Annotated in this window: 51 protein-coding genes and 2 rRNA genes (1 of these 53 cut by a window edge); 29 read left to right on the forward strand and 24 right to left on the reverse strand. The window is 25.2% G+C overall.

What is annotated here, in order from left to right:
- Both NPX79_RS03425 and rrf read left to right on the forward strand, forming a co-directional pair.
- A 23S ribosomal RNA gene (locus NPX79_RS03425) occupies positions 1–2,151 on the forward strand (it extends 782 nt beyond the left edge of the window).
- 85 nt (positions 2,152–2,236) lie between these two features.
- Positions 2,237–2,341: ribosomal RNA gene (gene rrf / locus NPX79_RS03430) — 5S ribosomal RNA — on the forward strand.
- A 75-nt stretch (positions 2,342–2,416) separates the two neighbouring features.
- Here the strand turns inward: rrf and NPX79_RS03435 are convergent.
- On the reverse strand, positions 2,417–3,142 hold the full coding sequence (locus NPX79_RS03435) for a YebC/PmpR family DNA-binding transcriptional regulator (protein ID WP_381415037.1): 726 nt from the start codon (positions 3,140–3,142) through the stop codon (positions 2,417–2,419).
- 60 nt (positions 3,143–3,202) lie between these two features.
- Here NPX79_RS03435 and NPX79_RS03440 point away from each other — a divergent pair, with 60 nt between their 5' ends.
- From NPX79_RS03440 to NPX79_RS03490, 11 genes are all read left to right on the forward strand, one after another.
- Positions 3,203–3,790: a hypothetical protein gene (locus NPX79_RS03440; protein WP_381415038.1), complete on the forward strand. Its 588-nt coding sequence runs from the start codon at positions 3,203–3,205 to the stop codon at positions 3,788–3,790.
- Between the two features lie 175 nt (positions 3,791–3,965).
- Entirely contained in the window at positions 3,966–4,274 is a 309-nt protein-coding gene (locus tag NPX79_RS03445) for a hypothetical protein (RefSeq protein ID WP_381415039.1), read from the forward strand.
- Positions 4,275–4,364: 90 nt separating this feature from the next.
- A complete protein-coding gene (locus NPX79_RS03450; protein WP_381415040.1) occupies positions 4,365–7,550 on the forward strand; it encodes a hypothetical protein in 3,186 nt (1,061 codons plus the stop codon).
- Positions 7,551–7,576: 26 nt separating this feature from the next.
- Positions 7,577–8,092 (forward strand): adenine phosphoribosyltransferase, encoded by a 516-nt coding sequence (locus tag NPX79_RS03455; RefSeq protein WP_381415041.1) that lies wholly within the window; start codon positions 7,577–7,579, stop codon positions 8,090–8,092.
- On the forward strand, positions 8,092–10,362 hold the full coding sequence (locus NPX79_RS03460) for a RelA/SpoT family protein (RefSeq protein ID WP_381415491.1): 2,271 nt from the start codon (positions 8,092–8,094) through the stop codon (positions 10,360–10,362). The genes NPX79_RS03455 and NPX79_RS03460 overlap by 1 nt, the downstream gene beginning before the upstream one ends.
- Before the next feature lie 1,222 nt (positions 10,363–11,584).
- The gene (gene alaS, locus NPX79_RS03465) at positions 11,585–14,329 is read left to right on the forward strand and encodes an alanine--tRNA ligase (RefSeq protein WP_381415042.1); all 2,745 of its coding nucleotides are present in this window, start codon (positions 11,585–11,587) and stop codon (positions 14,327–14,329) included.
- Positions 14,322–14,747 carry a Holliday junction resolvase RuvX gene (ruvX, locus tag NPX79_RS03470; RefSeq protein ID WP_381415043.1) on the forward strand — a complete coding sequence of 142 codons (426 nt, stop codon included), beginning with the start codon at positions 14,322–14,324 and terminating at the stop codon, positions 14,745–14,747. Before alaS ends, ruvX begins: the two co-directional genes overlap by 8 nt.
- 97 nt (positions 14,748–14,844) lie before the next feature.
- Positions 14,845–15,936: a hypothetical protein gene (locus NPX79_RS03475; protein ID WP_381415044.1), complete on the forward strand. Its 1,092-nt coding sequence runs from the start codon at positions 14,845–14,847 to the stop codon at positions 15,934–15,936.
- Entirely contained in the window at positions 15,921–16,325 is a 405-nt protein-coding gene (locus NPX79_RS03480) for a hypothetical protein (RefSeq protein ID WP_381415045.1), read from the forward strand. The genes NPX79_RS03475 and NPX79_RS03480 overlap by 16 nt, the downstream gene beginning before the upstream one ends.
- Before the next feature lie 21 nt (positions 16,326–16,346).
- A complete protein-coding gene (locus NPX79_RS03485) occupies positions 16,347–16,559 on the forward strand; it encodes a hypothetical protein (RefSeq protein ID WP_381415046.1) in 213 nt (70 codons plus the stop codon).
- A 174-nt stretch (positions 16,560–16,733) separates the two neighbouring features.
- A complete protein-coding gene (locus tag NPX79_RS03490; protein WP_381415047.1) occupies positions 16,734–17,204 on the forward strand; it encodes a hypothetical protein in 471 nt (156 codons plus the stop codon).
- A 1,072-nt stretch (positions 17,205–18,276) separates the two neighbouring features.
- On the opposite strand, the gene NPX79_RS03495 is transcribed toward NPX79_RS03490, so the two are convergent.
- Positions 18,277–18,801, reverse strand: coding sequence for a cob(I)yrinic acid a,c-diamide adenosyltransferase (locus NPX79_RS03495; RefSeq protein ID WP_381415048.1), 525 nt, complete (start codon positions 18,799–18,801; stop codon positions 18,277–18,279).
- Positions 18,802–19,288: 487 nt separating this feature from the next.
- Here NPX79_RS03495 and NPX79_RS03500 point away from each other — a divergent pair, with 487 nt between their 5' ends.
- The 16 genes from NPX79_RS03500 (at position 19,289) to NPX79_RS03575 (ending at position 32,116) form a co-directional block, all read left to right on the forward strand.
- Positions 19,289–19,558 (forward strand): hypothetical protein, encoded by a 270-nt coding sequence (locus NPX79_RS03500; RefSeq protein ID WP_381415049.1) that lies wholly within the window; start codon positions 19,289–19,291, stop codon positions 19,556–19,558.
- A 584-nt stretch (positions 19,559–20,142) separates the two neighbouring features.
- Entirely contained in the window at positions 20,143–20,547 is a 405-nt protein-coding gene (locus NPX79_RS03505; RefSeq protein ID WP_381415050.1) for a transcription antitermination factor NusB, read from the forward strand.
- A gap of 29 nt (positions 20,548–20,576) precedes the next feature.
- Entirely contained in the window at positions 20,577–21,743 is a 1,167-nt protein-coding gene (xseA, locus tag NPX79_RS03510) for an exodeoxyribonuclease VII large subunit (protein ID WP_381415492.1), read from the forward strand.
- Positions 21,736–21,948, forward strand: coding sequence for a hypothetical protein (locus NPX79_RS03515; protein WP_381415051.1), 213 nt, complete (start codon positions 21,736–21,738; stop codon positions 21,946–21,948). The genes xseA and NPX79_RS03515 overlap by 8 nt, the downstream gene beginning before the upstream one ends.
- A 14-nt stretch (positions 21,949–21,962) precedes the next feature.
- Complete coding sequence (locus NPX79_RS03520) at positions 21,963–22,670, forward strand: hypothetical protein (RefSeq protein ID WP_381415052.1); 708 nt, start codon at positions 21,963–21,965, stop codon at positions 22,668–22,670.
- Between the two features lie 8 nt (positions 22,671–22,678).
- Positions 22,679–24,127 (forward strand): 1-deoxy-D-xylulose-5-phosphate synthase N-terminal domain-containing protein, encoded by a 1,449-nt coding sequence (locus tag NPX79_RS03525; RefSeq protein WP_381415053.1) that lies wholly within the window; start codon positions 22,679–22,681, stop codon positions 24,125–24,127.
- 42 nt (positions 24,128–24,169) lie between these two features.
- The gene (locus tag NPX79_RS03530) at positions 24,170–25,291 is read left to right on the forward strand and encodes an aminopeptidase P family protein (RefSeq protein WP_381415054.1); all 1,122 of its coding nucleotides are present in this window, start codon (positions 24,170–24,172) and stop codon (positions 25,289–25,291) included.
- Complete coding sequence (locus tag NPX79_RS03535) at positions 25,279–25,665, forward strand: hypothetical protein (protein WP_381415055.1); 387 nt, start codon at positions 25,279–25,281, stop codon at positions 25,663–25,665. The genes NPX79_RS03530 and NPX79_RS03535 overlap by 13 nt, the downstream gene beginning before the upstream one ends.
- A gap of 7 nt (positions 25,666–25,672) precedes the next feature.
- Positions 25,673–25,942, forward strand: a complete 270-nt coding sequence (locus tag NPX79_RS03540; protein ID WP_381415056.1) for a hypothetical protein — start codon at positions 25,673–25,675, stop codon at positions 25,940–25,942.
- A gap of 259 nt (positions 25,943–26,201) precedes the next feature.
- Complete coding sequence (aspS, locus tag NPX79_RS03545; protein ID WP_381415057.1) at positions 26,202–27,941, forward strand: aspartate--tRNA ligase; 1,740 nt, start codon at positions 26,202–26,204, stop codon at positions 27,939–27,941.
- Positions 27,934–28,182, forward strand: coding sequence for a DUF896 domain-containing protein (locus tag NPX79_RS03550; protein WP_381415058.1), 249 nt, complete (start codon positions 27,934–27,936; stop codon positions 28,180–28,182). Before aspS ends, NPX79_RS03550 begins: the two co-directional genes overlap by 8 nt.
- The gene (gene tkt / locus NPX79_RS03555) at positions 28,166–30,124 is read left to right on the forward strand and encodes a transketolase (RefSeq protein ID WP_381415059.1); all 1,959 of its coding nucleotides are present in this window, start codon (positions 28,166–28,168) and stop codon (positions 30,122–30,124) included. Before NPX79_RS03550 ends, tkt begins: the two co-directional genes overlap by 17 nt.
- 65 nt (positions 30,125–30,189) lie before the next feature.
- A complete protein-coding gene (locus NPX79_RS03560; RefSeq protein WP_381415060.1) occupies positions 30,190–30,411 on the forward strand; it encodes a YneF family protein in 222 nt (73 codons plus the stop codon).
- Positions 30,412–30,495: 84 nt separating this feature from the next.
- Entirely contained in the window at positions 30,496–30,834 is a 339-nt protein-coding gene (locus NPX79_RS03565) for a hypothetical protein (protein WP_381415061.1), read from the forward strand.
- A 369-nt stretch (positions 30,835–31,203) separates the two neighbouring features.
- Entirely contained in the window at positions 31,204–31,833 is a 630-nt protein-coding gene (locus NPX79_RS03570) for a hypothetical protein (protein ID WP_381415062.1), read from the forward strand.
- A gap of 10 nt (positions 31,834–31,843) precedes the next feature.
- A complete protein-coding gene (locus NPX79_RS03575; RefSeq protein ID WP_381415063.1) occupies positions 31,844–32,116 on the forward strand; it encodes a hypothetical protein in 273 nt (90 codons plus the stop codon).
- Positions 32,117–32,476: 360 nt separating this feature from the next.
- On the opposite strand, the gene NPX79_RS03580 is transcribed toward NPX79_RS03575, so the two are convergent.
- The 22 genes from NPX79_RS03580 to NPX79_RS03685 form a co-directional block, all read right to left on the reverse strand.
- Entirely contained in the window at positions 32,477–32,992 is a 516-nt protein-coding gene (locus tag NPX79_RS03580) for a hypothetical protein (RefSeq protein WP_381415064.1), read from the reverse strand.
- Between the two features lie 1,248 nt (positions 32,993–34,240).
- A complete protein-coding gene (locus tag NPX79_RS03585; RefSeq protein ID WP_381415065.1) occupies positions 34,241–34,906 on the reverse strand; it encodes a hypothetical protein in 666 nt (221 codons plus the stop codon).
- 73 nt (positions 34,907–34,979) lie between these two features.
- On the reverse strand, positions 34,980–36,095 hold the full coding sequence (locus tag NPX79_RS03590; RefSeq protein WP_381415066.1) for a nicotinate-nucleotide adenylyltransferase: 1,116 nt from the start codon (positions 36,093–36,095) through the stop codon (positions 34,980–34,982).
- A 3-nt stretch (positions 36,096–36,098) separates the two neighbouring features.
- Positions 36,099–37,331, reverse strand: coding sequence for a Y-family DNA polymerase (locus NPX79_RS03595; protein WP_381415067.1), 1,233 nt, complete (start codon positions 37,329–37,331; stop codon positions 36,099–36,101).
- On the reverse strand, positions 37,332–38,123 hold the full coding sequence (locus NPX79_RS03600) for a hypothetical protein (protein ID WP_381415068.1): 792 nt from the start codon (positions 38,121–38,123) through the stop codon (positions 37,332–37,334). It lies immediately after the preceding gene.
- Between the two features lie 78 nt (positions 38,124–38,201).
- Positions 38,202–39,026, reverse strand: coding sequence for a hypothetical protein (locus NPX79_RS03605; RefSeq protein ID WP_381415069.1), 825 nt, complete (start codon positions 39,024–39,026; stop codon positions 38,202–38,204).
- A 69-nt stretch (positions 39,027–39,095) separates the two neighbouring features.
- The gene (locus tag NPX79_RS03610; protein ID WP_381415070.1) at positions 39,096–40,391 is read right to left on the reverse strand and encodes a hypothetical protein; all 1,296 of its coding nucleotides are present in this window, start codon (positions 40,389–40,391) and stop codon (positions 39,096–39,098) included.
- 82 nt (positions 40,392–40,473) lie between these two features.
- The gene (locus NPX79_RS03615; protein WP_381415071.1) at positions 40,474–41,289 is read right to left on the reverse strand and encodes a TlyA family RNA methyltransferase; all 816 of its coding nucleotides are present in this window, start codon (positions 41,287–41,289) and stop codon (positions 40,474–40,476) included.
- Positions 41,279–41,683: a hypothetical protein gene (locus NPX79_RS03620; RefSeq protein ID WP_381415072.1), complete on the reverse strand. Its 405-nt coding sequence runs from the start codon at positions 41,681–41,683 to the stop codon at positions 41,279–41,281. Before NPX79_RS03620 ends, NPX79_RS03615 begins: the two co-directional genes overlap by 11 nt.
- 164 nt (positions 41,684–41,847) lie before the next feature.
- Positions 41,848–41,997 (reverse strand): 50S ribosomal protein L33, encoded by a 150-nt coding sequence (rpmG, locus tag NPX79_RS03625; protein WP_381415073.1) that lies wholly within the window; start codon positions 41,995–41,997, stop codon positions 41,848–41,850.
- Between the two features lie 88 nt (positions 41,998–42,085).
- The gene (locus NPX79_RS03630) at positions 42,086–44,188 is read right to left on the reverse strand and encodes a hypothetical protein (protein WP_381415074.1); all 2,103 of its coding nucleotides are present in this window, start codon (positions 44,186–44,188) and stop codon (positions 42,086–42,088) included.
- A 131-nt stretch (positions 44,189–44,319) separates the two neighbouring features.
- Entirely contained in the window at positions 44,320–47,148 is a 2,829-nt protein-coding gene (gene parC, locus NPX79_RS03635) for a DNA topoisomerase IV subunit A (RefSeq protein WP_381415075.1), read from the reverse strand.
- Between the two features lie 15 nt (positions 47,149–47,163).
- Complete coding sequence (parE, locus tag NPX79_RS03640; protein ID WP_381415076.1) at positions 47,164–49,101, reverse strand: DNA topoisomerase IV subunit B; 1,938 nt, start codon at positions 49,099–49,101, stop codon at positions 47,164–47,166.
- Between the two features lie 93 nt (positions 49,102–49,194).
- A complete protein-coding gene (locus tag NPX79_RS03645) occupies positions 49,195–49,470 on the reverse strand; it encodes an HNH endonuclease (protein ID WP_381415077.1) in 276 nt (91 codons plus the stop codon).
- A 55-nt stretch (positions 49,471–49,525) separates the two neighbouring features.
- Positions 49,526–51,040 carry a glycerol kinase GlpK gene (glpK, locus tag NPX79_RS03650; RefSeq protein ID WP_381415078.1) on the reverse strand — a complete coding sequence of 505 codons (1,515 nt, stop codon included), beginning with the start codon at positions 51,038–51,040 and terminating at the stop codon, positions 49,526–49,528.
- An 18-nt stretch (positions 51,041–51,058) separates the two neighbouring features.
- A complete protein-coding gene (gene glpO / locus NPX79_RS03655; RefSeq protein WP_381415079.1) occupies positions 51,059–52,153 on the reverse strand; it encodes a type 2 glycerol-3-phosphate oxidase in 1,095 nt (364 codons plus the stop codon).
- Positions 52,154–52,170: 17 nt separating this feature from the next.
- On the reverse strand, positions 52,171–52,914 hold the full coding sequence (locus NPX79_RS03660) for an MIP/aquaporin family protein (protein ID WP_381415080.1): 744 nt from the start codon (positions 52,912–52,914) through the stop codon (positions 52,171–52,173).
- Between the two features lie 268 nt (positions 52,915–53,182).
- Entirely contained in the window at positions 53,183–53,533 is a 351-nt protein-coding gene (locus tag NPX79_RS03665) for a hypothetical protein (protein WP_381415081.1), read from the reverse strand.
- 74 nt (positions 53,534–53,607) lie between these two features.
- Positions 53,608–54,540 (reverse strand): carbamate kinase, encoded by a 933-nt coding sequence (gene arcC / locus NPX79_RS03670; protein ID WP_381415082.1) that lies wholly within the window; start codon positions 54,538–54,540, stop codon positions 53,608–53,610.
- 6 nt (positions 54,541–54,546) lie between these two features.
- Positions 54,547–55,530, reverse strand: coding sequence for an ornithine carbamoyltransferase (gene argF / locus NPX79_RS03675; protein WP_381415493.1), 984 nt, complete (start codon positions 55,528–55,530; stop codon positions 54,547–54,549).
- Positions 55,531–55,557: 27 nt separating this feature from the next.
- The gene (locus tag NPX79_RS03680) at positions 55,558–56,739 is read right to left on the reverse strand and encodes an arginine deiminase (protein WP_381415083.1); all 1,182 of its coding nucleotides are present in this window, start codon (positions 56,737–56,739) and stop codon (positions 55,558–55,560) included.
- 190 nt (positions 56,740–56,929) lie between these two features.
- The gene (locus NPX79_RS03685; protein ID WP_381415084.1) at positions 56,930–57,544 is read right to left on the reverse strand and encodes a hypothetical protein; all 615 of its coding nucleotides are present in this window, start codon (positions 57,542–57,544) and stop codon (positions 56,930–56,932) included.
- Positions 57,545–57,671: the final 127 nt, after the last annotated feature.

Below are 57,671 nucleotides of genomic sequence, written 5' to 3' on the forward strand. Positions count from 1 at the left end.
TCGTTGAAAAGACCTCGGATGACTTGTGGCTAGCGGTGAAATTCCAATCGAACCTGGATATAGCTGGTTCTCCCCGATATAGCTTTAAGGCTAGCGTCGAGATAAGAGCGCATTGGAGGTAGAGCACTGAATGTATGATGGCCCCACCTAGGGGTACTGAATACAATTAAACTCCGAATGCCAATGTTGTATGCTCGGCAGTCAGTACATGGGTGATAAGGTCCGTGTACGTGAGGGAAAAAGCCCAGATCATCAGCTAAGGTCCNNCAAAATCTATTCTAAGTGTGTAAGGATGTAGAGTCGCTTAAACAGCTAGGAGGTTGGCTTAGAAGCAGCCACCCTTTAAAGAGTGCGTAACAGCTCACTAGTCGAGTGACTCCGCGCCGAAAATGTACCGGGGCTAAGAATAGTACCGAAGCTATGGATTCATTTATATGAATTCGTTTGTATCAATGAGTGGTAGGGGAGCGTTCCAACAGGGATGAAGGTAGACCGTGAGGACTGCTGGACTGGTTGGAAGTGAGAATGCCGGTATGAGTAACGTTTGAGGGTGAGAATCCCTCATGCCGTATGACCAAGGTTTCCTGGGCAAGGTTCGTCCACCCAGGGTTAGTCAGGACCTAAGGCGAGGCCGATAGGCGTAGTCGATGGACAACAGGTTGATATTCCTGTACNNTGACACATTGAGTGATGGAGTGACGGAGAAGGCTAGTGTATCCTGGTAATTGGATTCCAGGCTAAGCACAAAGAGGGTAAAGTTGGAAAATCCGCTTTGCACAACCTTGAAGTGTTATGGGGAGTGAACGCTTAGGCAAGTAACGAAGTACATGACGCCACGCTTCCAAGAAAAGCTTCTAGCGATAATCAGTGTGTTACCTGTACCTAGAACGAACACACGTGGTCGAGGAGAGAATCCTCAGGCAAGCGAGATAACTGTAGTTAAGGAACTCTGCAAAATGAACCCGTAAGTTAGCGATAAGGGTTGCTCATAGCAATATGAGCCGCAGTGAAAAGGAAGGGACAACTGTTTAGCAAAAACACAGCTCTCTGCAAAGTCGCAAGACGAAGTATAGGGGGTGACGCCTGCCCAGTGCCGGAAGGTTAAGAGGATTTGTTAGTCGCAAGATGAAGCATTGAATTGAAGCCCCGGTGAACGGCGGCCGTAACTATAACGGTCCTAAGGTAGCGAAATTCCTTGTCAGGTAAGTTCTGACCCGCACGAAAGGCGTAATGATCCCTTCGCTGTCTCGACTACAGACTCGGTGAAATTTTAGTACCTGTGAAGATGCAGGTTACCCGCAACTAGACGGAAAGACCCCGTGGAGCTTTACTATAGCTTGATATTGGGTTTCGGTATAGCATGTATAGGATAGGTGGGAGACGTAGATAGAGAAACGCTAGTTTTTCAGGAGTCGCCCTTGGAATACCACCCTTGCTATATTGGAATCCTAACCTAGATCTGTAATCCAGATCAGAGACAGTGTCAGGTAGGTAGTTTGACTGGGGCGGTCGCCTCCTAAAAAGTAACGGAGGCGCCCAAAGGTACCCTCAGTATGGTCAGAAATCATACGAAGAGCGCAAAGGTATAAGGGTGCTTGACTGTGAGACTTACAAGTCGAACAGGAGCGAAAGCTGGGCTTAGTGATCCGGCGGTCCCGAGTGGAAGGGCCGTCGCTCAACGGATAAAAGTTACCCCGGGGATAACAGGCTTATCTCCCCCAAGAGTTCACATCGACGGGGAGGTTTGGCACCTCGATGTCGGCTCATCGCATCCTGGAGGTGAAGACGCTTCCAAGGGTTGGGCTGTTCGCCCATTAAAGCGGTACGCGAGCTGGGTTTAGAACGTCGTGAGACAGTTTGGTCCCTATCTGTTGTGGGCGTAGGAAATTTGATGAGATCTGTCCCTAGTACGAGAGGACCGGGATGGACGTACCTATGGTGCTCCAGTTGTCACGCCAGTGGCACAGCTGGGTAGCTATGTACGGAAATGATAATCGCTGAAAGCATCTAAGCGAGAAGCATACTTAAAGATGAGATTTCCCATCCTTTATGGAGTAAGACCCCTTGAAGACGACAAGGTTGATAGGTTGGGTGTGTACGCATGGTGACATGTTTAGCTAACCAATACTAATAGGTCGAGGACTTCAATAAAATGAGTAGTTTAATTGATTTTTAGTTAAAAATTATTTGATATCTATATCTAGTTTTGAGAGGATAATCTCTCTATCAATCACCATCTGGTGTTCATAGCATAGTGGTCACACCTGTTCCCATCCCGAACACAGAAGTTAAGCACTATCACGCCGAAAATAGTTTGCGCGAAAATAGGTAAACGCCAGGTTTAAATAAAAAACCAACTACAAAATAGTTGGTTTTTTATTTTTTTATTTTAATGCTAATAAAAAAACTAAATACCTTAGTATTTAGCATTATGATAAACTTGTTGAACATCATCATCATCTTCTAAATTATTAATTAACTTTTCCAATTTTATAATGTCATCATTTGTTGATAATTCTATTTCACTATTTGGTACCATGTCTTGCTTAATTTCTTCTAATTCTATTTGATCAATTTTTTGTAGTTCTTCTTTTATAATGTTCAGCATTTCGCTTTCACAATAAATAATTTTATAAGTATCATCTTCTAAATTAATGTCTAAAATTTCTAATTCTAATATTTTTTCCATTATTTTATCATTAGTTAGATCTGTTTTAAACACTATACTACCTTTTTTTTCAAATAAATAACCAACAGAATTTGTAGTTCCTAAATTTCCATTACTTTTTTTAAAGTAATTTCTTACATTTGAACTTGTTCTGTTTTTGTTATCAGTTAAACAATCAACCATAATAGCTACACCAAAAGGACCATAGCCCTCATATCTTATTTCGTCGTAGTTATTATTGTTATCTTGCCCAGATGCTCTTTTAATAGCTTTTTCATAGTTATCTTTTGGCATATTAGCAATTTTTGCTTTGTCGATCGCTAATCTTAAACCTGAATTTGTTGTAATATCAGGTCCGCTTTTTTTAACAGCTACTGTTATTTCTTTAATAATTTTTACAAACACTTTAGCTCTTTTTGAATCTTGTGCTTCTTTTTTATGCTTTATATTAGCAAATTTTGAATGTCCTGCCATATACTATCTCTCTCCTTGTTATTATTATAAAAATATCAATTTAATGTTATCATAAATTATATGAGTAATTTTAAAGAAATTGTTAACAATTTAAACATAAACATAAAATTTAAACCATCCGAAATAAAAAAATTTAAAAAAGAAATTATTTTTCCTTTAATGATTTTAGATTTTGAAGCGTATAGATTTTTAAGTACATCACCATATTATATAAAAGATGATAAATGTATTCACAAACCATTTTTAGCAGGTGTTCTAGTGATAAAGAATATAAGTTTTTTTTCAGATAAAAACAAAGACAACTTTAAATATGAACATTTTACTTCTTTAAGAAGATCTGACGATCAATATAAGCCAATCTTAAAAATTTTTAAGCGGTTAAACGATAAAATTGAAAGAAACAAAGTAAAAACAATAATGTGTTTAGATATTAATATGGAAAAAAACATTATAAATTTTGCCAAAACAAAAAAATTTACTTCCAAAACATGAAATAATATAAAGTATATTGATATTTTTAAAATAATTAATAACTCATCTGTTTTTTCATTCAATGATCAAGAGGGTAATTTAATTAATAAAAACAAAGCTGAAAATATTGCTAAAATTTCAGAGGGATTTGATAAAAATTTAAAAAAAAGAATGTAATAATAATTGAAACAATTTTTGAAGAAATTTAGATACAACATATAGTTTGAAAGATGGAGATAAAATATTATTTAATTTTATGAATAAAAATTTACAATGTGTGATTGATAAAAACAAAAATGATATTTTAAAAATTTATTATATTCTTCAAGTTATGTTTTTAAATTTGCTCTAAATGAATAATTGAGAGGATATAATACAAATGAGTTTAATGGAAAAAGATAATGAGTATGCTAATTTTATAATTGAAACAGCAGAAATAAAAATAATGGAATTTATTAAAATCAATAAAAAAGTTCGAATTGAAAATATTTTAGAATATTTTGTTAATGTAAAATTACCAAAAATAACAGACATTTCCTTTATGAAATTATTTAAAAGCATAATGAAAATAAAATATAATAGATTAATTGAATATATGAATAGTCAAAGAATTGTTGATAAGTCTAAAAAATTATCAGATTTTGAAGACTTATTTAAATAAGTGTTATTTATAAAATAAATAATATTTATACTAAATATCTATTAATTTTTACTTAAAAATAAGGTAAAATAATCAAGTAATTGGAGATTTATGAAAAAAGTAAGATCAGAAAAACCAAGAAATAGAAAAAACATGAAGGTTAATCCCTTCTTTTTTAGGTTAGGTTTTATTTTAATTGTTATAATTGCAGCTGTTGTAGGGTTGTTTTTTTCTACAAATAATTATGTTCAAAATGCTGAATTGGGAATTGCTTATTCTGGTGGTTACAATGTTCACATTAATGTATATGACACAAAAACTCCAACAGAAATGGATCGACCAAATGGGGATGCTGAAAAAGCTTTACCTTTATTGCGTGATAAATTAGATCCAATAAATACTGATAATTTTTATTTAAAAGAAAATGGAAAAAATCGTTTAGAACTAACTATTGGTAAACATGATTACGAAGATTTTAGTGATTTAGAAAGTGTTATCCAAAGATTAGGGGCCATTTCCCTTTTAAATCCAAACGGACAAGATTTTCTAGTAAAAGATGGTGAAAGAACACCAGTTAGTGAAGTTATTTCAGGAGCAACTGATGGAACTGTTGAAACTACTAGAGAACCAAAAATTTCGTTAAATATTAATAGTCAAGAAAAGTGAAGTGAAATCCAAAACCTAATAACACCACCAGCTGAAGATGGTGGGCAAGGTGACACATTATTATTTTGAACTGACATAGGTCAATTTTTAGATGAAGTTAGAAGAGACGTTGATAATTTTAGAGACTTTTCTGTTTATATAAGAAACGATATTGATGCATCAGGTGAAACTGCTAAATACATATATGATATTTTTGAAATTATATATTTAGATCAAAATGATAATGTGAAAAATGCTAATATTATTGATTTAGTATGATCTGCTTCAGATGATGAGTTTCGTCAAATATTAGAAGATGAAGATACTAAGTTTTTAGTAACTGCAGATCAACTAACAGTTAATGTTGAAGATAAAACAGATATTAATAATAATTATATTAATAGTATTAGACCATATTTATTAAACATGATCGGAACACCTTCAAATGCTGGTAGTGGTATTACAAAAGAGATTACTGATAAATATAATAAATATATTTTAAATTATTATTCTTTATTAAATCCTGAGAAAGCATCAGGAACTAATTTAAATGAATTTATTACAGAAACAGCAACAGCTGCTCGTGAAGTTAAAAATCTTATTAATGGTGGTTTTTCTGCACTATCATTTAGAGTTGCTGGATGAAGAGAAATTCCTGCGGCAATTAATCAAACATTATTTAAGACATTTGTAATTATTATTGGTGTTATCTTATTATTGATGTTTGTGTATTTAACAATTGTTTATCGTGTATTTGGATTAATTGTTTCGCTTTTAATACTATTAATGATTATGGTTACATTATTCTTTTCATCAGCATTAGGTATTGAGTTAACTCCAGAAAGTATAACTGCAATTTTAATCGCAACAATTATAAGTATAGAAGGTAACATTATATTATTTAGTCGATTTAAAAGAGAACGATATACAAATAAAGTGCCATATTTAGCTTCTATGAAAATAGCTAATAGAAAAACATACACAATTATTTTAGATGCAATTGTAATTGTTTCAATATTTGGTTTTTCTTTCTTCTGATTAGGGGTAAATATAATTAAATCATTCTCAGTTGTTCTGTTAGTTGGTTTATTTTTAAGTTTAATTCTTACATTTATTATTGCTAGATTCTGTTATGTATTTTTAGCTAAAATAAATGAGTCTAAAAACTATAAGTTTTTAGATATTCCGAATTATAATTTATCTTTAAAATGATTTAGTAAACAACAAAAAACAGTTGAAAGGTTTAGTATCGAACACCACGATGTAGAATTAGCTAGCGAAAATATTGATAATAAATTAGTGAATAATGAATTAATTGCGAAAAGCGATATTATATCAGACGAACAAACAACAATTGATAATAAAACTAAAAAGCCATCTAAATTTAAATCATTTTTTACAGTTAAAAAAATGTCGATGATTTTACCTATTATTGGATTCTTATTTATAATATTAGGAACTACATTTGCATTTACTGGAGTTAATAATTTTGATAGTTCTATTAAATCAAGTATTAACTTAACAATTTCTGAGGATTTTTGAAAATACGATAATAATGAAGAAAACATAAGTCACTTAGATAACGCTATTAAAAACAATTATCAACAAAGAGGTGGAAGAGATTTTATTTACGATATTTATATCTTAAATCAAGGTTCTATTAATGAAACTCAAAGAATGATGGTTGTAGAAACTAATATTTCAAAAGGTACATATGAAAGAGAGTTTGCAACATTTGTTGCTGGTTTATATGATGCTTGATCAGAAGATCCTGGATTCAGTTTAACTACAACAGAACCTTCAATGGCTATTTATATTTTAGAAAAAGCTTTAATCACATTAGCGGTAGCTATCGGAATAAACTTTTTATATATAACATTTAGATCAGATTGAGCACAATTTGTTTCATCATTAATATCATCTATTTTTGTTATGTTATTAACTTTATCTTTTGTTATAGTCTTTCAAGTTATTATTAAGTTTGAAATTGTCATAGCAGCTATGTCTGTTTTAATTATTATGTTTTTACTTTCAACATTAGCTTTAAAAAAGCTGAAAGAAAACAGAAAAGCTTTAAAACAATCAGAAACAATTGGATTTTTCAATTCTTTAACAGATCATCATGACAAAATAAAATCATTACAGTTAGAGCATAAAAAAATGCAAAAAGATTTTATATTACAATTAGAAAAAGAAAATCCTGATTTAAAGAAAAAACAAATAATTGTTAAATATAACAATGAAATAAATGAAAATGTTGCATCTTCATTAAAATTAAAAGCTGATAATAAAAAGAAAATAAAATCACTTAAAAAAGAATTTAGCAGTTGAAAATCATCAGAAAATAAAGATGTTCTGCAAAAAGTTGGTACAATAACAATGTATCAACTACTTAAATACTATGTATTTATTTTGGCTACATTTGGAGTTTTATTAACAGTTTTCACAATATTTTCTGGAGCATATTTTGGGTTATACCTTACTGTATTGTTCGGGTTGATTTCAACATTATTTACAATTATTGTTATTTCGATACCTTTATGAATATTCTTACAAAGAAAAAGAGAACTACGTGCAATTAGAGTTGATCGATATTTACAAAATAAAAAAGTTTCGGTTGATGAACAAACTGTTATCGGTTTAAACGATTAATATTAATAGGATTAGAAGGTGTGTTTATGAATTTAAAAGATTATATAATTGAAGTTCAAGATTTTCCAAAAAAAGGAATTTCTTTTAAAGACATTACACCAATTTTAAATGACAAAAAAGCTCTAGCTCATACCATTAGAGCTTTTTCTGATTTTGCAAAAAAAATTGATGCTAATGTAATAATTGGTCCAGAATCAAGAGGATTTTTATTTGGTGTACCAACTAGTTATGATGCAAACATAAGATTTGTTCCAGCTAGAAAGCCTGGAAAGTTACCTAGAAAAGTTTTATCTGAAAGTTATGATTTAGAATATGGAAAAAATATTTTAGAAATTCATAAAGGTGATATTAAGAAAGGTGATCGAGTTTTAATAGTAGATGATATTTTAGCAACTGGTGGTACAATTGATGCTACAATTGAACTTGTGAAAAGATCTCATGCAAAAGTTGTTGGTGTTGGTATTGTTGTAGAACTTACTTTTTTAAATGGGTTTAAGCATGTTGATGAAGAAATAGAAAAATTGTCATTGGTAAAATACTAATATGAAAAAAAAATAGTCCAAACATTACATTTGAAGAAGTTTTACAAGAAATAAAAAAGTATATTTTTCCAAAAGATAAGTTAGAAGAAATTCGTAAAGCATATGAGTATGCTGAAAAACAACATCGTGGTCAAAAAAGAAAAAGTGGTCAAGATTTTATTATTCATCCTTTATGAACAGCTTATTTTTTAGCTCAATGAAGAATGGGTACAAAAACTATTATTGCTGGAATATTGCATGATGTTTTAGAAGACACTCCTTCAACTATGGAAGATATAACACAATTATTTGATGCTGAAATCGCTAGTTTGGTTGATGGAGTAACAAAAGTTAGTTATTTTGCCAAGGAAAATCGAACAAATATTAAATCACAATATTTGCGAAAATTATATCTATCAATGGCAAAAGATATAAGGGTTATTATAATTAAATTGGCAGATAGAATTCATAATCTATCAACAATTAATTTTTTGAAAGAAGAAAAACAAAAAATTATTGCTAAAGAATCTTTAGAGATTTATTCATCTATTGCACATAGAATTGGAATGAAAAATGCTACTCGCATAATCCAAGATCGTTCTTTTGAAATTTTAATGCCTGAAGAGTCTAAAAAAATTCATTATTTATTGGAACAATCAAATGATTCTCTTAAAAAAATTATTGAAAATAAAATTGATGAAATTAAAGAACTTTTAACAATTGAAAATAATTTAGACGTTATCATTAATGGTAGAGATAAATCAACATATTCAATTTATTATAAAATGAATGTTGTGGGTAAAGATTTTTATGATATTCATGATATTTTAGCAATTAGAATTATTACAAAAACAATAGATGATTGTTATCGTGTTTTAGGTTTAATTCATCAAAAATATACACCACTAAGTAATCGTTTTAAAGACTTTATTGCTACTCCTAAAAATAATTTATATCAATCACTTCATACAACTTTAGCTAGTGAAGATGGAGCAATTTTTGAAGTGCAAATTAGAACAGAAGAGATGCATGAAATAGCTGAAGAAGGGGTTGCTGCTCATTGAAAATACAAAGAGGGTGAAAACTACGATGTGGCTGAGAAACAAAAACACATTGATGAAAGATTAAATATTTTTAAGAGCATTTTAGACTTTGAAAAATTAACTGATAATGACATAAAAGATATTGATGCAAATTCTGAAGGTAAAGGAATGGATGTTAATGAATGAGAAAAGATGGTTAAGCATGACTTATTCTCGTCATTAGTTTATGCCTTAACACCTGTTGGAAATGTTATTACCTTGCCTTATGGTGCAACTGTATTGGATTTTGCTTATAAGATTCATTCAGAAATAGGGGAAAAAACAATTGGAGCAAAAGTAAATGGTTCATTTTCTTCTCTATCAACTGTGCTAAAATCAGGAGACATTATTGATGTTAAAACTTCTTCAACACAAACTCCAAATATTTCTTGATTAAAAATAGCTAAAACAACTTCTGCATTACAAAAAATTAAAAGATTTTTGAAAAAAGTTAATGAATCTGATGATGATACAATAAGAATTCAAAACTTAGAAAAAATTAAGTATGCGAAAACAAAAATTGATGAACATATCAAAAAACATAATTTAAAATGAAAATTATTACCAGTTGAAGAGCAAATTAATCGTGTTAACGAAATAAATTACCATGATTTAGATACATTTTTATTAGATGTAGCAAATAATGAGTTTACACCAGAAGAGGCTGTAAATTTAATTTATTTAGATAATACTTCGAATCAAAATGAAAAGATTATTCAAAAAATTCAAGAAAAACAACACATTAAATCAAAATTAAAAGATGATATTATTGTTCAAGGGGCTACAGGAATTAAAGCAACAATTTCACAATGTTGTATGCCGATTCCTTTTGAAAATATTATTGGCTATGTTTCAAAAACAGAAGGTATTAAGGTACATCTGTGAACTTGTGTAAACATTCAAAATGAAAATATTTTGGAACGAAAAGTTGATGTGGAATGAAATGAAGAAGTATGTAAAGATAAAACATATGAATGTGCATTGGCAATTAAAGCTTTTGATCGACCAGGGTTATTGGTTGATTTAACAAAATCATTAAATCATTTACGTATTTCGATTGTAAATATTAATGGTAAAGTGATATATTCTAATGAAGATTTAAAAATTAATATTATAATTAAAGTATCAAATATTGATCGTTTAAAACAAGTTATGAATGCATTAACATCAATTCCTGATATAAAATATGTAGAAAGAGCAATAATGTAAGAGGGGTTTTTATGCGTAAATTAAATTTATATATTAAATTAGCAATTTGAACTACTTTTGCAATTTTTTTCATTGCGAATTTTGTTGTTTTTGCCAATTTAAATAGTAATTTTGAAACTTTTTATAGTTTTTTTTCAAAAAAAAANTTATCATTTAATTTAGATGATTTTAATTTTAACAATTTTAATTCATTATCTGAATTTTTAATATCATCACTTTCATTTGGGGGTTTTTTAAACTTTTCTGATAGTCATTTAGCAAATTTTTACATTATAAATAGTTATGTAATTTTACCTTTACTAGGGTTTGCAACATTAGTATCTTTAAGTTTCTTTATTATATTTAAATTTGGAGTTCATTTAAAACAATTCCGCTGAAAAACAATTAGTAAAGTAAGCAGATGAAATATGTATATTTTCCTATTTTTAGCATTTGGGTTTGGATTGATAGGTTCTATTTTATTATCTTTTGGAAATAATTCAGAACAAATTAATGCGTTTACAAACTTATTGTATAAAGTGGATTATCAAAACCAATTCATTCATAAAGAAAATGGCATTGAATTCATTGTTAATAACTTTAATTTATTGAACTCAATGAGAGTTGGTTTGGGGTTAAATGTAGCACTTCAAGGAAACGGGATATTAAGTATAGGTTATGTATTCTTAATGATAATTACACCTATTTTTGCAATAATGTTTATTATTTCAACTATATCTCGATTTGGATTTAAAACACTATTATCATCGACAGGTAATCAACCATATAATCAATTATTTATTTGATTATCTTATTATAATATTTCTTCATATCGAGAAATTAAAAAAAGAATATATTCAAATACTGGACTAATTGTTTTGGCGATAAGTTTTATTGTTGTGATGATTGTCCCATCAATGATTACAGCTAAAGATTATACAGGAACTAATGCTGTACTATTAATAGTTTCTATTCTATTGTTAATAGCAACTTTTACTCCAACAATTGTTATTTGAATAATGATTAAAACATTGAGAAATTTTCATTATAATTTTTACATGTTATTACAAATGTTTCTGATTGCTTTTATTGGAATTATTTGACAATTAATTTGCTGACTATTTTTAGGGGCACACTTTAATTTACCTCCATTATTAACAGTTATTGAAATATTTGCTTTTCTTGCTTGTGTCTTTGTTGCATTTAAATTATTATTATTAGGATATAGATCATAGGAGAAAAAATGAATAGCATTAAAATTAGAAATATGTGATTAGATTTTTTTAAATCAAAAAATCATTTAGTTATAGAACCATCATCATTAATTCCAAAAAATGATGATTCTTTATTATGAATTAATTCTGGAGTAGCAACCTTAAAACCTTATTTTGATGGTAGAGAAACTCCAAAATCAAATAGAATGACAGGTTCTCAACCTTCAATTAGAACAAATGATATTACAAATGTTGGTGTTACAGCAAGACACCATACACTATTTGAAATGTTAGGTAATTTTTCAATTGGAGATTACTTTAAAAAAGAAGCTATAATGTGAGCTTGAGAATTTTTAACTTCAGAAAAATGATTAAATTTAAATCCTGATAAATTATTTATCACTGTCTTTATGGAAGATAAAGAGACAATTAGTATATGAAAAAATATTATTAAAATTAAAGAAGAACATTTAATTTTAGGGACAAAAGATACAAATTTTTGAGAAATTGGTGCAGGTCCTTGTGGTCCAAATACGGAAATTTTTTATGATCGTGGAGTAGACTATGATTTAAATAATCAAGGGATTAAATTATTACAAGAAGATTTAGAAAATGATCGCTATATTGAAATTTGAAATATAGTTTTTTCACAATTTAATAATAATGGTAATGGGAAATATAGTGAATTACCTAGAAAAAATATTGATACTGGTGCTGGTTTAGAGCGTATTGCGTCTGTTATGCAAAACACACATACAAACTTTGAAACAGATTTATTTTTACCTATTATTAAGGAAATTGAAAGGTTTACATCATATAAATATGATGTAAACAATTATTTTGCAAAAGAAAAAGATGTTATTTTTATTAGTAAGTGTTTTAGAATCATTGCAGATCATCTAAGAGCAGTTAGTGTGGCTATTGGCGATGGTGCTTTCCCTGACAATAAAGAACGTGGTTATGTTATTAGAAAACTAATAAGAAGAGCTGTTGTTAATGGTCATTATTTAAAAATTGATAAACCATTTTTACATAAATTGGTTAACATTGTCTTAAAAGTTTTAGGTCCATCTTTTGTAAACTTAAATAATAATAAAGCGATGGTTGTTAAAACAATAAAGGAAGAAGAAGTAAAATTCCAAAAAACATTATCAACAGGAATGGAAAAACTAACAGCAATTATTAAAAAAGATAAATATATTTCAGATAAAAACGCCTTTTTACTTTTTGAATCATATGGGTTTCCAATTGATATTACAATTGACATTGCAAAGAACAATAATATAAAAATTGATGTTAAAGGTTTTGAAAATCTATTAGCTCAATCTAAAATTATTGCTAAAAATGCTAGAGCAGACAAAAAAGCTATTAACTTTCAAAGTAAAGCTTTTATAGAAGATAAAACAAAAACTACTTTTATTGGATATGACACACTAGAACATCGAGCAAAAATAAAAACAATTATTTTTGAAGATGAAATACTTAAAAAAATAAGTTTAAATGATAGTCAAACAGCTATTGTTGTGTTTGAAAAAACACCTTTTTATGCTGAAAAAGGTGGACAATTACATGATATAGGTAAAATTATTTCTAAAGATAAGAAAAAAGAGTTTGATGTAATAAATGTTCAAGAAGGTCCAAATAAGCAATATTTTCATGAAATATCTGGTTTGGGTAAGCTTTCTGTGGGAGATGTTTATGATTTAAGTGTAGATGAAAATAACAGGCTTTTAACTATGAAAAATCACTCAGGAACACATATAATTCATTCAGCGCTAAGAGCTGTATTAGGTGAACACGTTTTACAAACCGGTTCTTATAATGATGCAAATAAGTTAAGAATTGATGTTAATCATAATCAACCAATTGTTAAAACAGATATCATTTCAATTAACACTCTTTGTCGTTCAAAAATTAAAGAAAACATTAAAGGGGAATACTTTTATTGTTCTTATGATGATGCTGTTAAAAAACATAATGCAATCGCTATTTTTGGAGAAAAATATGATACATCAAATGTTCGAGTTGTAAAATTTGGTAATTTTTCTTGTGAGCTTTGTGGTGGAACGCATGTTGTTAGTACAAAAGACATTGAAGATCTTATTATCACAAATGTGGAATCAAAAGGGTCAACAACTTTCAGAATTACTGCTTTAACATCTTCGAAAACAATTGCATCATATGTTGAACAACAAGTTACTAGTTTACAAAATGAAGTTAAAGAACAAATGAATTTTTACAATGCAAATAAAAGCATTGTTCATGACAAAGATTTGGAAGATATTATAGAGAAAATATTGAAAATAAAAACATTTGATTATTATTTTGAAATTAATGACTACCGTACTGAATTTCAAAATATGTATAAAAACTGAACAAAAGTTTTACAAAAAAAACAAATAGATTTATTTATTAGTAAAAATATTAAAACCTATAAGAAATTAGATATTATAAAAGAAAATGAAGAAATTATTTATTTTAAATTTGAAGATAAAAACATCAATATCAACATGCTAAAAATGTTGGCTGAAAACAGTGTTAAAAACAATCTTGGGACAATTTCTTTATGTTTTAACGTTGATGAAAACACAATTCAATATAGTATTGCTTCAACTTCAAAAGTTATTTTTGCTAACAATATTTCAAAACAATTAAATAAACAATTTNNGAAGCGAAAGGGGGGGGGTTCCCCTACCTTATCTCAAGGTTCAATTTCTTCAAATAACTTTGAATTATTTGAAAATTATATTAAGGAATTATTAAAAAATGGCTAGTTATATTGGACTTGATCTTGGAACAAAAACGATTGGAATTGCAACAAGTCAAGGAATAATTGCTAGCGCAAAAGATACAATAAGATTTGAAGAGGATAATTTTGAACAAGGTGCTCAAATGATTTTAGAGTATATTAATAAAGAAAACATTGATGAAATCGTTATTGGCTATCCAATAAACATGGATGGAACAATTGGTTATCGTGCGCAAATGGTGGATTATTTTGTTGAACTGTTACTTGATTTAAATAGTTCTTTAATTATTCATAAATATGACGAAAGAATGACTTCGAGAATGGCCGGAAATATTATGTTAGAAAATAATACAAGCAGAGCTAAAAGAAAAATAAATAAAGATAAATTAGCAGCGCAAATAATTTTGTCAGATTACCTTAAATATAATAAAAATAGCATATAATTATACAACTCATAAATATAAAAGCAAGTAAAAATTCAAAAAAAAATGATATAATATATGTATAAATGTTATATCATTTTTGTTATGAGGTCGTAATATGGATATCCAAAAAACTTTCAATTTAAATGAAAGACAAATAAATATTATAAAGAAGAAAAAGTTAAAGACAAAAAACCCTTACCCAGAAAGGGATAAGCTAAAATCTTATGTTAGATCTAGTGATAATTCCCGAACTCACACTTCAAAAAGTTTTAGTAAGGGCGGTAAAAACAATATGGTAGATATTGTTTTAACTAATCTAGATGATAATTTAGAAATTTTTACAGATTCTAATATGACTGAAAAACACCATAATTTTAGTAAACATATTAAAAATGTTAGTAAAACATTTGGTTTGTCTTTAAAACAATTAGAAATCATTAAATTAAGACGTACTAAATTAAAAAAAGGAGAAAATCCTTTTGTTAATCAATCAAATAAATTTTTAAAAAAAGTTAAATTAAATGAATCAATTGCTAAAAATAGATTAAATGATATGAAAGAAAAATATTCTAATAAAAAAACTAGCGAAGTAAAAAAAATAAATGAAAATTTACAAAAAATATCTAGCAAGTTTTTATTAACCTCTAATCAGAAAAAAATTCTTAGAGCAAAAGAACATGATATTTCAAGTTGATATGAAAGAAGCAATAATAATTTAATTGCAAATAAAAATTTACACACAAATAATAATGGATTAGAATCAGGTGTTAATAAATATAAAAAAGATTTTAAACAAAAACCAATTATATTAGAACCATTAGAAAATAAACACTTTGAACAAAGAAATGCTACACTTATTGGCAATGATAAGGTTTTAAATAGTAATGTTAAAAAAGGTGAAACAATTACAAACACAGCTAATAATTTTATTCTTGATAAAAGTGCTATTTTAAATCAAGGTAACAACATTAATAATGATATTAACGATAAAAAAATAAAAGAAAAAGATTTTTTAAAAAACTTTTATAAAAGCATAACTGAAGAAGAACATATGATTTTAAAAAGTTTAATTGAAGATAAAAAAGACAACACAAATCAAGAAGTAAATATCCATCAAGATATAAATAAATTCTTTGCAAATGATAAAGCTAAAGAATTTAAAGTTGATAAGAAAAAAAGCCAAACTTATTATTGAATGATAAAATAGAAAAATTTAAACCAACTGTAAAGTTAAAGGCTGTCTTCAAAAGTAATCAATTAAAAAACAGTATAACGGTTGTTAAAGAATCTAATGCTAAAGACAAAAAAAATACAAATGCTTTTTATCAAAAGAACAGTAACAAAAAAAGTTATTTTTCACAAAATTTTGAAAAATTGATTAGTCAAAATGATGAGAGTTTGTATAAAAATTATATAGATCCTAGAAAAAAACCAGATTTAGAAAAAGACATTAAAGATAACTTTACCTCACTTGCAGGTTATACTGGCAAAGAGATTCATGACCTTATCAAGCACATTAGGGAAATTGGAAAAATTGCAAAAGTAAAAAGTATTTATAAAGTTAATTTTGATAAAAAAAGAATAAAAAAAGCATAAAATATTATTAAGGGGTTAATTATGGACAAAAAAAATGTAGAATTTTTAATTGAAAAATATTTTGATCAAACAATTTCTTCGTCCACTATTGACCCAAAAAAAAGACCTGATGTTGTTTATGAATGAATTCAAGAAAAAGAACGTTGGTTGAAATTAGCAAAAAATAAAGAAAATGAAGAATTATTAAAAAAGTTAAACCAAGCTAAGCAATTAGATAAGTATGAAAAAAATTAACTGAACAAGAAAAATTAAAAATCTTTCAACAGCAACGGTTAATTTATCTACAAGAAAGAAAAGAATTTCAAAAGAAAATTAACAAAAAATATAAACTACCAAAAATTAATAAAAAGTTTTTAGACTATGATATTAACATTGATGAATTAAAGGATAAAATGGGTTTTGAAAAAAATGAAAAAGAAGATAAATAAAATAAAAATAGGTAATATCAATGATTTATTAGAAGATGAGAGTCAATATAATGGAGATTATAAGCTTTCAAAGTCTGCTTCACGTTTGTTTGATAAAATAAATAATGAAAAACAAATTTCAGATTTGGAATTTGAAGAAAAAAATTTATCAGCAGATGAAGAATTAGCTGACGAACCCTTAAAAGAATTAGGTGTTAACTTTAAGACTTTTAATAAACTTCAAAAAGTTAAACCTATTAGAAATCCTTTAACTTGAGTTGCTAAAAGTACTTCAAATGATATTGATGATGAGGAAATTGTTTTAACAGTTGATCCTAGTAAATATGATGGCTTAAAAAAGAAAAATATTGATTTAAAACAGAATGATTATAATGTAGCGGAAAATAACGACTTTATCTTTGCTGATGAACCTGATTTATCACAAGAATTTGATATTGAAAAAAGAAATTAATTTTGATGAAATAAGNNTGCTGATATTTCATTTGATGATGATGATGAAGATTATGAAATAAATGAAAGTTTAAGACCGACGTTTACCAAAAATGTAGAATTATTAAAAAAATATGATGTATCATTAGTAGATTTTAATATAGATGATAATGAAAAAGTAGAAATTGAAGAAATGGATGGGGAGCTTTATATTGAAATTACAAAGTTCAAACCAGCAGGGATTGATTTTGAAAAATTTACCTTTGGTAAAAAAGAACCACCAAAAGAAAAACCAAAAGTACATTTAATAAGAAGAGAAGTTAACAATGCTTCTTTCTCAAAAGTTCTTTTAAAAAAAGAGGAAGAAAAAAAGTTAAAGCTAATAGAAAAAGCTGAAAATATTTTAGAGAGAGACAATGTTTCTGATGTTAAAACAGAACAATTAATTTCTGACACTAAAATTGGAGAAAACATTATTAACGATGAAGATGATATAAAAATTTCTAAACATAAAATTCCTAAAATTAAATCTAAAATTAAAACAAATGAAAAAATTATTGATTTCTTAAAAGCTGTTAAAGAAGATTACGATTCAAACTCAAATCGTTTTGTAAACGAAGAATTAGCGATGTTCAATAATGTTTATAATACAAATAGAAATAATTTANNAATTTTTCTATGCAAAAAAAATAAAGATTATGTTGAAAATAAATTATATTTTTCAAAAAAATTATCATCACTTAAAAAATTGCTTGTTTTAAAACAAAAATTAGAAATAAAATTATTGGATAAATATATGTCTAACAATCCTAAAGCAAATATTTCAATCGAAAACTTTATTTATCACCAAAAAGAATTTGAACTACTTAAAAAAATAAAATCAGAAATAATTGCTAATAAAAAAGAATTAACAAGAGCCTTAGAGCGTTATGATAAAATTATTGCTAGGTTTAAAATAGAAGAAAAAATGAACGCAAAACAACTAGAAGATATTCACAACAAAGAAAAATCTCGTGTTGAAAAAGAAGTAAATATTTTTATTACAAAAAACGATTAAAATAAAAAGCAAACTATATAGTTTGCTTTTTATTTACTTAAAATTCAATTCCTTTTTTAGCTATAACTCCTTGATCAAAATAATGTTTAATGCTTACAAGTTCTGTATATAAATCAGCACATTCTTTAATATCTTCAACTTTATTGTGACCAGATATTAAAACATCAATATTTTTATCTACTTTATTTATTTCTTTTATAAATTCTTCTTTAGTTAAAAATTTGTTAACTACAAGATCCGTCATCTCATCACAAACTATCATGTCATATTTTTTTTCTGATACAGCTTTTTTAAAATAATTTCATCCTTTTATCATGTCAACTTTCATTAACTTAATTTCTTCTTCGTCCATTTCTCAAATAAATTTTTTACTAACGTGATAAAAACTTTTAATTTTTAAATTATCTAAATCTAACTTATTAAAAAAAGTAATTTCACCTGAAGGTCTGTTTTTAAAAAAACGTAAATATAAAACATTTAAATCATTACCTAAGGCTCTAATCATTGTTCCATTTAGAATTGATGTTTTACCACGTCCCATTCCCGAATAAATATGTACCATTGTATATCTCCCATTTATTAAAATACTATATAATAATTGTATACTTTTAATACGTTATGAAAGGATCAAAATGAAGTTTTCTAAAGAAGAAAAAATAGTAAATAATTTTAGAAGTACTAAAAATTTGCCGGTCATAAATTTTTAAAAAAAGAAAATCAAAATGATTTTTCTTTATTAGATAAATTTATAAAAAAATATATTAAAAATGTTAAATATCTTTGATACTTTAAAAATGTTTACCTTTATGACAACGAAAACAAAATATATCATTTTATTGACAGAATAATATTAACGAGAAAAAAAAACCTTTTTTATATATGATTTTAAAAAAGAAATTAACCTTGAAAACAACGAGTATAGCAATGATAAATATATATATTTTAAAAATAACCAAATAGCAATATCGCCAATTTATAAATTTTCGTTTTTATTAAATAATTTTAAAAACATTAATCATGAAATAGGGGACTTTCATAAAATTACTTTTATGAACTTAAATATTAATATTAATAATTCAAATAAAAACACCGAAAGTTTTTATAAGTTTGAAAATGTCAAAAATACATACTTTATGTCAATTAATAAAAATAATATTCATAAATTTATTGAAAACTTAGAAAATATTGATTTAAACGATAATGAGTTTTATAATGATGAAACAATTTTTCTTTTGCATGCTTTTTTTAGAAGAAAAAGTAACTATCCTAGTAAGAAAAGCATAAGGAGAAACACATTATGGTATTATCAAAATATTTAAATAATAAATTATTTAAAAATGTTTACCTTTCAAATACAACTCCATTAATTATTAATATAGCAAAAATAATTATGATGATGAGTCTGGTTTTAGTGGTTTCTTTATTTCATATAACAATTTTTGTTTTGCCTGGTGTTATTTCGTTTGAAATTATAATATTAGATTATGTTATTTTAGGAATATCTGTTTACATAGTTGGTTTAAAATCATCTATACTCATTTCTTTTTTAGTACCATTTATACATTGAATTGATGATCCTTATCATGTGATCTATGATATTGTTCTTTTTGTAATTTCATATTCATTGTTTTGCATAGCTACATTTTTTTTAATAAATAAAAAGTGGTTATTTTTTCTTTTCATTATATTCTTTCAAGTAAGCTTTGAATTAGTGTTCAGAATAGTAATCTTAAAATTTGTATTTTTTAATGAAGTATCTGTTTTAAAATTACTTACATGATTTTTGGGATTTATTGGATTAAACTATATAAATTATATTTTTGGGTATTTTTTAGTATTTAAATTTTATAAAAAAAATATTTGATAAATAATTTGTTATAATTATCTATGATGAGGTAAAAATATGTCAAAAAGAAAACAAAGAATTGAAGCTATAAATTTTTTATATGCACATTATGTTATGAATTTAGAAAAAGAAGATTTCTTAAAAACTATAAATAACGGTGTTGGTATTTCAGAAACTATATCGGAAGAAATAATTAATTTAGGTATTAATGTTCTAAAAAAAGAAGATGAAATTGTTGCAAAAATAAATGAAAAATTAAAACATGGATGAACTTTTGAAAGGTTAAGTAATTATCATAAAGCTATTTTGCTTTTAGGTATTTTTGAAATTAATTTTTTAAAGATAGATAAACCTATAATTGTTAACGAAGTTTTAGAGATATTAGAAAAAACTAGTGATAATGAAGATTATAATTATATAAATGCAATATTGGATGGTGTTAAATTTGAAAATAACAGTTAACGGATCTAAATAAACAAATTGGGAACACTATAAGTAAAAATCTTTTTCAACTTTATAATGTTGTTGGAGAAGTATCAAATTTAATAAAACATAATACAGGCCATTATTATTTAACATTAAAAGATGAAACTTCAGAAATTTCAGCAATAATATTTAAAAATAATGTTACTTCTAAAATTAGCGCCATTAAAAATGGTGATAAAATTATTGCCACTGGTAATGTAGGATTTTATGCTAAAAAAACTCAAATATCATTTCAAATAAAAAATATTTTGTTAGATGGAGTTGGAAATTTATTTGTTAAAAATAATTTATTGAAAGAAGATTTATTANNAAAAAGAGGTTGATTTAATAAAGAATTAAAAAAAGATATTATTTTAAACAATAATAAAATTGGAATTTTAACCGCTAGTGAAGGAAGTGTATATCACGATATTATTAGAACTTTCAAAAAAATATCGCCTTATAATTTAGAAATTATTTTATTTCCTTCAAAAGTTCAAGGTCAGGACGCTGAAAAAGATATAGCTAAAAAAATTAATCTTATAAATCAAAAAAATCTTAACTTGGATGTGTTGATTGTTTGTCGGGGTGGTGGTTCTGAAGAGGACCTACAACCATACAATGAGTATGTTGTACAAGAAGCTATTTATAATTCTAAAATACCAATTATTTCAGCTATTGGTCATGAAACTAATAATCCAATTTCTGATTTTGTTGCTGACAAATATGCTCAAACACCAACTGGGGCAGCTGTTATGATCATTGATATTAATAAAGAACAATTAGAAAATAAAATATTACAAATAAAAAAAGCGTTTTTTGTTGATATAAAAAATAAATTAAGTGTTTATAAAAATAATCTTTTTCACACAAAAACAACTTTTGAAAAGTATGATCAAAAAATTATTTTAAAAAATATTTTAGATACAAAAGATAAATTAAAAAACGATAAGAATATTTTAAAATATGAAATGGATAAGAAAATCAAAGATTTAAGGNNCAAAAAAGCTAAAATATATTATACTTATTTTAAAGAAGCCAATCCTTTAAAATACTTGGAAAAAGGATTTGCACTAACAAGAGATTTAGAATTTAATATCATAAATTCGGCTAGTAAAATTAATGTCGGTCAAGAAATATTTGTTGAGTGACAAGATGGAATTAAAAAGGTAAAGGTAATAGACAATGAGTAAAGATAGAAAAACAATAGAAAACTTATTTGCAATTTTAAAAGATAATAAAGATAAAATTTCTAATGAGAATCTTTCATTAGAAGAATCAATTGAACTTTATAAAACTTCTTTAGAAATAATCAATGATATTGAAAAAGATATTAAAAATAAAGAAAAACTAATTGAAAATATTTATGACTTTAATAACGAGGAAATAACTAAATAATACAGTTGGTGTAAATGAAAAAACTAGGACAAATTTTTGAAAGAAGAGGTTGAACAAAAAAAGTTAACCGAAAAATTTTAAAATATTTTAGAAATATAGAATTAAATATTACAAAAGTTAAAAGATTAAAAAATTTTGATTGTTTAGATTTAATTATGAATAATTATGTATATTTGTTGCGTTTAAATAATATTAATGACGATTTAAACTTTAAGAAAATGTTTTTAATTAAATTACAAGTAATAGAAAATGATAAATTAAATAAAACAAATATTTCTCAAAAAGTTAGAAAAAATATTAACAATTATTTAAAAGAAAACATGAATGTTTTTAAAAATAAAATAGATTTTAATTTTGAAAACACATTGTTTGAGCAATATAATATAAAAACTAATTTATATAAAGACATTATTTCTGAAAATGTTTTTAATAATCATAAATTATATTCTTATATTGGAAATATATATGCATCATCTATTAAAAATGAGAACCAAAAATATTTTTATTATAAATATGGCTACTCTTTAACAATGTATATATATATTTCAACAATTTTATTATTTTTACAAAAAAATAACATATATGAAGTTAACTTATATAAAATTAAACTAAGTTTAATTGATATGTGAAGTAATGTTATTGAAAGAATTTCGCCAATTTATTTTAATAGTTTTATAATTCAAAACAATTATTTTTTAGATAAATATAAGTTATCAAAGTAGAGTTTTACATGAAAAATAAAGAAGATTTAAAAAATTTTATTATTAATTATGCCAAAAAAAATAATTCTCATTTAGGAAGTAATTTAGGTGTTTTAGAATTAACTTTAGCTATTGTTGATCATTATGATTTAAATAAAGATGTGGTTATTTTTGATACTGGTCATCAAACATTGCCTTATAAAATTATTAATAGCGGAATAGATTTTTTAAATAATTCTATAAATACAATTTCTTTTGAAAAATTTCAAACTTTTAACAAAGAAAAATATAATTTTTCGTCTAATGGTCATACTGGAAATTCTTTAGGAACAGCTATTGGCTATTGCTTAGCTAATCCTAACGCTAGAGTTGCTTGTGTGATTGGAGATGCTGCTTTTGAAAATAATTATATTTTACAAGCCTTAATTAATATTAAAAAATTAAAAATTAAAAATTTAGATATCTTTATTGTTGTTAATAATTTTAGTATTGACGAATATGAAAGTTTTTTTGTTTCTTTAAGTGATAAAGAAACATTTTTTTCAGAGTTTGGTTTAAGTTATTTTCAAATTAAAGATGGCCATGATTTAAAAAAAATAAAAAATCAATTAGATAAAAAATTTATGAAAAATAATAATATATTTTATGTTAATACAATTAAAGGTAACGGTTTAAAGTCGAATGTTAAGGGATCGCATAAATTATTTATGTCAGAAAACAATGTTAAAAATTATTTAACAAAAGAAGTTGAAAGTAAGCTATTAGACAAAAATACTTATTTGATTTCTTGTGCAATGAATTTAAAAATCAAAAATAAAAACTATATTGATGTTGGCATAAATGAAGAGTTAGCTTTTTTAATTTCTAGTGGATTAATTAAAAGTGGTAAAAAAGTATATCTTTATATATATTCAACATTTTTAGAAAGATGTATATATGTTTTAAAGCACAATAATTTACTAGACTCCGATAATTTAATTGTAATAGTAGATAGAAATGGTAAAAATCAAGGTGATGGTGAAACACATGATGGATATTTGGATATACTATTTTTAAGTTATCTTAAAAATCATAAGATTATTTTTACCCATACAAAAGAGTCTTTAATTAAATCTTTAAGTGAAACACATAATAAAACTNNGTTTTTGTTAAATTACCTAAAGATTTTATTGAAAAAAAAATTATTGATAGATTTCAATAACAAAAAAGATGCTTTATATATTACAAATGATGTAGAAATTTTAAAAATATTAATTGAAAAAAAATTAAGTTATCTTTGATATTCTACAGAAAGCAATTTTTTTACACCTAAAAACATAATGAACGTTAATAGTAATAGAAAAGTTATAGTTTTAGAAAATTTACTAAATAATAACAGCTACTTAAAACTTATCTTTAAAAATAATGGCGTAGAATTAAAAAATATAGAATTTAGAAGTCTAAATTCTAGAAATGATGCTTTAATTACCTTAATTTAAGTGATAATATGATTATATGAATGTAAAACTTAAGGGGAAATTATGTTAAAAAGAAATTTATTAGATCAAATTTTAAAGGAAAATAATTTAGATTGTATTATCATAACATCAAAGGAAAATAGATATTGACTATCTGAATTTGTATCATCTGATGGTTTAATATTATACTTTAAGAAAAATAGTTATATTTTTTTAGACGGTAGATATATTACTGATGGAAAAGAAAAAGTTAAAAATATAGAAAACATTGTAGAAATTAAAGCAAACAACAAAGGTGGTTTGTACCAACAAGTTTTAGATATAGTAAATGAAAATGCTAAAAGTAAAAAACCAAGTATTGGATTTGAAGAAGAATATACAACATATGATATGTTTTTAAATTACAAAAAAATATTTAAAGATTATGATTTAACAAGTGTTCCGGTAAATAGTATTAGAGGTGTTAAAACTTCACAAGAAATAGAAATAATTAAAAAAGCATGTGAAATTACAGATAAAACTTTTGAAAAATTAACTAAATTTGCAAAACCAAATATGAAAGAAATAGAAATTGCAAAATTTATTTATAATTCTTTTATTGATTTAGGAGCATCAAGTTTAAGTTTTAACTCAATTGTTGCATCAGGAGAAAGAGGGGCTTTACCACATGGGAGAGCATCAGAAAAACTTATTAATGATGGTGATTTTGTTACTGTAGATTTTGGTTGTGTTTTTGAAAATTATACATCAGATATGACTAGAACTTTTATTGTTGGTGATCACACTAAAAATAAAAACTATAAGAAAATGAAAGAAATCTTTGAAGTTGTTAGAGAAGCTCAAAGATTAGGGACAGTAGCAATTACAGAAGGTATGGAAAGTAAAGCAATTGATAAAATTTGTAGAGACTACATTACTTCAAAAGGTTATGGAGAATACTTTGTTCACTCAACTGGCCATGGATTAGGTATTGAAGTTCATGAATTTCCAAGAGTATCACCATTTGTTTCAACACCTTTAAAAGCTGGTATGGTTATAACTGTTGAGCCTGGAATTTACATTCCAGGAGTTGGTGGTGTAAGAATTGAAGATGATATATTAGTTAAAAAAAATGGTTATGAAATTTTAACAAAATCAACTAAAAAAATTAATTACAACAAATGGAATTGAAATTGAATAATTTAAAATTTAAAATATTAGGACTAATTAGTTTTATATTTACAATATTTTCATTATCTTTTTTATTAATTACTTATATTACAAATCTACCAATCATTATTTTTAATGTGTCTATTATCTTATCGATTATTTCAATTTTAATTTTTTTAACAATAATATTTATATTTGTGTTTTATGTTTTACCAAAAAATAGTCAAAAATATTCTAATAAAATTTATAAAAAAACTATGGATAATTTTGCTAAATTTTCGAGTAATAATAATTTAGAAAATAATGGTTTTAATTCTCAAAATAAACAATTTGAAAACGATGTTAAAACAAACATGAATTTAATTCAAAAATATTTAATTAAATATGGTGGTAACATTAAAAAAAATTAATCGTATATTGGAAAGCAATAATATTATTAATAAACATATTGAAAATAATGTAAGTGAAAAAAATGCAGATTTTTCTTTTAAAAAAACTAAGACAGAAATTAAAAAAAGAAACTTTGATTTTTTAAATGAAAATGGTGAAAATTTACATCAAATAAATAACAATGTGCCAAATTCTAAGTTAACATCTTCTCCAAGTGGTTTAGAAGAGAAAAAAAAGTATTACAAAAATTTTTGATATAAAAAAAACAAAATAAAATTGATAATTTTATTAATGTAAACAATCCTGCCAAAAATAATGAAAATTTAGCTTTTGATATAAATAACTATAATTTTGATAATCAAACAAAAGTTGATAAGGTTCAAAATAAAGTTAATTATAAAATTGGTGATCTTATTAAAAACAATGGTAAGGTATTTAAAATCATTGATATCAACAATGTGGTAATCAATAATGATAATTTTTTAAAGTTAACAATATGAGATGAAACAACAAATAATAAAACAGAAATTATTAAGTAGAAGTATTTAGGAGTATTATGAGCAGAACCCATAATTGTGGAGAATTAAATTTAAAAAACATCAATAAATCAGTCATTATATCTGGATGAATTAACAAAGTTAGAAAGTTAGGTAATTTAGTTTTTTTTGATATTAGAGATCGTTATGGTATTACCCAATGTGTTGTTAATGAACGAAATAAGTTTTATGAAGATGCAAAAAGTTTAAAAAATGAATATGTAGTATCAATAAATGGTATTGTAAATAAACGAAAAGATCCTAATTTAGATTTAAAAACCGGCGAAATAGAAGTTGATGTTAAAGAGATTAAAGTTATATCAAAATCTAAACTACCTCCTTTATTAATAAGGGATGAAACTGATGCTTTGGAAGATGTTAGATTAAAATATCGTTATTTAGACCTTAGACGTCCTGTAATGCAAGAAAATTTAATTTTACGTAGCAAAATTACAAATGAAATTCACGCTTTTTTAAATAGTAAAGATTTTTTAAATATTGAAACACCAATATTAAATAAATCAACACCAGAAGGTGCTAGGGANTTTTTAGTTCCTTCACGAAATTTTAATAATAAGTATTTTGCATTACCTCAATCGCCACAATTGTTTAAGCAAATTTTAATGATGTCAGGTTTAGATAAGTATTATCAAATAGCAAAATGTTTTCGTGATGAAGATTTAAGAAGTGATCGTCAATTAGAGTTTACACAATTAGATATGGAACTTAGTTTTGTAAATGGTGATGAAGTTATTGCAATAACAGAAAAACTTTTAAAAACTATTTTCAAAAAATGTTTAAATATAAGTTTAAAAACACCATTTAAAACAATGGAGTATGATTTTGCAATTGATAATTATGGTAGTGACAAGCCTGATTTAAGGTTTGATTTAAAATTATTAACTGTGGATACTTATTTTAAAGAAACAACTTTTTCAATCTTTAATAGTGTAGCTAATGATAAAAATAAAGTTATTAAAATGATTAATTTTGATAAAATAATTTCTAAAAATGAAATAAAAAAATTAGAAAATAGAGCTAAACAAAACGGAGCCAAAGGTCTTGCTTACTTACAATATCAAGATAATCAATGAACTGGTTCAATTAGTAAGTTTATTGAAAGAAATATTTTAGATAACTTAAAAAAGAATTTCATTAAAAATAATAAAGAAACGACACTTTTATTTATTGCTGATGATTTTAATATTGTGACCCAATCATTAGGTGCGGTAAGAACAATGTTAAATGAAACACATAAATTATCAAATGAAAATGAGTATAATTTCATTTGAATCAAAAAATGACCATTATTTGAATATGATTCAGTGAAAAATAGATATATTTCTATGCATCATCCATTTACAAACCCAACAACCAAAGAGGAAATTTTTAATAATCCTAAACAAGCTTATGCTGATGCTTATGATATTGTTTTAAATGGATTTGAACTTGGTGGGGGAAGTGTTAGAATACACGATAAAGATATTCAAAATGAGGTATTTAAGCTTTTAAATTTATCACAAGATGAAATAAATGATAAATTTGGATGATTTAATGAAGCTTTAGAATATGGTGTCCCACCACATGCTGGAATTGCTTTAGGGTTAGATAGATTATTAATGTTAATAACAAAAAGTAACTCTATTAGAGATGTTATTGCCTTTCCGAAAAATTCACATGGAGTTGATCCGATGACAAATGCTCCAGATTTTATATCAAAAGAACAAGAAAATGAAATAAAGTGAGAAGAAAATGAATAGCAATGATAAAATAATTGGTAGAATTAACGAATTAGCTAATAAGCAAAAAAAAGAAACCTTAACAGAAGATGAAATAAAAGAACAACAAAAGTTGCGTAAGATATATTTAAAAAACTTTCGTGAAGGATTTATTTCACAAATAAAAAATATCAAAGTTGTTAATGATCAAGGTGAAGATGTTACACCCGATAAAATAAAAGAATTAAAAAAACAAGGAGATAAAAATGAAAAAATCAATTAATGCTTTAAGAATATTAGGAGCAACAGCTGTGAACAAAGCAAACTCAGGTCACCCTGGTATTATATTAGGAGCTGCTCCAATGGCTTATACTTTATTTACTAAACATTTAAATATTAATCCTAAAATTGATAAATGAATAAATAGAGATCGTTTTATATTATCAGCTGGACATGGTTCTGGTTTATTATATTCTTTATTACATTTATCAGGATTTGAAAGTGTTTCAATGGAAGAATTAAAAAAATTCCGCCAACTATATTCACTAACACCGGGTCACCCGGAATCTCATATTACTCAAGGAGTAGATGCAACAACAGGTCCACTTGGACAAGGTTTTGCAATGGGTGTTGGAAGTGCAATTGCCGAAACTTATTTAGCAAATAAATTTAATAAAAAAACACATAAGATATTTGATCATTACACATATGTAATTTGTGGGGATGGAGATTTACAAGAGGGTGTTGCTCAAGAAGCTATTTCTGTTGCTGGTCATTTAAAATTAAATAAATTAATTGTTTTATTTGATTCAAATGATATTCAATTAGATTCTAAAACTAGTTTAGTGCAATCAGAAAACTTTAAGAAAAAATTTGATGCTGCAAATTGAAATTATATTTTAGTTAAAGACGGGGAAAATACCGAAGAAATAAACTTAGCGATTGAAAAAGCTAAAAGTAGTAAAAAACCATCTTTAATTGAAGTTAAAACTATAATAGGGAGAGGAGCTTCAAAAGAGGGGACATCTGCTGTTCACGGGGCTCCTTTAGGTAATGATTTAGAAAATGTTAAAAAGTATTATGATTGAAATCATGATGATTTTGAAATGCCACAAGAGGTATATGATGATTTTGAANNAAAAAATGTAAAAAACCGTGGAATTGAAAGTTATGAAGAATGAGTTTCAATATATAAGGATTATTTAAATGTCTTTGAAAAAGAAGGTAAAATATTAGAAAAAGTTTTAAGAAATGATTTTAGTATTAATGAAATTGATTTTAAAGAATTAGCTCTTACAAAACCAGAAGCAACTAGAAACATAAGTGGTTCAATTTTAAATCACATTCAAAATAATTTAAGTAATTTAATCGGAGGAAGTGCTGATTTAGCTGGTTCTACTAAAGTAAAAGGTATTTTTGGTGATTTTACAGCTAAAAATTATCACGGTAATAATTTACCATATGGTGTAAGAGAGTTTGCAATGGGTGCTATCAATAACGGAATTATGCTACATGGTGGATTTAAAGCTTTTGCAGCTGGATTTTTAGTTTTTGCAGATTATATGAAACCAGCAATGAGATTATCTTCAATTATGAATTTATCAAATTTATACGTCTTTACACACGATTCTGTAGCTGTTGGAGAAGATGGACCAACACACCAACCGGTAGAACAATATGCAATGTTAAGAAGTCAACCAAATTTAAATGTATTTAGACCAGCTGACTTTAACGAAACATTAGGAGCATACCAAAGTGCCTTTAATGAAAAACATACACCAACAGCACTTTTATTAACAAGACAAAACTTACCGCAAATTGCTAACTCTTCAAGTGAAAGCGCGCAAAAAGGAGCTTATTTTGTTAGACAAAACAAAGATAATAAAGTAACAATTTATGCATCAGGTAGTGAAGTTTCTTTAGCTTTAAATGCTGCTGAAAAATTAGCAAGTGAAAATATTGAAACAAACGTTGTTTCTGTTCCATGTTGAGAATTATTCTTTAAACAAGAATGTGATTATATAAATGATATTTTAGGAGATGATTCATTTAAGGTTTCATTAGAAATGGCATCAACATTTGGTTGAGAAAGATTTACTGGTAAAAATGGTTTAAATATAGGAATAAACACTTTTGGTGAATCTGCTAAATATGATGATATTATTAAACACTTTAAATTTGATGCTGATTCAGTTGTAAATAGTATCAAAGAATACATAGAATAATATTTAGATATTTTAATATGTTATAATAATGTTGATTTATAAATAATAGAGGGGTAGGTATTAAAATGATAGTTTGATGAGGAGCATTACTTATTGCTATTGCTAGTTTAGTTCTTGGGGGTGTTTTAGGTTTTGTTATAACTNNAAAAAAAATTGTTCAAAAACAATTAAGAGACAATCCGCCAATTAATGAAAAACAAATTAGAGCAATGTATTTACAAATGGGAAGAAAACCATCTGAAGCTGATATTAAAAAAGTTGTTAACTCAATGAAAAAAGCAAAATAATTTTTGCGCAAAAAACAATAAAAATTTATTTATACAATCTATAAATGAATTTTTATTGTTTTATTTTATAAAAGGAGAAATAATATGATTCCAAAATTTTGTCCAATTCATACAAAAATTCATATTTGTGAAGAAAATTCTACAAAGAGTAAAATTGCAAAAAATGAAAAAGATATTAAAACAGCACTTGATCGTTTAAAAGGTGTTCCTGTTGAAAGTGATCTTGCGCCAAAAAGCACTAAAAAGTCATCAGTTCCTAAAAAAGGAACAATTGAATACTCAATATATATGGCTCGTAAAAAAACAGATAAATTACGTGAAAAGTTTAATCATAGTGATGAAGAAAACTTTGGTCGTGTTGCTACAGAAAATGAATTAAAAGATAAAATGAAAGCTTTAAGGAATAAAATTAAAAATAAATAGAAAAAATTACTAATTTTTTTCATAAAAATAGTATTTTTTTTAAAAAAATTATGTATAATAAAAACATAGGATATACATTATATTCTATGTTTTTACACTTATAAAATAATTACACATAAAGCTATGTTTTAATAACTAAAATAAATAATATACAATATAATAAATTAATTTTTATTCTCCTGATTGTTTTTCTTTTATTTCTTACTTTTCCTTGGCAATAAAACTAAAACATAGCTTATAAATAGATTTAAATAATCTATTTTTTTTATGCAAATATGCGTATATGACATATTTCTTCTTCTTTTTATGTTTATAGTGATATTATTTTTAAATATAAATTATAAATTAGTTATTAAAAGGGGGAGTGATATGAAAAAAATGTTATATGCACTACTTTCCATTTTTATAATTTCAAGTAGTGTTAGCTTAGTTATTGGGTGTGGTAACAACAAACAAGCATCATACACAACAAAAACATCAAGTAAAGTAAATGAAACCAAAAATATTAAAATAGTAAATTTTAGCGAACCTTGAAATTATAATGTTAAAGGTAAAAACCTTGAAGAGTGAAAAGAAATATATAAAACATATTATATTGAATACAAAAATTATTTAAAAGCTTTTAAAGACATTGAAAACATAAAAGATAAAGCGAGCATGATTGAAAAAAATGTTTTTGCAGCTCACTTAACATTTTATAAACATATTTCTAATAAAGCCTTAAGATATATTTACATGATTGAAAACAATACAAATATAGATCATTACGAAAAAATGTCTTTTACTAATGATTTTAGTCTTGAAGATTTAATTTTTTTAAAAAATAATTTAACAAAATCTTTAAAGAACTTTAGCGAGAATTACCAATCAATAAATTGATTATTAAAAAATGGTAATTTAAAAACAGAAGATATTACAAAGTTTAAAACATTTTTATCATACTTTTATGAACAAGAATATGATATGATAAAACAAATAAGTTTAATGAACATTGATTAGGAGAAACTTTATGAGAAAAGCAGCATATATTTTATCAATAATTGGGACAGTTTTTAGTGGTATTTTAATATTACCTTTAGCTTGAATGATTCCGATGACAATAGCAATTAAAAAAACAATTTATGATGGAAAAGAGCATATTGCTTTAGGAATATGTACAATATTCTTTATGCCGTTTGGGATAATTTCTGGAATATTAATCCTAGTTTCAAAAGATGAAGTTGAAACACAAAGTAATACGAAAGCGGAAGTTACAGAACCAACAGTAGAAGCGCAAGAATAAAATAATTTATTTAATCAAATTAAATAGGGGAGTTAAATTAATTGTTAAGACTATAAAATATAGCTTACAGTTTAATAAGTCCCCTTTTTATTTATTAATTCAATTATATTTAAAATTGCTATTATGAATATTATTTACATTAAAATTAATTTTTAACTTAAATTATTAGATATATAATAATCAAATAAATACTATTAGAGTTAAATAAATAACTATTAATGCTAAATAAAGATACAATACACATCAATAAGGGTGTAGTAAAACATAATAAAGAGATAACACTAATAAAACATTAAAAAAAGCCATTTAAAGGCTTAAAAAAGATATTTTTCTAATAATAGTGGGGGAATTAAATTTTTTTTATGTCTCAAGGTTAAATTTGATAAATAACAATTTTTCACGTTCTTTATTTTTATAAATATAAAATAGACCACTAACAATATTTTTATTAATTATAATAGTGGCAAAGAAACAATTATTATTAAAATGATCTAATGACTGTTCAATAATAATAGTATTATTATTAGATATTATAATATTATTATCTATAATATTATAATTATAATATTTATTATTAATATTATAATAATTTTTAGTACTTCATATTATTTCATTTTTATTTTCTTCTTGTTGTTTTAAAATTGCCTTATTTTTAGCTATTTCATGTATTTTTTTATTTTTTAGTTTAATTTCGTGAATTTTTACTTGTTTTTGATGATTATTTTCAAATATAAGTCCCCTATCTATATAATTTTTAAATTTTATTCTTTCTAATTTATATTTTTTTAAAAATTTATTATGAATTAGCATAATTGTTAAAAAGATAAAAAACAATAGTAAAACAACTATTAAAAATATGATTAAAAATAACGACAATTTATCCCCTTTTTATATAACTATTTTAAAATATTAATTCCATAATGATAATTACTAAAATACATCTGTAAACGCATTTCATCAGCTGATGTTGCTGGACTTTGGTATCTTTGGTAGAAAATTTCTTTTAAGTTTTGTAAATTACTATTATTTTTTAAATACCTATCAAATTTTTTTCTTGAAAAAACTATGTGATAGTTGTTGCTCATAATTAAATTACTAATAAAGTTCTCAATTAGTTTTTGGTTATGAAGTTTTTCATTTCACTCAGCAAAATATGTATAAAGTATTTTATGATTTTTGTGAAAATAAATAAAACATTTATTGTCTTTATAAATAATAAACATTGGATTTAATTCAATAAAAAAGTTTTTATATGAATTTATAGCTTTAAAAGTAATTGGTGTAATTGGTGGCAATAGCATATCTTTTAAAATAAATAACTTTTGTGATTTTTTAAACTCAAAAACCTTTAATTCGTAGTTATCTAATAAATTATTTTTAGATTTTAAAAGTAAATCAAACTCCCCTTCTAAAGATGAAACATCCCTACTAAGAACTCTTAATTTTAAAGTAATAATCATTTTTTCAGAAACACTATAAGAGTTAAAGTCCTCAAGATAATCTTTCTTAGTCGCTTTTAAAAAAACAATTTTNNTTTCATATAAATTCTGTGCTAGTATTCTTACCAATTCAAATAAATCATTATCTTCACTCAAATCATTAATATGATTTTCACATATTAAATAGTTTTCATAATTAACATTAGTAGTTTCTTCGTATGGTGTTTCTGAAGTATTTTTTAAGAAATACTTTTCAGAAAAAACATGATGTTTATAAAAATCGTTATTATTTTCAATAAATTTAGCAATTACATTTTCATCATATAAATTTATTTTAAAAACAGAATTTTTGCACCCTTTAATAAAGCAATTTTGATTTTTTTTCATATCTTCAATTACTTCATTTAATCTTGTATTTGTTTGTAATTTTCAATCTTTAATTAAAGATTTATCTTTTACAACTCTTAAAATACTCAATACTGAGCTTTTTTTATCTTTTAAATTTTTTAAACAGCAATCACTATAATTATTTCCGCTTAAACAAAAACATTTTTCATTTAACTCAAACTCATAAATTCTTTTGTATTCCTTATTTATAAAATCTAATTGATCGTTATCTAAATAAAAGCTATTTAAAACTTCTTTAAACATTTGTGATGGTGTTTGGTTTTCTATTGTTTTCATTTTAAATCTCCTCTACTAAATCGGTTAATACTTCACTAATATTATATTTGATATTTTGGTTTAAATTGTTTTCAAACTCTTCACTAGAGTTATAAACAGAATTAAACAAGCTGTCACTCGGTCATTTAATTATACCTAATTTTAAATTTTTCTTTTTACAAATATAAGCTAAAGCATAACCTTCCATATCTATAAGATCAATTATATTATTTCAATCATTAATTAAATATTTTTTATGTAATTCTGTATTAAAAAAAGTATCACTACTCCCTAACACTTTATTTCCTAAAATACCTTTTGCTTCAAATTTTTTATTTAAATTATCATCTGTTTTAATAGAACAAAAACCTTTTGGTGTTTGTCCTATTTTATAGTCAAAAGCCCTTACATCTGCCATTAAGTTGTTTACTTCACTAACATAATAAGGTGTGTTAATTTTGCATTCTTGTTTATTAGTTCCACAAGTGCCGACATTGATAACTTCTTTAACTTCTTTGTATTGATTTAAAACTTTGTGAAGTTCATACATTGAATTCATAAGCCCAATGCCTGTAATTAATAATATAAAGTTTTTGCTTTTAAAAAGGTTATCTGATAATTTTTCCAACTTATAATTCACTAAGAAAATTGAAATTTCATCTTTCATTGCTGCTACAATTAATTTCATGTTTTCTCCTTATAAATTAATATCTAACTAATTTTATCATTTAAAATAATTTTTTATAAACATTTGATTTTTTTTACTTGTTTTTATTATTTCAAAAATTTAAGTGTTTTATTAACCCTTTTCCAACATTATTTTTACCATGTTTTTCTATTGCAACTTTATATTGTAAATTTAAAAGTTCAATAAAGCATTTATCAAGATTTTTAAAAGCTAAATCTCTATAATATTCAACCCCTTCTCAAATTCTTTCTTTACTAATTTTATCACCAACAAAAACAATTTTATCTAAGAAAGACATTCTTATATTTCCTACTGTATGGTGTTTTATTGCATTAAGTATTTCATTATTTTTATATTTTAAAGCCTTTTTTAAGTAGAAATAACACGTATATCCATGTCATATGGGTTTTGGTTCACTAAGATATTTTTTTCCATAATTTTGTAATATATTAGTGCTAATTTTATCTTCTAATTGCTTTGTTAAATCATGTAATAAACCCGCAATATATGAGTTTTTAATAAATTCACTATCATTTTCTCTGTATTTTTTTGCTAATTGTTCGCACATAATGCCTACATTTTCACAATGTTCTTTTCTTTTTTCATCTAACATATTCAAAAGTTTTTCATTTCAATATAAATTATTTTCATTAATGTATTTAATTAATTTTTTATTAATGTTTTTATAATTGCCGCACCTTATTTTAGTAGAAGAAATATTTTGATTTTGTAAATAGTAGAAATATTGGGCGTTGTATTTATTTAGCATATTAAAATCAATCATTTCTTGATTTTCACGGCTTACAAAAATTAGCTTACATTTTTGAACTATATTTTCTCAATTTTCTCACTTTTCAAAATGAGTTAATTGATCATCTCCAAATATTAAATAAAAATCATCAAATGGAAATTTATTAACAATATAATCTACAGTATTTGTTGTTAAAGATGGTTCTTTATTTTTTAACTCATAATCTTTTACTTTTATAAATTTGTATTTTTTAATAAATAAATTTATAATTTCCAATCTTTGAGTGTCAGAAATTGGTTGAATTGATTTAAATGGGTTTTGATTTGTAGGTAAAACCCATATTTCATCAAAATCAAATTTCTTTTTAATATTAATAATTATTTTTAAATGATCATTGTGAAAGGGGTTAAAAGTTCCGCCAAAAATTCCTATTTTCATTTCTTATCTCCCCTTTTTAACCTTAACTTTATCAGCTTCAATATATTTGTTTTGTTGATCATTAATATACTTTTCTTCTAAAAATCTATCTCCGGTAATAACTTTAGAATTAGTAATCTTTGATATTTTAGTTGTTATATTTTTTATTTTATTATTAGACATGATTTCATTCAAACTTATTTGTTCTTTTTGTTCAAATTTATTTAATAAATTTGAAACACCAACACCCAAAAGTCTTATAGCTTTATTATTTCAATATTTTTCAAATAAATTAATAGCATTTTTATAAATAACATTTGCATCACTTGTATAATCTTTTAACTTTATTTGCCTTGTTATTTTTTTAGTGTTTTGATCTGCATATTTAATTGTAAAATATATAACATTACCAACTACAACACGATTTTTTAGTCGTAAAGAAATATGATTGCTAATTTTTTTAAAAAAATTATTTATGTCTTCATATAAAATAAAATCTTTTTCAAATGTTTCTTCATTACCTATTGATTTAATAGAGTTATCAGAAGAAATTATTGTGTCTTTTAAATCATTTCCTGTTAATTTAGCTTTAAATTTTGTAATAAGATTAAAGACTGTTAGTGATTCATTGCTTGTTAATTCATATTGTACTAAATCGTTTATTGTAAATATTTCTAAAGTATTTAATTTATTGCATGATTTTTTACCCAATCCAGATACACTATGAATTGATAAAGGTCATATTACTTGTTGATAATTATGTTCATTGATTATCGTTATACCTAAAGGTTTTTTTAAATCACTAGCAATTTTTGCAAATGTTTTATTAAAACTGGCTCCAATACTTACTGGAAGTTGTAATTCTGTTAAAACATCTTTTTGAATAATGGCGCATAACTCTTTAACACTATTATAATTTTTAAGAGTTGTTGTTACATCCATAAAGCATTCATCAATTGAAGCTATTTCTATTAAATTTGTATATTTTTTCAATAAATTGAAAAATTTTTCAGCATATTTTACATATAATGAAAAATCTGATTTTATAACTACTAAACTATCACATTTTTCTTTTGCTAAAAATAATGGGTCCCCTGCTTTAATATTATATTTACGAGCTACATAATTTGCAGTAACAATGATAGAACGAAGTTTATTTGGAGCCACAACAACTGGTTTGTTTTCTAATGTTTTATCTTCTGCCATATGACAACTTGCAAAAAATGAATTTATATCAACATGTAATATAACTTTCATTTACACCCCCAATATTCCGGTATAAACATAATTTTTTTTGAACAAAAATCCAAATCCAGTTGTGTATGTATATTTATTTGAACGTGAAAATCTTCTTGCAATAATTCATTCGTTATATAACAATGGATAATTACTGCTAACATAATTTGTAACATTTAACTCATATAAATCTTCTAATTTTTCTTTAATTTTGGGATTAATAAATATAATGAAAATTCATAAAATAAAAAAACTAGATGAAATTAGTGATAAAATATTAAACTTATACAGCAAAAATAAAAATCAAATATCAAGAATAAGATTATAATCTATTTTTGCTACAGAGTACAAAATCATTTGTAAAATAAAGAAAAAATAAAATGTTATGTTAAAAATTATTGGTAAAACATATAGTAACAATTTAAAATAAAGCATTGTGTTTGGTTTTTTTATTGATAAGTCAACCAAAAAACCTCTAGAGATACAATAATCTAACACAATCCCATTAATATAGAAGCTGCTATTTTCAAATACTTCTAACCTGTTAATTTCTAATGTATTATTTTTAGCACTAAAAGAATTATAAAAATTAGCATTGTTATCTTTGATAATTTTAATGTCTTCTATCTTACGTTTAAATAAATATTTTTTTATTATAAAGTCACAATTCTCATTTTTAGAGTTACTAAAATTATCAAGAAATTGTGGAATTAAAACTTTTTTATATATAGAAAATAAAAAAGTTAATATGAAAATTTGTAAAACAAATTCAAACGCAAAAATTATAATTGGAAATTCTTCATTTACAAACATTTTATTCTCCTTAGTAACTTTAACTTTACTATATTATATATTCATATTAAAAAAACAATCAATTAAGATTGTTTTATATTAATTTTCTTTTTTAAACTTTGCTAAATTATCTTTTACATTAGCTATAAGATTATTAGATTTTAACTTTTGTTGCATCATTTTTTTATATAACAAATGATCAGGATTATTTGGATCATTTGCTGCCTTATATAATCTTAGCTTATCTTCTAATGATAATTTATCCACATCCATATATTTATCAGAACTTAACTCTAATTGTCCATCATGTAAAACTTCTTTATTTCTTTTAACACTATTAATAATATCATTTAATGAAGTTGGATTACTCATTGTTCTAACAGATTTTTGAGCAGAAATATTTTGTTTTGTTTTTAAGTTATCTTTTTTGTCTAATTTGCTTTCTGAAGTCAAACTAGTTTTATCTTTATTTACGTAATACGGGACAACATTTATATTATCTAAATCTTCTTTATTATATTCAACTTTTTTTAAACTAGGATTTTTAGTATTATAGTTTTCTCAATGATACTTATTATATTTGTTTGTGAAACTTATTTGATCTAAAACATCACTTTTTTTAAATTTGCTATTTAATTTAACTTCTTTTTTTTCATCTAGATAATCGTTGTTTTCATATTGTATATCATCTAGTAAAATTCCATCCAATTTATTAATCACCACATATTTTAGTTCTTTATTATTGTTGTTAACTTCAGCATATCTATTTTCATTTTCAAAATTTTCTTTTTTTGAATTAATATTTGTTTCTTGCGAATTAGAACCTTTATACATTTTTTTAAGATTACTAATTCTTTCATCTAAACTAATATTTTCTTTTTTTGAACTATTATTAGCTGTAAAATTTCTGTAATTATTTTTCATAAAAATCCTTAAAATTTAATATTATATTATACATATATTATAACAAATTAATATACTTCATTAAATAAATTATCTATACATTTCATATATTATATTTATTTCATTATTATTTTTAATTAGATAACTATCTTTATATTGTAATTCTAAATATATTGTTTTGGGTCTTTTGTTCTTTAAACTATCATTTGAGATTTTTATATTTAAATTATGATCTTTAAAGTAAATTTCATTGATTAAAATATCGCTTTTTTTAAGTTTTTCTTCTCTGATAGGTGCTTCTAAATCTTTATAAATGTTTTGTAATATTTTATGTTTTAAATCTTCAACATTTGAATTGATAGAAAAATAAACTTCTTTAAATGCTTGATTTTTAAAATAGTTTTTAAAATACTCATCTTTGTTTTCGCTTAGTTCCACTATAAAAGGTTTTATTGTATTAAATATTTTATCTTTAACACTTACTTCTAAAGTTAAAGATAAATCAACAGATTTTCATCAAGGGTTAAAATCTGCTTGAATTAATATTTTTTTACTATTTAAAGCTAAATTGTTTTTAAAAATATTTTTAATTAAAATAGAATCTTTATCATACTTTATATTTTTTTTATTTAATGTTTCATAAATTTTATTCAATATTATAGGTTTTAAAACTTCTTCTATATTAAAATTATATTTTCTAGCAAGTTTAATATTTTCTATTTTAATATTTTTAACTTCTTCTTCTAAATTTAAATTTTCAATATTAATTTTTTCAATTTTTAAACTTTTAGAATTTTTTCTTACTTCTTTTTCTTCTTGTACTACTTCTTTTTCTTCTTGTACTACTTCTTTTTCTTCTTGTACTACTTCTTTTTCTTCTTGTACTACTTCTTTTTCTTCTTGTACTACTTCTTTTTCTTCTTGTACTACTTCTTTTTCTTCTTGTACTACTTCTTTTTCTTCTTGTACTACTTCTTTTTCTTCTTGTACTACTTCTTTTTCTTCTTGTACTACTTCTTTTTCTTCTTGTACTACTTCTTTTTCTTCTTGTACTACTTCTTTTTCTTCTTGTACTACTTCTTTTTCTTCTTGTACTACTTCTTTTTCTTCTTGTACTACTTCTTTTTCTTCTTGTACTACTTCTTTTTCTTCTTGTACTACTTCTTTTTCTTCTTGTACTACTTCTTTTTCTTCTTGTACTACTTCTTTTTCTTCTTGTACTACTTCTTTTTCTTCTTGTACTACTTCTTTTTCTTCTTGTACTACTTCTTTTGTTTCTTTATTATTTGCTTCTGGATTTTTTTGATAATTTCCGCAAGATATTATTGAACTAACAGATACACCAATTGTAGATATTAAAGATAACAATATTAATATTTTTTTCATGTTAACCTCCAAAATACTTTAAATATAGTATTTTAAAATTTATAACACTCAAAAAGAGTAAATAACCTAAAAAATATTTTCTTTATTTAATAAAATTATTAAAAGCTTTATTAATGATGTTGCTAACAGAAACATCATTTCAAGCAACAAAGTTATCTACCTTATCATTTAGTTTAAAACATGATAAATATTCAATATTATTCTTTTTATTTCCTGTTATTGGAGAATAATCAAGTGTTAATATTTCACATTTTTTTTCATTTAATAAATTAATAATCTTTTTTAAAACTTTAAAGTGAATTTCAAACTTATTTGCGATCCNCCCTTTTCCAATTTCTTCTTTTTCACTTTCAAATTGAGGTTTAACTAAAAAAATAAAAATTGTGTTTTCATTAGCTAAACTTAATGCTTTGTCTATAATTTTAGTTATTGAAATAAATGAAACATCACAAACAATATAATCAAGATCTTCTTTAATTAAACTATTATCAAAATACCTAAAATTAGTTTTTTCTATAGAAACAACTTTTGGATTTTGTCGCAGTGAAAAATCTAATTGATTTGTACCAACATCAACAGCATAAACTTTTTTCGCATTAAATTGAAGCAAGCAATCCGTAAATCCACCTGTAGATGATCCTATATCTAAACAAACCTTATTTTCTATTTGATAATTATTATCTATAATCGCTTTTTCTAATTTATCTCCAGCTCTTGAAACAAATTTATTGATATTTTCTTTAACTCTTATTTCTGCAGTTTCATCTATTATATGACCTGGTTTGATTATATATTCATTATTTACCAAAACGCTTTTTGCCATAATTAATCTTTTAGCTTTTTCTCTTGAGGAAGCAAAGTTTTTTTCAACTAAAATAATATCTAATCTATTTTTCATATTTTTGTCAAAATTTATTGACTCCCTTTCGCTTATTTGTTTCTCTGTAATGATTTCATAATTCATTTTCTTTTAGTATTCAATCAGTTACTTTTTTAAATCAAAAAGCTCCATATGTTTCAGATCACTTTAAATCAATATCAGCTTCTATAAACAAATGTTCTAATATATTTGAATAATTAGAATCTATATAACAATTTTTATTATCACTCACATCTTGCGAAAAAATATCTTTTAAAAAATACATTTCAATTTTGTTTTGTTTAAAAACCCCATCTAATTTCATTTTAACAATTTCTTTATTAAAAATAATTTTATTATTTAAAATATCGACATATATTTCATGTGGTTGATTAAGTGGTACTTTAAAAATTTTTGCATCAAAAAAATACAAATTACTTTCTTTNNGTAAAATGCCATTGAATTTTTACTTTTTTTTCCACTTATTATTTTTTCATTTATAATAATCAAAATATTTTTTATTTTCAGAAATGTTCATATATTAATTATATCATTTACTTAAAATAAATAAAAAAAGGCTTTTAGCCTTATTTTTATTTATTTCTTTTCAACATGTTTCATGTGTTTATTACATTTAAAACAATGTTTTTTTGTTTCTAACTTTTCAGTATGTAATTTTTTGTTCTTTTTAGTTATGTAATTTTCTTCTTTACATTCAGAACAACGTAGTATTATACCTTCTCTCATGAAAGATACCTCTTTTCCATTTATTTTCTAATCATCATAAATAATAATAACACAATTATTACTATTATTAAATGATTTTTAAATACTATTAAAAATCTGATGTGTTATTTATTGTAAAATCATCAATTTGTTCATTGTCGTTTTCATTATTATTACCTTTAGATAAACCTTCAATTCGTTCTAATTGTTTTCTTCTTTTTTCATCTAAATTACTTTTACTTGTTTTATTAGAAAAAGTACTTTGTTGTAATTCAACTCTTTTAGGTTCTTTAACTAATTTATCTATTGTTGTAACAGGCTCTACTAAATAAGTTTTTGACTTTAGCAAATCTTCAGTTGTTATTTTTTCACTTTTTATAAAAATATCATTTTTACTATTTATATTTTGTTTTTCATTAATATTTTTATCACTATCTATATAATAAGTTTTTTCTAATCTTTCTAATTGTTTTATTCTGTCTGATTTTGCTTTTGCTTTAATATTGTTAAATATTTTATTATCATTAATTTTTTGATTATCTTTTAATTTATTTGGATCTGAAATATTGTCAACAAATTTTTTACCGTAAACAGAATTATTATTAAAAGAATAACCTTCTCTGTTGTAATCAAATGTTAAATTATTATCTAAAACAACATCCTTATTTCCATTTTCAATTTCATCAAAATTAAATCTAGTTGTATTTTTAGTTATTTCTCCATCTTCTATTACATTATGATCTTCATTATTAGTTTCAAAAAAGTCAAAATCATTTTGTTTTTGTTCTTCATCCTCTAGTTTGAATTGTTCTTCATCTTCTAGTTTGAATTGTTCTTCATCTTCTAGTTTGAATTGTTCTTCATCTTCTAGTTTGAATTGTTCTTCATCTTCTAGTTTGAATTGTTCTTCATCTTCTAGTTTGAATTGTTCTTCATCTTCTAGTTTGAATTGTTCTTCATCTTCTAGTTTGAATTGTTCTTCATCTTCTAGTTTGAATTGTTCTTCATCTTCTAGTTTGAATTGTTCTTCATCTTCTAGTTTGAATTGTTCTTCATCTTCTAGTTTGAATTGTTCTTCATCTTCTAGTTTGAATTGTTCTTTTTCATCATCTTTTATAAATGAAATAATATTTGTAAACTCTAAATGTTCAAAATTATCATTTTTATTATCAAATTTTTCAATCTCTGCATTTCAAGTTTTTTCTTTTTCATTTTCTACAAAGTTATTTTCATCAGAAACATTATTTATTAATTCATCTAATTCATTTATGTTTTCTTCGTTAAAATCATGTAAATTAATATCTTTTTTTTCAACATTTTTTAAATTTACTTCTGGTTCAGTTGATAAAACTTCATCTTCAACATTATTTTGTTCTTCTTGAGGTTCAATAACTTCTGGTTCAGTTGATAAAACTTCTTCTTCAAAATCATTTTGTTCTTCTTGAACATCATTTTGTTCTTCATGAGCTTCAATAACTTCTGGTTCAGTTGATAAAACTTCTTCTTCAACAATATTTTGTTCTTTTTGAATTTCAACAATATTTTGCTCATCAATAACTTGTTCAATGTCAGGTTCAGTTGATAAAACTTCTTCTTCAACAATATTTTGTTCTTTTTGAATTTCAACAATATTTTGCTCATCAATAACTTGTTCAATGTCAGGTTCAGTTGATAAAACTTCTTCTTCAACAATATTTTGTTCTTTTTGAATTTCAACAATATTTTTTTCATCAATAACTTGTTCAATGTCTGGTTCAGTTGATAAAACTTCTTCTTCAACAATATTTTGTTCTTTTTGAATTTCAACAATATTTTGCTCATCAATAACTTGTTCAATGTCTGGTTCAGTTGATAAAACTTCTTCTTCAACATCATATTGTTCTGCTTGAGCTGCAAATATTTCTTTTTCCTTAACAGGTTCTTGAATATATTCTTGTGATTCAGATAATAAATCATTTTTTTGTTCTGTTTGAACTTCAATTTTTTCTTCTTCTTCAATTAATTCATCTGAATTTAAATTTGATGAACTATTATTTTCTAAATCTTCAATAACTTTTTTTAATTCATCATAGTTAAATAAAGTTTTGTTAACAACTTTTTTTTGTTGAGTAGAAATTTCAGATTGTTTATTTTCAGGTTCATTTATTATTTCATTTGAAACAATTTCATTATTTTCTTCCAAAATGTTATCTTCATTATCATCAAAAGACAATCTGTTAACATTAATAATTTGATCTTCATCTTCAATTAATATTTTATTTTTGAAATCATTATCTAAATCAATTTGTTTTTTTCCTAATTTTTTTTCAGCTGGTTTTTTAGCATTTGTTTTTTTAGCTTTTTTTAGGTTTTTTTAACTTCATTTAAAAACATATTTTTGTTTAATATGTTGTCCATAAAATTAGTTTCACTAAACTCTTTTTCAAAAAATTCTGAATTTTCTTTAAGAAATGGTGACACTTCAATATCACTATTATTATCATATATAATTTCGTGATCAATATTTGGTTGAAAATCATCCAAAATAATTGTTTTATCAACTTTTTCAAAATTAATAATTGCTGATTTTGTATCCTCATTTTTTTTGAGTGGTTTTTTTTCATCATCTAATTGATGAATGATTGTTAGGTCTTCTTCTTTTTTTAATTCTTTATTTGGTCTAACATTTTTTGATTTATTAGCATCTGTAGAAGCAGTTTTAGTTGTGTTTGAAACTTTATTGTTACCATTATTATTTGTTGGTGGTTTTGGTTTTTTTGCACCACTTTTCTCCAATATGTTAAAGAAACTATCTTGAACAATATTTTCTAATGTGTCTATAACATTTGCTGGTTTTATGTTGTTTTTGCTTTCACAATTTATAAAATCATATTCTTCAATTTCATTATTTGTATAAACATATTTAACAATAGAACCATAATTACTACTGAAAGCACCAATGATTTTATCATTATCATTTGCTTTAAAATTAATTATTCTTGAACCCTTAACTGGTCGTTTGTGAAATTCAAATTTATCTAAATTATAAATTCCGTGTTTATATTTACTTGTAAAGATATATGCTTTATCTTTAGGGTTATATAGAAATGCTCCAACTACAAAGTCATCTTTTAAATTAATTGCTTTAATTCCCTTTGTTCTTAACCCTAAAAGCGGAATTTCATCAATTTTATATTTAACAACAAATCCTTGTTCTGTAATTATTGATATTAATTTCTCATTTTTAATTAATTTAGCACTAATAACTTCATCGTGATCTTGTAAGTTTATACATTTAATTGCTTTACTAATTCTTTTAGCAGCAAATTCAGCAACATTTGTAGCTTTAAAAAACCCAAATTTACTAAAAAAGGCAATTTTGTGTGAGCTATTTTCAATATCATTTATTAAAAATGTTGAAACAACTTTTTCATCCCCACTTATTTGAGAAATTGTATTAATGTGAACCCCAATTTCACGAATCTTAGATTGTTTAATTTTAAATATAGGAATTATTACATAATTTCCTTTTGAAGTTACTATCAATAAAGTATCTAATGTTGAAGCGCTAATATTTGCAATATATGAATCTTCACTTTTCTTTTTAACATCTTCAATGTTAAATTTTACATTTTTGTTTTCTTCTAATACTTTTAAATAACCTTCTCTTGAGACTAAAATATTAACATTTTTTTCAGGAATTGTTTCTGTGATATCAATATCAATATTTTCAATATCATTTTCAATTATTGTTCGACGAATACTTTTATGTTTATTCATTATTTCTTGTAATTGATCAATAATAACTTGATTTAAAACATTTTTATCTTTTAAAATTAACTTCAATTCATTTATTTTGTTTTCTAAATCTTTTGTTTCATTTTGTAAATCTAAAATATCAGTTGATGTCAAACGATATAATCTTAACAATACAATAGCTTCAGCTTGAACAAACGTAAAGTCAAATCTTGTTTGTAAGTTTTGAATTGCGTTTGCTTTATTTTCAGATTGTCTAATTATCTTAATAATTTCATCTAAAATACTTATTGCTTTAATTAAACCAGCAACAATTTCTAATCTTTTNNTTTCAGCTTTTGCCAGTTCAAATTTAGTTCTATTTATAATAACTTTTTGTTGATGAGAAATATAATTATCAACATAATCAATTAAATTAAATAAAATTGGAGATTTATTTGCAATTCCAACCATATTATAATTATATGAAATTTGCAAGTTTGTATGTTTTAACAAATACTTTCTAATAACATCAACATTAGCATTTTTACCAGTTTCAATAACTATTCTTAATCCATTACGATCTGTTTCATCACGTACTGTTTTAACATTTAGTCCCGGTTCTAAATAACAAACATCATCAATTTTTTTAACTAAATCTTGTTTAACAACTTCGTAAGGAATTTCTGTAATAACTAAATTCTTGTCGCTATCAACTTCAATTTTAGAACGTAAAATAACTTTACCTTTACCTGTCATAAAGGCTTCTTTAATTCCGTCTGTCCCTTGAATTATTCCTCCAGTTGGAAAATCTGGTCCTTGAATTACTTTCATTAAACTTTCTAAATTACTATTAGGATTTTTAATTCTTTTGATTATAGTTTTAATTAATTCTGTTAAGTTGTGCGGAGGAATATTTGTGGCATAACCAGCAGCAATTCCTGTTGAACCATTAATTAATAAATTAGGAAGACTTGCCGGTAATACTGATGGTTCTGTTTCTGAATCATCAAAGTTAGCAATAAACTCAACTGTTTTTTTCTCTAAATCTTTTAATAAATAGGTAGAAATTTTACTTAAACGAGCTTCAGTATATCTCATAGCTGCAGCTGAATCACCATCTAAAGATCCGTTATTACCATGCATGTCAACTAACGGGTAACGCATTTTTCATGATTGACTCATACGAACCATTGCATCATAAACTGATGTATCTCCATGTGGGTGATACTTTCCGATAACTTCTCCAACAATTCTGGCAGCTTTTTTATAAGCAGTTGAATGAAATAACTTTAATTCGTTCATAGCAAAAAGAATTCGTCTTTGAACGGGTTTTAATCCATCACGAATATCTGGTAAAGCACGATCTTGAATAATGTATTTAGCATATCTTGCAAATCGATCTTCTAATATTTCATTTAAACTATATATTATATTGTTTTCTTTTTTCTGATCCATATTTTCTCCTATACTTTAAATGATATGACCGTTATTTTCTTCTAATGAAAATTTTACATTATCTACAATTCAATCTTTTCTTTTTTTAGCATCATCACCCATTAGCGTAACAATTCTTTTTTCTGCAATTGAAGCATTGTCAATTTCAACTAAAATTAGTTGACGATGTTGAGGGTCCATTGTTGTATCTCAAAGTTGATCTGCATTCATTTCCCCTAAACCTTTATATCTTTGTAATTCATACTTTTCTTTATTGTTTTTTACTTTATTTTTTAAATCTTTTTCATCTCAAACATAAGAAACTTTTTTAGTTTTTCTTTCTGTTAACTTATATAAGGGTGGTAAAGCAATGTACACCTTTTTGTTTTCAATTAAAGGACGCATGTAACGATAAAAGAAAGTTAATATCAATGTTTGAATATGCGCTCCATCAGTATCAGCATCAGTCATTATTATGACTTTACCATAGTTAATATCATTAATATCAAATTCATTACCAACACCAGCTCCAATTGCATTAATCATGTATTGAACCTCATCGTTGTTAAAGATATCTTGTAGTTTTGCTTTTTCTGCATTTATAACTTTACCTCTTAGAGGTAAAATAGCTTGAAATTTACGATCACGCCCCAATTTTGCACTTCCACCAGCTGAATCTCCTTCGACTAAAAATAACTCATTTACATGTTTATTTTTATTTTGAGCTGGCGTTAATTTTCCAACTAACATACGATCAGTTCCAGAACGTTTTTTAGAATTTCTTGCAGCTTCACGAGCTTTTTTAGCTTCATCACGAGCAATCCTTGCTAAAATAGCTTTTTCAATTATTTGTTCTGCAATTTTAGGGTTTTCTTGAATTCAATATTTTAATTGATTGTAAACAACATTTTCAACAACACTTCGAGCTTCTGGTGTTCCTAATTTATTTTTTGTTTGCCCTTCATATTGAATTAAGTTTTCTGGAACTTTAACAGATACAATTACAGCTAATCCTTCTTTTGTATCAGATGAGTCAAAGTTTTTATCCTTATCTTTTAAAATATTGCTCGATCTTGCAAATTCATTAAAAGCTTTATTTAACCCAGTTCTAAAACCTGTAACATGTGTCCCACCTTCAGCTGTTTTTACATTATTTGCAAAAGCAACTAAATTTTCATTAAAGTCATTTGAGTATTGTAAACAAACTTCAACTTCAATATCTTTTTCATTTCCTCTTAATAAAATTGGTGTTGATAAAATCTTCTTATCTTTGTTAATAAATGTGATAAATTCTTGTAATCCTAAATCATATTTATAACTAACCTCTTTTGGAGCATCTTTTCTTAAATCAGTTAAAGTTAATTTTAAACCACTATTTAAAAATGCTGATTCTTGAATTCTTTCAGATATTGTTAAAAATGAGTAATTTAATGAAACAAATATACTTGGATCAGCTTTAAAAGTAACTTCTGTTCCATGTTTTGTTGTTTTACCAACTTCTTTTAAAGATTTTTTTAACAATCCTCCATTATGAAATGATATTTCATAAATTTTACCTTCACGATAAATTTTAACAATAAAACTACTAGATAAGGCGTTTACAACTGACGATCCAACCCCATGTAATCCCCCAGATGTTTTATAACCATTACCACCAAATTTACCTCCAGCATGCAATGTTGAAAAAATAACTTCTGGTGTTGATTTACCAGTTTTATGTTTTCCTGTTGGTACTCCTCGACCATTATCTCTTACTGTAATTGAATTATCTTTGTTAATAGAAATATTAATTTCATCACAATGCCCAGCCAAAGCTTCATCAATTGAATTATCAACAATTTCTCATACTAAATGATGTAATCCCCTAATATCAGTTGTCCCAATATACATTCCAGGTCTTTTTCGAACAGCGTCTAATCCCTCTAAGACTTGAATGCTCGATTCATCATAAGTATTATTATTTTTTTGATCCATAAAATTCCCCGTTTTACTTACTCAATTATAATATAAAAAGTAACAGATAAAAAGATATTTTAATACAAATAAATTTACGTTTTTTTATAAGATTTAGCTATCTGCTTTAAAAATATTACAATCAATGTGTACTGCTTGTAAGTTACTTATATCATTATTTCCACCCTTTGATAAAGGTTTAATGTGATCAATATTTCAAGCACCACCAGAATTATTTTGAATTTCTACACTTTCATGCGATCCATAATACATAATCATTTCACATATCCCACATAGTTTATGATTAGAACTTAAATTTTCTTTTGTATCTAAACATTCACAATCTTCAGCATTGTTTCAAACAGCTATTTGTTTATTAGTTAAGTCCATGTAATTTTCTCCTTTTAAAATAAAAAAAGCTAAATATAATTTAGCTTTTTCAATATTAAGATTCTTTGATTCAGTTAAATGTACGTTTAACAGCTTCTTTTCATCCTTTATTTAATTTATCTGTTTTTTCAACTGATCATTCTGTGTTAAACACTTTGTCAGCTTCATTAATTTTTTTCAAGTCTTTAATATCTCAGAACTTAACTGCAAGTCCTGCTAAATATGCAGCTCCATAAGCTGTTGTTTCCACGATTTTTGGTCTAACAACATCAACTCTTGAAATATTAGCTTGAAATTGCATTAAGTAATCATTTTGTGAGGCTCCCCCATCAACTTTAATTAATTTTAAAGGTGCACCTAAATCAGAACTCATAGCTTTAATAACATCATTTGATTGATAAGCAATTGATTCTACAGTCGCTTTAATGATATGTTCTCTTTTTGTTCCTCTTTCAAGACCAAAAATAGCTCCTCTTGAATAAGAATCTCAATAAGGAGAACCTAAACCAGTAAATGATGGTACAACATATACTTTTTGATCGTCTTTTACAAGTGATGTATATCATTCTGTTTGTGATGATTGATAAACAATTCTTAATTGGTCTCTTAATCATTGCACAGCAGCACCAGCCACAAATACAGATCCTTCTAAAGCATAAGTTATTTTACCGTTTAAATTAACAGCAACCGTTGTTAATAATCCGTTTTTAGAACGAACAGGTTTTTCTCCTGTGTTTAATAGGATAAAACACCCTGTTCCATAAGTATTTTTAACTTCACCCGGTTCATTACATAATTGACCGAATAATGCTGATTGTTGATCTCCAATTGCTGATGCGATTGGGATTTCTGTTTGATCATCTTTACTTAAAAGTGTTGAAGTTGTGTGTCCATAAACTTCAGATGATGATTTTACCTCTGGTAAAATTTCTTTTGGTATATCAAATAATTTTAATAATTCTTCATCTCATTTTAAATCATGAATGTTGTAAATCATTGTTCTTGATGCATTTGTTGTATCAGTAATATGAACTTTACCACCAGTTAATTTATAAATTAATCATGTGTCAATTGTTCCAAACAATAATTCACCTTTTTTAGCTTTTTCACGAGCACCTTCAACGTTATCTAAAATTCATTTAATTTTAGTTGCTGAAAAGTAAGGGTTAATTTGTAATCCTGTTTTCGCCGTTACTTTTTCCATTAGTTTTTTATCTTCCATTAAATCGTCACAGTATTCAGCTGTTCTACGATCTTGTCAGACAATTGCGTTATAAATTGGTAAACCTGTTTTTTTGTCCCAAATAACAACAGTTTCACGTTGATTTGTGATTCCAATTGCTGTTATTTCAGAACCTTTAATGTTTTTTCTGTTCAAAGCTTCAACAAAAGTTGTTCTTTGTGCATTTCAAATTTCTACAGCATTATGTTCTACTCAACCTGATTTTCCAGATGGAAAAATTTGTGTAAATTCAATTTGATAACTACTTACAATTTTCCCTTTTTTATCAATAACAAGTGTACGACAACTTGTTGTTCCAGAATCTAAGGTTACTATATATTTACTCATTTATAAACCTTCTTTCTTTTATAAATTTAATAATTTAATTACATATTTTCCTATTGCTGGAGCCGCCGTAATTCCGGGAGATTTTATTCCAGCAATATTTAAGAAGTTTTTATTATCTTTTGCTAATTCAATAAGAAAATCATCTGTTTTTTGAATAATTGGGCGAGAACCAGCCATAACTTTATATGTTCTTTCAATATTAAGTTCAGGAATAATTTTCTTTCCAATTTCTCCAATTTTTCGATACATTTCTTGTGTAACTAACCTTACATCTTCTTTACGAATTCCATCTTCGGCTGTTGGACCAACTAAAACATGTCCATCAGTTATTGGTGAAACAATAACTCCTTTACCATGAATAGTTGGTGCCATGAATACAATATTTTTAACTTTATGAGCTTCGTCAAGCTCTAAAATACGATATTCACCTCTTCGACGAAATAGTTCAAAATTACGTGCATTTACCATATCGGCAATATCATCCGCATAATGTCCAGCAGCATTAATAATTTGTTTAGCAAAAAACACATTATTGTTTGTTTGTATTTCAAAGTATTTTTTATCTTTAATAAACTTAATTGCAGTGACTTTTGTTTTTAAATGTACATCTGCATTTGATTTTTTTAATAACTCATTTGTTAATTCAATTGGATCAATTATATGTGAAGAACTACAATATAACGCTCCTAAAACTTCTGTGTTTACATTAGGTTCATATTTTTTTACTTCTTCATAACTGTTTAAAATTTTTAATTCAGTTTTATCCAATCCATTTTCTAACCCACGTTCATAAAGTTTTTTAACTTCATTAATTTCGTATGGTGAAAATGCTATTACTAATGAATCTACTTTTTTTCAAGTAAAATTCAATTCTTTAAATCATGTTTGATATAATTTTTTTCCTTCAATAGAAAGTGTGGCATTTAATTTTCCCGGAGTCGGGTCAAATCCACCATGAATAACCGCTGAATTACCTTCAGTTGTTTCCATTGCTGGTTTGTTATTTTTTTCTAAAACTAATATTGATTTATTTAATTTTGAAATTTCATAACTACATGCAGCACCAATTATACCTGCGCCAATAATACAAATATCATGTATTTTGTTAGGCATAAAATATATTTTCTAAACTAGAAAGCTAAGAAAATAAGTCCTCCAACTAATCCTGCAGCAACTGGTCCAGCAACTGGGATTCATGCGTATTTTCAATCAGATGATCCTTTAGCTGACATTGGCATTAACTGGTGCACAATTCTTGGTATTAAATCTCTTGCTGGGTTAATAGCGTATCCTGTTGTTCCCCCAAGTGATAGTCCGATTGCTATAACTGTTATACCAACTATAATTGGTCCATTTCATCCAGCAATTCCCAATCCTAAAAATTCAGGGAATGCTGTTGCTAAAATCATCATTACTAGAACAAATGTTCCAAAAAACTCTGCTAACAAGTTCAAGAAGATGTTTCTATTTTGAGGTCCTGTTGCGTGTGTTGCTAAAATTGATTCAGAATCTGAAGCTTGTAAATGCTTAAAGTAAATTCCATTTACAGTTATCTGCCCTAAAGCAGCTCCTGCTATTTGCCCTAAAAAGAATGCTAAAATTAACAATTCATTTCCAGCAAAGAAAGAACCTTCAGCAATAAATGCTACTGTCACAGCCGGGTTAAGATGTGCAGCTCCTCCTAATGCAGTCGAAATTAATGCTCCGACAAAAACAGCTAACCCTCATCCAAAAGTGATTCCCACTCAACCTGAGTTTCCTCCTTTTGTGTCTCTTAATACTGCGTTAGCAACTATTCCGTTACCTAATAGAATTAGTAAGAATGTACCAAATAATTCTAGGCCGAAATGTTGAAAAAATGTTGAAATATCCATACCTATTTTTTTCCTTTCGTATGTAAAAATAAATTAAATTATAAATAGATTATCTTATGTTAGATATCCACTTATATTATAATAGAATAATTTATTATTTTTTATAAAAATAATAGAATATTTTATTAGTTTTATATGATTTATATAGAAATAATGATAACACTAAAATTTAATATATAAAAATTATAAATATATTTTAAAAAATTTATAAAGTATATTTATAATACAAAATAAAAAGACACTTTAACAAGTGTCTTTTTATTTTGTATTATTTTGAAATTGCTTTTCCACAAAGTAATAACACACCACCAACGATTGCTAGTGCTGGTCCAATTACAAAGAATATTAATCATGAAAATATTATTGAAACAATCGATAATATCCCTGATACCATACGATATTTATTTGAACCTTTTGCTATTGCCAATGATGAAAAAACAATAATGATTACAGCAAATGCCAACATAATAATTGAAAACACTAAATAAATTGAAGCTACTGCTTCAAATGCTGTAAATAATGCTGAGCCTGTAACATAAATTAATCCAAAAATTGCTAAAAATCCTGAATAAACCAATGATACTATTGCTCCAGCAAGACCAATACCATTTAATTTCATTAAACCCCTTAAAATTAGTAATTTATATAAATTACTAATGTAATTATAGTATTTAAATCGTATATAATCAAAGATTAACTAATGATTTTAGTTCCAGATTGACCATTTAGTACTTTTTCCACCATCTCTAAAGAACCAATATAAGCTTGTTTATTTTTATTATCTTCAACAAACTTTATTGTTGCTTCAACTTTTGGCAACATTGAACCTGGAGCAAATTGATTTTCGCTAATATATTTTTTAGCTTCACTGATAGTCATTTTTTCAATTGCTTTTTCATTATTTTTTTGGTAATTAATTAAAACACGATCAACAGCCGTTAAAATAATTAATCCATCAGCATTTACTAATGTAGCTATTTTTGCTGCAGCAAAATCTTTATCAATAACTGCTGCAACACCGTGATATAAAGTACCCTTTTTAATAACAGGAACTCCCCCACCTCCAGTTGAAATTGTTATTACACCATTATTAATCAACATGTTAATAATTTCTTTTTCAACTATATCAATTGGTTTTGGAGAAGCAATTACTCTTCTTCAACCTCTTCCGGCATCTTCTTTTACATCTCAATTATTTACTTTAGCTAATTTTTTAGCTTCTGTTTCTTCCATAAAAGAACCTATTGGTTTTGTTGGATTGTTAAAAGCGTTGTCTTTTTTATCAACAACAGTTTGTGTAACAATTGAAACGACAGATTTATTAATTTTTCTATTATTTAATTCATTTATAATTGCTTGTTGTAAATGATAACCAATATAACCTTGGCTCATTGCTCCACATTCCGGAAAATCTACAATTGGATTCTTATCGCTAACTTTATGCGCTTCGCTAAAACCATTATTTATCATTCCAACTTGTGGTCCATTACCATGAACAATGATTATTTCATTACCCTTAATAATAAAGTCTACTAAATTTTTAGCTGTTTTTTTTACAATTTCTTTTTGTTCGTTTGGGCTATTACCTAAAGCATTCCCCCCAATAGCGACTACAAATTTTGCCATATTTACCTATTTTCCGACCATAGCAACCATGACAGCTTTAATAGTATGTAATCTATTTTCAGCTTCTTCAAATACAACAGAATGTTTAGATTCAAACACTTCATCAGTAACTTCCATAGCTGTTAGACCAAATTTTTTATAAATATCATTTCCAACTTCTGTTTTTAAATCATGAAACGCTGGTAAACAATGCATAAATAAATAATCTTCTTTAGCATTTTTAAGATTTTCTTTACTTACTTGGAATGGTAATAATTGTTTAATTCTTTTAGCTCAAACATCTTCTGGTTCTCCCATCGAAACTCAAACATCAGTGTAAATTACATCAGCATTTTTAGTAGCTATTTTAATATCATCTGATAACTCAATTGTTCCACCTGTTTCTTTAGCAATTTTTTTACATTCTTTAACTAATTTTTCATCTGGTCATAATTCTTTTGGAGCTGCTGCCACAAAATGCATCCCCATTTTAGCACAACCAACCATTAATGAATTTCCCATATTATTTCTAGCATCTCCAGCAAAAACAAATTTAATTCCTTTTAGATAACCTTTTTCTTCTTCAATTGTTAAAAAGTCGGCCAAAATTTGTGTTGGGTGTCACTCATCAGTTAACCCATTAAAAACAGGAACTCCTGAATATTTTGCTAATTCTTCAACATCAGATTGTTTATATCCTCTAAACTCAATTCCATCAAACATTCTACCTAAAACTCTTGCAGTGTCTGCAACTGACTCTTTTTTACCAAATTGTGATCCTGAAGGTCCTAAATAAGTAACATGTGCTCCTTGATCGAATGCTCCAACTTCAAAAGCACATCTAGTTCTTGTTGAATCTTTTTGAAATAACAAAGCAATATTTTTACCTTCCATTAATTTTTGTTCTGTACCTGCATATTTAGCACGTTTTAAATCACGTGATAAATCTAATAAATATCTTAATTCTCTTGATGAGAAATCTAAAAGTTTTAAAAAACTTCTTCCTTTTAAATTNNAACTGCCATATTTTTTCTCTCCTTAAATATCTTCTCTTCATAAAGGCATTGACATACATCTCGGACCACCACGACCACGTGATAATTCTGATGAAGGTGTTTCAATAACTGTTATTCCGGCTTTTTTCATTAAATCGATTGTTACATGATTTCTATCATAAGCAATTACAACTCCAGGTGCAATTGCTAAGTGGTTTGTTCCATCATTTCATTGTTCTCTTGCTGATGAAATTGGATCATCTCCACCACATTTAATTATTTTTACTTCTCTACCAATTAATTCTGTTAAAACTTCAATTAGTGGTTTTTTAATTTCTGTTTTACCACTTGGTGTAATCATAAATATTTTAAATAAATCTACATTATCAAAAATTAATGGATGAGCAATAAATTTATCATAATCAACATTAGTAAATACTGTATCTAAGTGCATAAAAGCTCTTGTTTTTGGAATATCCAATACAATAACTTTTTTATATTGTCCTTTTTCAAATAATTCTTTTGCCATTCTTTCAATAGCTTTCATTGATGTTCTTTGAGATGCTCCCACAATAATTACATCTTTATTTAAGATCATTATATCTCCACCTTCAATTGATTCAGAATAATCTCTTTGGTAAAAAGTAGGAATTTTATTAGCAAATCTTTCATGATATTTAAACATAAAATCAGGAAATATTGTTTCTCTATTTCTAGTTTTTGTTCACATTTGATGGATTGTTACCCCATCACCAATTGAAGCAAATGGGTCTCTTTGAAATAAAACATTTGGTAAAGGATCAGCCACAAATGGATAATCATCTTTATCATTAATTTTCAATTCAATTTTCTTTGTTCCTGCTATCATTTTATTAACCATGTCTAAATTACTCATTTTCATTAAGTAATCTTTAAAACTTTTTATATGTTCTTTTTTAACATCACCTTCAGCAATAAACTTATCAATAAATTTTTCTCTTAACTGTGGATTTTGGTCTAAAGCTTCTGCTGTCATTTCTTCAATATAAAGAACTTCTATATTATTATCTTTCATTATTTGGGTTAACTTATCATGTTCTTTAATTGCATTTTNTTTATGCGGTATATCATCAAATAATAATCTTTCCAATAGATCTGGAGTTAAGTTTTCCACTTCATCTCCCGGCCTATGCACTAAAACTGTTTTTAATTTTCCGAATTCAGAAAATACGTTAATTTTTTTCATAAACAACCTTTCTTATTCAACTATTTGCGAATTAAACTTGTAGTAGATTTCTACTAACAACTATATGGTACATCTAAAAATAAAAATATAAAAATAATTTCCTATTTTTTTATATTTTTTAATAATTTTTTTTATTTTAATTAGTCATTAAATATCTTTGTTACTAATAACTAAATATTTATGTTTTTTCTTAAACAGATGTTTTAGGTGTAATTAACTTAATTGTTTCTTCAGTTGTTTTTTCTTCTTGTGCTTTTAACAATGTTTCTTTATTTGTTATTTCTTCTATTTTTTCGATATCTTTTTCTAATGGCGTTTCTTCTTTATCTTTAGTTTCTGTTGATACAACAATTTCTTGTGTTGGTGTTTCTTCTTTAATTTTATCCTTTATTTTTACAATAGCTTTTTCTTCTTGTTTTATTTCTGTTGATAAAACAATATCTTGTGTTGGTGTTTTTTCAATTTTAATTTCTTTATTTTCTATCATTTTTTCATTATTTTTAAGTTTAGTAATAACCGTCATTTTTAGATTTTGATTATAGGGAAAAGTATAATCTTTATATTTAAACTTTATTGTTATTAATTGATTATTGGTTTTTTGTAAATCTTCATTTACAATTGGTGTTTTTGAAATTTTTTTATTATCATAATTAATTTCAATATTTTCGATTGAAAATTTTTCACGATCAATCGTTATATATTTATTGATTTTTTTAAAAATAATATTTTTAAGATTGGTTTTAATTTTATCAAGAGAATTATCTTTTGTTTTGACAATATTTAACAAGGTGTCTTCTTCAATCATTTCAAAATTATTAATTGTTTCTTCTAGATATTTTTCTGTAGGAACAGTTTTTAAGATTATTTTAGTAACTACTGTATATTTATCATTGTATTTAAAAATTCCTTTTACTCTTACAACTTTAGATATT

The organism is Spiroplasma endosymbiont of Anurida maritima (assembly GCF_042465095.1).
In the GTDB taxonomy this organism is placed as follows: domain Bacteria; phylum Bacillota_I; class Bacilli_A; order Mycoplasmatales; family Mycoplasmataceae.